We start from the raw sequence: 57,671 nt of genomic DNA, 5'->3' as shown, positions 1-57,671 counted from the left end.
GATACTAATCTAAAAAAAGGATGAATGTTGAAAAATATTTAGCAATAGGTGCAAAATGACCAAGAAGCATCGTGAGGGTCTATCGGTTCGTGCGTTTGCGAAGAAGATGGGTGTTTCACATAATGCGGTGGTTTCTCGGATAAAGACAGGTAAATTTGATGCGGCTCTTTTTGAAGATGGTTCTGTCAATGAAGCCCTTGCCACAAGCATCTGGAATGAGAATCCAACAAAGCGCCCTGCTCCATTTTTAGCGCCTGATGGTCAACCGCGGACAAAGATCAAACAAGCCTCTACAGATGGAGCCAATGAATACAAGATAAAACTGGAGCGAATGCAAGTTGCCCTTGAAAGCGAAAAGATTGCACTTGAACGCTTACGCGAAACCACTGTTGATCGAGAAGAAATGAAAAAGGCAGCTCGTGAGTTTGGAAGAGCGCACCGTGATGCTATGTTGAATTTTCCTCATCGTTTTGGTGCAAGCATTGCTGCACAAGTTGGATGTGATGCGGCCAGCCTTATTGGTGCTATTGATTACACTATGAGAACCGCTTTGCTTGAGGCGGTTAATATTCCAGTGCCTTTTCATGATCCTCATTCTCCAGAGTTAGAGAACTTGCAAGAAACGAATAATGGATGACAATGCAGTCGAAGAATTTTTCGCCCATGCCAATAATGCAAGACAACCGGACCCACCGTATACGGTTTCGCAATGGGCGGATAAGAATAGATACCTTAGCACCGTAGCAAGTGCTGAACCTGGATTGTGGAGAACAAAGCGGACCCCCTATTTGCGCGAAATCATGGATAATCTTTCCTCCTACGTGCCAATTGAAACAACTATTGTCATGAAAGGGGCGCAAGTTGGCATGTCAGAGGCAGGATTAAATTTCTGCGGTTATGCTATTCATTATAGTCCAGGACCTGCCCTTTATGTGATGCCAACGGTTGAGACAGCCAAAAAGCTTTCAAAGACGCGGCTTGATCCTATGATTATGGCAAGTGCAGTTTTAAGTGAACGCATAGCCCCAGCACGAGCACGTGACAGCGGGAATACCATGTTTTCGAAAGAGTTTGATGGTGGGGCATTGATGCTTACAGGAGCAAACAGTGCAGCTGGTTTGCGTTCCATGCCTATTCGTTATCTGATTTTAGATGAGGTGGATGCCTATCCTCTCAGTTTTCTTTGAAAGCGATTTTTTGCCTATAGAAATGTCGTTAAAATGTGGCTTTTTGCTTTTCACTTTCAAATCCCCCGCCGGTTGCGAGCACCCTCGCATTAGTATTCCGAGAGCCTGAAAGTATTGAATACGAACCAGATTTTTACTTTTAGTGCTCATAGCACCTAGACATAGAAAAATATCCCATAATTCCGAGACACCCACAGAGTGGGCTCATTTATGATCGAACTTTAGGGCTTTCAGACCCTACTAATCGCTGCGTAGACGAGCAAAATCACTCTTTAAGTAATAAAGTAATTTCAGGAGATTAGCAATCAAAATGAAAATAATCTCAAAAACTATAAGATTGAGCACTCTTCAAAAGAGGATAATGCGAAGGGCTGTCATCGTGGTTAGTCATTAACCCACATAATGCTTCTTTTCCAGAAAACGCAAAACGCGATATAAGAAAAAATGTTGTTTGCAAAGTTTTCTCTTGCCTATACAAAGAGAAAATGAAAAATTTGGAGGGCTCCCATGATAAATGACATCTACTGTGTTGGATACAATTATGTTGAACATGTTCATGAACTAGGTAATGTTGTTGAAGATGAACCTGTTATCTTTAGCAAGCCCAAAAGTTCACTCGTTTTAGGCAATGAAATTTATCTCCCTGATTTTTCCAAAGAAATACATTTTGAAACCGAAATTGTGCTCAAAATCTCAAAGGACGCTTTCATGATCATGGAGGAAGAAGCAGAAGAATGCTATGATGCCGTAGCAATAGGTCTTGATCTCACAGCGCGGGATTTGCAAACAAAACTGAAAGAAAAAAAGCTTCCTTGGCTTTTATCGAAAGGATTTAAAGGCGCTGCATACGTCTCTGACTTCATAAACAAGGAAAAAATAAACAACCCAATAACCTTTGCAATGAAGTTGAATGGCGAAACAAGACAAGTTGGCAATACGAAAAATATGATCTTTAGCTTTGAGAAGATAATATCGTTTTTAAGTCACTACATTCAGCTAAGACGTGGTGATCTCATATACACAGGCACTCCACAGGGTGTAGGAAAACTTTCTCAGTTTGACAGAATAGAATTGTATCTCGAAAATCAATTAATTTCAGAGCTAAAAGTAAAATGAATCATCAAATACTGACCTTTTTCATTGTTTCATTGTTTTTAGTCATCTCACCGGGGCCGAATATGGCCCTTATCATCGATAATGCAACGAGATTGGGAAGAAAGAACGCATTTGTAAACGTTTTAGGATTGTGTACAGCAACATATGTGCATGGGGCATTTTCCATACTAGGTGTATCAGCGCTCATTCTCAACAACAAAACGCTGTTTTTTTTAGTAAAACTCATGGGTGGCAGCTATTTATTATACATGGGCTTTAAATCAATTAAATCTGGAATACACAGCTTAAATTCAAAAGAAAGAAGTTCAACGAATGAAAAGCATGCTACGAGTGAAACAAAGCTTTTAACCAGCTATATGGACGGTTTTTTGACACAAATACTAAACCCCAAAGTATCTATATTTTACATAGCAGCTTTTCCAAAATTCTTAGCTTCTGGAGGTAGCATTAAAAAAGGTTTTGAACTTGTAACCATACATTCTTTCAACATCTTTGCATGGTTTACTTTAATGACCATTTTTATATCATTTGCCAGTACCGCCTTAAAAAAGCAGCGGGTAAAAGGCTCGATTAACATTGCGACAGGAACAGTTTTATCTTTGATAACAAATTGTAAAGTTAATAGAGCAATCTTTTCCTGATTCTGTCTCTCACTGTGAATAGCTCAATCTCTAACAGAGCTTATACAATCCCCAGTTCTTTTTTTCTTTGTATAACTGAATTACGTTGCATTTCTTTATCATATTCTCAAGGACGTTTGTGTAAACTTTGTGAGTTTCTCGCAATATTTTATAAAATGTTACCAATATCTAAACAAAATCCTTATTCATCACTTTTAAAAAAATAAGCTATGATATTCCTCTTTTCGTTTATGAAACAAAAGTAACTTTTTGATTTATGATAGCACCATACAAACAAAAAAATGATTTTAAAAATCATTTTAATTTTCCATTAAAAATTGTTTCTTAAACTAAGATGAGAACTCTCGAGTACTATTTGAGCAAAAAGTAAAACTCTCACCATTATGAATAATAATAAATAATGTACTGATTACAAATAATAAGTTTCAAAAAATTATAAAAACTCCTGACAACTTTCTGAAATAATTTTAAAAGCCCCACGTCTTTTAATGAACAATTTATTTGTTATTAATAACAATAAAAAGCTCCCTATTCAAATATCTGTTACATTATTTAAGAGGACAACATTCTCTTTTTTCAAAAGCATATTCCTAAAACATATTCTTTTCTTTATCCACACAAAATCATAAAAAACGTTTTTTTCCTTTACACCTCATTTATATCATGCTTCGATACGAAATAATGCTTTTTTAGTGTAATTTAATCTCAAAATAATTAAAGGGAACCCCCAAAAAATGAGCTACAAACAAAATTTAAAAGATAATTCTCAGAATAAGTTACAGCGTGGACTACACAACCGACATGTACAACTTATAGCCATTGGTGGTGCTATTGGAACAGGTCTCTTCATGGGGGCAGGAAAAACAATTAGTGTAGCAGGTCCTTCCATCATACTCGTTTATGCTATTATCGGTTTTGCTCTATACTTTGTCATGCGTGCTATGGGAGAATTGTTGCTTTCTAATTCACAATACCGATCTCTTATTGATTTTTCAACCGATATGCTAGGACCGGGAATCGCTTTCTTTGTTGGCTGGAGCTATTGGTTGAGCTGGGTTGTAACTGGAGCTGCTGACATTATTGCCATCATCACTTATATGAACTTTTGGTGGCCAACACTCAATCCATGGTTTACCGTTTTTACCTGCATTAGTGTCTTTTTAATCTTTAACCTCTTTGCCGTGAAACTATTCGGTGAACTTGAATTCTGGTTTGGTCTTATCAAAGTCGTCGCAATTTTAGCATTAATTGTTGTGGGATTTTATATGATCGTTACGGGCTTTACCTCTCCCAATGGTACGGTTGCTTCTCTCAATCACGTATGGAACGATGGCAATATCTTTCCGCGAGGAATGACAGGTTTTTTTGCTGGATTTCAAATTGCCATTTTTTCTTTTGTTGGTATAGAAATTGCTGGAACAACCGCTGCTGAAGTAAAAGAACCTAAAAAAGTTCTCCCCAAAGCAATTAATGCAATACCGGTCCGTATTGTACTCTTTTACATTTTTTCTCTCGCTGTAATTATGTCTGTCACACCTTGGGATCAAATTGTTCCAGATAAAAGCCCCTTTGTCTCGATGTTTTGGCTTGCAGGCATTCCGATAGCTGCCGGCTTGGTAAACTTTGTCGTTATTACCTCAGCTGCCTCTTCAGCAAATAGTGGTATTTTTTCTACCAGCCGTATGATATATGGACTTGCAACACAAAAAGGTGCCCCTCCAATTTTAGGTAAACTTTCCAGATACCATGTTCCAGCCAATGCTCTATTCTTTTCCTGTTTATGTATTTTAATAGGGTATACAATTGCCTCACTCTCTCCAAGCCTCATAAGTGCTTTTACAATTGTGACAAGCATTTCAGCTATTGCATTTTTATTCGTATGGTCTGTAATTTTGATTAGCTATATTGTGTATCGTCGCAATCGCCCTCATCTACACGCTGAATCCATTTATAAAATGCCAGGAGGTGTTATCATGTGTGGGATAATTTTAGTTTTCTTTGTTTTCATGCTCTATTTGTTGACATTAGAAGCTGATACTCTACTAGCCTTAAAATATAGTATATTCTGGTTTGTTTTCTTAGGTATAATGTATTTTATGTTTGTAAAGAAAAAAATAACTCAAGGTAACAAATAAAGTCTATACATAAAAACATCTCAAAAAAGGGTAATTTTAGTTACCCTTTTTCTACTTAACCTCCTCCCCAAACATCAAAAAACGACGATTCCTACCGGCACCGGTTTGTAAACAATCCGGCTTATTAAGGGGGAATGCTGCTGATCATTTATATGGTTCACCTACATAAGGCTCTATGGGCTAGCCCTGCCCTGAACACTCACCACCCATTCTAAAAATACTTAATGCGTAAAATGTTATATGCTTTATATCACTACTCTACACAACAGTATTTTACTGCACAATAGGATAAGAAACGAGCTATTCTGTAAAAAATTCTCTATAAACTTCACTGACATTGTTTACTAATAAAACATGAGATTTATCTAAAACTTCCCCCCCCCCCAAAAAAATTTATATTCAATTTTTTATCAAAATTAAAAATATAGCTCTAAACAGAATATATCTTAATAGCTATCTGCAATAAAAAAAGATTCTATGAAAATATTTTTCTATTTGTAATAAATTTTAAATATTAATAATCAAATGTAAAATTTAAATATATTTTTTAATGTTTTAAACAATAGTTTAACTATTTAAACTTATTTTATTTATATACAAAGTTTTATATTTAATAAATTTACAATTTTATTTATATTTTTATATAGCTAAAAATATAAATAAATAAATAATTTTAAATATAAAGATATTTATATAAAAAATTACTATAAATAAATATATATTATTATTTATATACAAATAACAATATATATAATATAAATTATATTATGTATTATATATATTACTTATGTATAAAAAATAAAAAATCAAAAAAAATATAATACAATTTATATTTTGTTTATTATATATAAAATAATTATTCCATAAATTAATAATGTTTTTGCTTTATTCACATATAGTAATAGAAAAAAATTCCTTTACTCCTTAACCATAGCGTGTTCCGATAGAAGGAATTACCTTTTTTAGGGTAATTTTTATTTAAAAATAACTAAGGAGAACTCCCCAAAAATGAACAAACAAAATTTAGAAAAAAAACCTAAGAAGAAATTGCAACGTGGACTACATAACCGACACATACAACTTATAGCCCTTGGTGGAGCGATTGGAACAGGTCTCTTCATGGGATCAGGAAAAACAATCAGTGTAGCAGGCCCCTCAATTCTACTCGTTTATGCAATTATTGGTTGTGCTCTATACTTTGTCATGCGTGCTATGGGAGAGTTATTGCTTTCTAATACACAATACCGATCTTTTATTGACTTCTCAACCGATCTTCTAGGGCCATGTGCCGGATTCTTTATCGGCTGGACATATTGGTTGTGTTGGATTGTCACTGGAACTGCTGAAATTATTGCTATTGTCACTTATACACATTTTTGGTGGCCTGAACTCAATCCGTGGATTCCTGTTATAATTGGTCTTATGTCCTTTTTAATTCTTAACCTCGTCGCCGTAAAACTATTTGGCGAACTTGAGTTTTGGTTTGGTTTTATCAAAATCGTAGCAATTCTAGTCCTAATCGTTGTAGGATTTTATATGATCTTTACCGGTTTTGTCTCTCCAAACGGTACGGTTGCTTCTCTTAGCCATATATGGAACGGTGGGAATATTTTTCCGCGAGGAATTACAGGCTTTTTTGCTGGATTTCAAATTGTTATTTTTGCTTTTGTTGGCATTGAACTCGCTGGAACAGCTGCTGCTGAAGTAAAAGAGCCTCAAAAAGCTTTACCACAGGCTGTTAATTCAATACCAATCCGCATTGTATTCTTTTATATATTCTCTCTTCTTGTGATTATGTCTGTGACGCCGTGGGATCAAATCAGTCCAGAAAAAAGCCCATTTGTAACAATGTATGCACTTATTGGTATCCCAACTGCTGCAGGTTTGATGAACTTTGTTGTCCTCACAGCTGCCGCATCTTCAGCAAATAGTGGAATTTTTTCTACCAGCCGTATGATATATGGGCTAGCAACACAAAAAGGTGCTCCTAAATTTTTAGGAAAACTTTCTCGTAACCACGTTCCAGCCAACGCATTATTCTTTTCATGTATATGCATCTTATTTGGTTATGCCGTTGTATCGTTATCTCAAACACTCATAGCTGCTTTTACAATTGTTACGACAATTGCCGCAACTTTGTTTATATTTGTATGGTCTATCATTTTGATCAGCTATATCGTCTATCGCCGCAATCGTCCTCTCCAGCATACTGTCTCTCCTTATAAAATGCCAGGAGGTGTTGTTATGTGTTGGGCGCTTCTTGTTTTCTTTGCATTCATTATCTATTTATTGTCATTAGAAGCTGACACTGCCATAGCTTTAAAATACACTCCAGCGTGGTTCATATTTTTAGGAATTGTATACTTTCTTTTTGGGAAAAAGAATTATGCAAAAAATTAAAAAATAAAGCTTATGTTTCAAAAACATATAAAAAAGGGTAACTAAAGTTACCCTTTTTTGATATTTATCTATAAAATTATAAAAGCTATTGACAAAATATCTCTGAAGAAGCTTCAATTACGCTCTTTATCAACCAAAGCATTCGATTTTATCCAAGGCATCATAGAACGAAGTTTTTTACCAACTTCTTCAATAGGATGATTATCATTTAAACGCCGCATACTTTTAAAATGAGCAGCACCAGCTTTATATTCTTGAATCCAATTCGATGTAAATTTACCCGTTTGAATATCTTTCAATATACGTTTCATTTCTGCTCTGGTTTCATCCGTAATCACACGTGGACCAGACATATATTCACCCCATTCAGCTGTATTAGAAATCGAATAATTCATATTTGCAATGCCCCCTTCATACATGAGATCAACAATCAGTTTAACCTCATGTAAACACTCAAAATAAGCCATTTCTGGTGCATAACCTGCTTCCGTTAATGTTTCATAACCAGCTCGAATCAATTCAACAAGACCTCCACAGAGAACCGCTTGTTCACCAAAAAGATCAGTTTCGCACTCTTCTTTAAAAGTTGTTTCAATCACCCCAGCACGTCCACCACCAAGACCACATGCATAAGATAATGCTAAATTATGAGCATGCCCTGAAGCATCTTGCGCCACCGCTATTAAGCAAGGAACACCACAACCCCGTTGGTATTCATGACGAACTGTATGCCCTGGACCTTTAGGAGCAATCATCACAATATCAACGTTTTTTTTTAGGTTCAATCAAGCCAAAATGAATGCTCAAACCATGCGCAAAAGCAATCGCTGCCCCATCGTGTAAATGATCATGAATATGTTCCTTATAAATATCAGCTTGCAATTCATCTGGTGTTGCCATCATGATGAGATCTGCCCATTTTGCTGCTTCAGCAACACTCACCACTTCAAAACCATCAGCCATGGCTTTTTTTACTGTTTCCGACCCTGAACGCAAAGCTATTTGCACATTTTTAACACCAGAATCTTTCAAGTTTAAAGCGTGCGCACGCCCTTGAGAACCATAACCAACAATGGCTACTTTTTTCCCTTTAATGAGATTAACATCCGCATCACGATCATAATAAACACGCATAAAAAATTCCTTCTTTCTCTATTTAAACTGGATTTCAGATTACTTTTATTCAATAAGAAACATTATCTACAGTGCATCACACACTTATAAAGACAAAAAACACCGCTTATAAGAACACAGCAATTGAATAATTTTAAAGTTTACATATTGCATAGAAAAAACTGTAGTCCCCAAACATTCCTAAAACATATACGGATCCCCAAATAAACTTCAACTGCTATTCTACAAAAACAATAATTACACAAAATAAGATTTCTAAAGAAAATTTAGCTAATATTCTACTCTTTTATCGTGCAACAAAACGCTATATTCTAAAAATTAAGATACAACACACAATTTTTAACATGAACCAAATCAATACGGATAGCAAGAAAAATTACAAAATAACAAGTATTGTTTTAATACAACCTTCAAAAGCATATACAACAATATCTTTAGAATAATAGAGAGGATGTTTTTACTTTTTACGTTCTTTTAATACCCACGCCTCTCACACGAAGAAGCCCCCATACGGCTATTATGTTATCCATTTATGGCGCCTTATAAAAAAATTTTAATATGCTCAAGCCCTTTTCAAAAATTCCCTATAATAGTGTAAGATTTATTGCACATCACTCTCTTTACTTCATAAAGCTACAAGTCGATATCATCATTCTATTTAACAGCTCCTATTGCATTAAGCTTATTCATAAGGAGATTTTACGTTATACTATTTACAGATAACCCAAAAATGAGCTCCAATATCAAGAAAATTTGTGTATTAATCCATTAAAATCCTACGCACTCCTTTATAAGGGAAATACTTTCAAAACCCTACTTCTTCTCCATTCAAAGAAATTATAATAAGAAGATTTTAAAACTTCCTCATAATGGATAGTACAAATAAAAAACATCGCATGCACTCAAAAACAAAAGATAGAAAGCAACCAATAAATAGAGGAACAATAGAATATTTATAATGCACGATAATAGTGCTATTTATATCAACATATATAAAATTGTTTTTTAAGATAAATTGGCAAACCTCTATAAAAATTTCTTTTCCAATTTTTATAGAGAGAAAAAGATTACGATAACAACCGGATAAAACGCTGAACAGTCTCATGTATTCCATACTCTAATGCATCAGCAATGAGCCCATGGCCAATAGAAACTTCATCAAGCCAAGGAATATTTTTGACAAGAGCAGGAAGATTCATAAGTGTCAGATCATGCCCTGCGTTTATACCTAACTGCAATTCTTTTGCTCTTCTTGCTGCTAAAACAAGTTTATTGAGCTCTTGATCTTGTTTTGTTTTATCCTGAAATGCACCACCGTAAGGTCCCGTGTAAAATTCCACACGATCAGCGCCCATTGCTTTAGCAATATCAAGACCATCGACAGTAGGATTAGCAAAAAGGGATACACGAATCTTTCTGTTTTTTAAATTCTGAATAATAGGTGCTAAAAATTCTGCATCATGAGCAAAATTCCAACCATGATCAGACGTTGACTGATCTGGATCATCAGGAACAAGGGTAATCTGATCCGCATAGTTTTTAGCGATATCCAAAAATTGATCACTGGGATAACCTTCAATATTAAACTCAGCAGTAGGAAAAGTGTTCTTTATTAAACAGTATATATCTGGTAAATCCGCAAAACGAATATGCCTTTCATCAGGGCGCGGATGAACCGTCAAACCTGCTGCTCCAGCAGCAAGCGCTATATGCCCAATATTTGTTATACTTGGCCACGGAAGATTACGTCGATTACGCAAAACAGCAACAGCATTAAGATTAACCGAAAGTTTTACCGCCATGCCCATTTCCATTTTTTATAGTGTGTAACAAGATAGAAAAAAGGCATTTTCTATCTGAAACTGGGATGATACACACATTTTCTCTATCGAACAATCGTTAAATGCTCTGCTGCGCGGGTAATTCCCGTATAAAGCCAGCGTGCATACATATCACGAAATGCAAAACTTTCATCAAACAAAACGACATTATTCCATTGAGAACCTTGCGCCTTATGAACCGTTAATGCATACCCATAATCAAAATCATCATATCGCTTTTTTAATTGCCATGAAATTTCTTGATCAGGGTTTTCAAACGCTGCTTTTAAAAGTTTAATCTTTGCTACACCACGCTCACTTTCTTCTGGTTTCACAAGAAGATTAATACTTGGTTTAACGGTCTCCTTCTGTGAAGTCATCACCTTCCATAAAGAGCCATTCAACAAACCTTTAATGGGATCATTTCGCAAACACACCAGCTTATCTCCCGCTTGCGGATAATCTGCTGTAAATCCCTTTAACACACGCAAACGCTGATTATAAAGGTGGCGTGTACGATTAACCCCTACCAAGACCTGATCAGCATCCAAAACCAATTGTTGATTGACCTCTTTACGTGTCACAACGCGCGCTTCTCCATAGTCACCATAAGCAATATCGCGTCCTTCACGTACATCCATAGCAAGACGTATAATCGGATTATCTCGCGCTTGCCGATGAATTTCTGAAAGAAGAAAATCTGGTTCTCCATTAGAAAAAAAGCCTCCACCTGATATAGGAGGCAATTGACCTGGATCACCAAGAACAAGAATTGGCGTTCGAAAACTCATTAAATCACGGGCCAATTTTTCATCTACCATCGAGCACTCATCAACAATAATGAGTTTAGCTTGTGCAGCAGCACTTCTTCGATTTAACGTAAATGTTGGAGCAATAGATTTTTTTCCTGTTATTTCATCGGAAACTTCCTCTTCACCACGTGGACAATAAATTAGCGAATGAATCGTACAAGCATTGCTTGCACCTTTAGAACGCAAAACCTGCGCCGCCTTCCCTGTAAAAGCAGCAAATTGAACAGAACCATCAACTGTCTCTGCAAAATAGCGCGCAAGCGTCGTCTTACCCGTCCCCGCATAGCCAAAAAGGCGAAAAAGAGGAGAACGCCCTTCCTTCAACCACGCGGCAACAGCCTTCAATGCATTATCCTGTTCCCGTGAAAACTGCATAGCTTACCAACATAAGATTTGCATAAAAAGAGCAGTATTTTGAAAAAAACCAACTATCAAGAAAAATTTTTTTATTAAGAATTGCTGACACACACCCATCTAACAACTTTCGTAGCACAATTATCAATTATTTACCCATTGTTTTTTCAAGATAGTGTAACAATCTAAATTTTATCTATACATCGATCTTCTTGGTAACACCTTATGCGTATCAAATAAAATATCATTTTTTACAACAGTAACACCAACAATGGAAGATGCATATCTTAAATTTAAAATAACACCTCTATACGCTTTTTCTAACCAAAATTTAGAATGAGAAAAAGAGCATTGCAATTGCAAAACCCTCACTAGAAAAAATGTCCTTAACAGGATAAGAATAATGTAATTTTATGAATACTATTTTACACAATCAATCAGCTTTCTTGCACATAAAAATAAAGTACATCCACTATTATGAAATTATAATTAAATATATCAAAAACCTTTTGGCAAAAATAGAAATAGCTCTCAACAAAACGACTTAATCCTATGATGATACACCTATAAAGTTCCTATCTCCCTCTTATCATGATTTTAATAAATTTACTCTTCATGCTACAAATAAGTGATATCTCAACGAATAAAGAGAGACATCACACTTATATGAAGCACGCTTTATCTCGCACAAATATGTAGCTTTTTCTGTTTCAACAATAAAATATGGTTCGTAAGTATGGCCTTCTTGGTAGTCTATTATAGAAAACTGGGACATGGCTTCAGTCCAGCGTAGCACTTCAGGTTCATCCTCTAGAATATGAGAAAAGCGCAATTCTCCATCTATTGAGTTAAACTTTTTCTTTTTGTCGCAATGTTTTAAAGTTTATAAAAACTAACTGATTAATGCTATTCTTATTGCTAGAAATAACAATAAATCAAGGGGTATAATTTGTTAATAGGCTTGGTGTTATGTCAAAATATCAGCGATGAGATTGCTTTTTGGTTGTTTTAGAAATGAAATAATGAGCTCAAATATTGATGAATGAAACGGAAGGTTTAAATTGAAAATATTAATTCCAGATGACTATCAAAAAGCCACCCTAACATTACAGTCTATTACAAAATTAATGAAATCGCATGAAGTGCTGGTTATAAATAATTTAGCTAAAGAATGTGATTTAGAAGATAAGCTCAAAGAGATAGATATTCTTATCTTAATCAGAGAGCGGACTATAGTTGATAGAAATCTTCTCCTGAAACTGCCAAATTTAAAATTAATCTGCCAAACAGGCCCTATAGGTTCACATATTGATATAGAAGCTTGTAGAGACTTAGGAATTGAAATATTAGACGGTGGTGGAGATCCAACTTCTGCTGCTGAATTTGCGTGGCTCTTAATTATGTCTGCGCGTAGAAAACTCTGTAAATCTGTATCTGATATGAAAAAAGGACGATGGCAAACAACATTTGGCAACCAAATGAAAGGGGCTACTCTTGGAATATTCGGGTTTGGCCGTATTGGTAAAATGGTTGCTCAATATGCTCAAGCTTTTGGCATGTCCATTTTGGTTTATGGGAGCGAGCGTTCAACGCAAGAAGCAAAAAATTTAGGTTATCATTTTACGCATTCAAAAGATGAATTTTTTACACGTCCTGACATTATATCTGTCCATTTACGTTTAAGCGATAAAACCAGAGAAATCATAAAATTAGATAATCTATTGAGCATGAAACCACATGCTATTTTTGTTAACACAGCGCGTTCAGCTTTGGTTGAAAAAGGGGCGATAGAAAAAATACTAAGTTTGGAAAATTCAACTTACTTTGCACTGGATGTTTATGACAGCGAGCCAGTATATGAGAGCAAATTATTGCAATCAGATAGAGTTCTTTGCACACCGCATCTGGGCTATGTGACTGAAGAAAGCTTTGAGAATTATTTTGAAAAAGCTTGCCAAAATATAGCTTCTTTTATAAAGAGCGCTTAATGCCGGCTGAGCCAATGTTTGTAAAATTTATCTTATATCGCTAGCGTATCAAATTTGCACGACACATAATAGCTTATTTCCTTAAATTAAGCATATTCCTTAGTTTTCATATTAATATCAATAGTATGGACAGATTTTTATGTAATCAGCATAAAATACCTAATTTATTGTTGCAAGCATTATTAAAAAAGGCTACTTTATTGGAATACAATTTAATTGGAGGGGGGCTGAGTGAGCAATAATAAATTTATAGAAAAGAATTATTATAGATGGATTATATTGCTTGTTGCCACTATCACTCAAGCATCAGCTTGCTTCTTTGTTCAAGGGATTGGTCCTTTAGCTAAATTTTTTAAGAAAGATTTCTCGCTTAGTAACTCTCAGATAGGTTTGCTGTCTTCAGCAGCGCAGTTCCTACCTATTATTGGCTTACTTGTAGCTGGTGAATTACTAGACAAGTTTAACGAGCGCTATATTATTGGAGTTGGCGCGATCGGCGTTTCTGTCGCTCTTTTGTTGGGAGCAATCGCAGATAACTATATTTCCCTTTTGGTTTGTTTGCTAATTATAGGGGAATTTTATAGTTCTGCTCAATCCGGTGGCGCTAAATCTGTTTCGGCGCTAAATCTGTTTCTTCATGGTTTCCACAATCGCAGCGCGGATTTGCAATGGGAATAAGGCAGGCGGGGTTAACATTAGGTTGTGGGGGCATTAGCTGGAATAGTTCTTCCTGCTAGTGTGCTTGTCTATGGCATACAAGGTGCGTTTTGGTCGGTGCCATAGTTTCTTTTTTAGGGGGATGTATATTTATTATTTTTTATCACTCACCAGCAAAAGTTATCGCTATCGTTCCAAAAAGCAAGGCAAGAATTTCGTTCTATGCAAATGTAAGATCTCGTCTTGCAATGTTGGCTGCGCCTCATATGAAGAATATTATTTTTCCAAGCGTTTCACTTGTGATCGTTCAATATGTTTTAACCATTTTTATAACGATCTATTTTTATAGAATCTATCACCTGTCTCTAGATAAAAGTGCTTATTTATTTTTTGTTTCACAGGCTTCTGGTGCCTTAGGAAGAATTATTTTAGCAGCGTAGTGTGATCATTGTAAAAAAGGACAATTTTTTCCTGTCTTGTTTTGCATGATTGCAGTCGTTTTTGGATTTTTAATATTAATTTTGGGCATAAGTGGATCCATAATTTATTTAACTATTTTATCTGCTTGGTTAGTTTTTGGAGGAATGGGATAGTATGGCCCTTGGGCTGCTTATATTGTAGACTCTTAAGCCGAAAGAAAGCGTTGTGTTTTCTCTGGGTTTAGCAATATCTGTAAATCAAATCGCAATTATTACTACTCCACCATTATTTGGATTAATCCAAGATTTTACAGACACTTATTTACTAACATGGCTGATTTTAATTATTGTTTTTTCACTTTTTTAATAAAAAAGTAGGAAAATATAATTGGGGGAAATTATAATGATAAATGGAAAATACTTTTTAGTTGAGCAATGTCGAAAGAGACAAACTTTGAGAGGCTTTAGACCATGTTATTTATGATCCATACGGTGGTATTGAATATTCGGTTGAGTTAAAAAAATAGCATTTTCGCTGCTACCACATAGAATATTGACAATTCTTATGAACCAAAAGGTGTCTATTACCCCTAGACCATATTTAATCTTTGAAAACCTTCCTGTTGATAGACAAATTAATATGTCACCTAATCCTTACAATTTAGATGCGTCTTGTAAAAGTGGCTATATTAGCGAAAATTTAATTATGATGTTTTCTTTATTGATCGGAGAGCCTTATTCAATTAAGTTTGAAGGCGAACATATAGTAAATAACCTAGTTCCTTTAGAGGATAATAAAAAAGATTATACAGGATTAGGATCTGAAGTTGAGTTAGATTTTCATATGAAAATGCTGCACTAAAATTTATAACGGATTTAAATTTATCTCCTAAAGGGGATACTTTTATCTGGTGTTCGCAATGGTGTTGATGGTCCGTTAACGATGATGCACGTCTAGCTTTAAAACTTTTAAGTGAGGAGGATTTGAGGAGCTTCAGGGATAATTTATATATAATTAATGTTCCCTATAGATGGAGAAAAAATGGGGTAACTTCTACAAGTAAAGTGCCCCTCGTTCAAGGGGACGGTGAATTCCCAGATATCAGCGCTGTTTTTTATCCAGGCATGTTAGAGCCACAGTCAAAAAAAGCCAAGGAAGCTTTAGATCATTTTTATGAAGCTATTAAGGCTATATCTTTTGGAATTGATGTACAACCAGGAAGATTATTATACATTGATAATAGAATGGCCCTACACTCTAGAGATAAATTTTTTGGATCATTTGATAGTTATGAAAATCCAATGCGATGGATTCAAAGAGTGTTTGTGTCTGCAGATTTATGGAATCATAGATATATAGAACAAATAAAAGAAAGAATATTTAATTTTCAATGTTAATATCCTGATAATGATATGATGTTGAGTATTATTCTGGTTTATATATTGACGATACATCTCATATGTATAGGTTTCTCCCGCATAATCATACCTGATTATAAGCTATGGTGACCTATTGGTTTTCTATGGCTGCATTTGATTTTTGTTATTTTTTCCCTTCCTTTCAAACCGCTAGGGGGATTTTCCTATCAAGCCCCTGAAAGAGCTATTTGGAGTAATTTCATAATGCAAAACCAAAACATAGTAACAAACTTTTCTATTGTTTTCATAGGCATAATGGCTTGCATGGTTGCACCCTTCAAGCAGTGTGGCTTTTTTTCTTGCACGATGAAATCATTCATATATGAGACAACATAATTAATTTATAACAGATAATTCAATGTATTATCTAAAAAATGCAACGAAATAGCTATTAATGTGAACATATGAATTAAAAAAACAAACATCGCGTACAAATAAATTCAAACATAATTGTGCACACGACTTATAACATTTTTTAGATGAACAAATAATAATACACCCCATGTCTTTAAACAAAGAATGAAAATCATAAAATGAGCTCTAAGGATAATAGAAACTCTCCACAAAGAAGAGACAGAGATGAAGACTCCAAAGACTTCATCATCACCATCCTTCACCATTTTGTTAACATATTCATTTTATACAAGAATCTTTCCCTCGGAAGAAATAGCATTTGCAATAGCTTCTTCGCTTGCCTCATCGGGTAATAACATCTCATTATGAGCACATCCCGATGGGATCATAGGAAAACAGTTTTCTAAATGATAAACACGACAATCAAAAAGAACAGGCTTATCACAGTCAATCATCTGCTGAATTTTATCATCAAGTTCATCGGGTTTTGAACAATGAATTCCCACGGCTCCATAAGCTTGTGCCAATTTCACAAAGTCAGGCATAGATTCCGTATAAGAATGAGAAAGACGATTACCATGCAGCAATTGCTGCCACTGGCGGACCATTCCCATATACTGATTATTTAAAATGAAAATTTTCACCGGTGTGTCATGCTGAATAGCTGTTGCAAGCTCTTGAATATTCATCTGAATGGAGGCATCACCAGAAATACACACAACAAGCGCATCAGGATGCGCTATTTGAACACCTATAGCAGCAGGTAAACCATACCCCATCGTTCCAAGACCACCAGAAGTCATCCAATGTTTTGGTTCATCAAAATGATAATACTGCGCTGCCCACATCTGATGCTGCCCGACATCCGTTGTAATATAAGCATTCGCATCTTTGGTAAAAGCATACAGCCGTTCAAGAGCATATTGCGGCATAATGACATCTTTTTTCTCCGCATATGCCAATGAATTACGAGCCTTCCAACGGTTAATTTGCGTCCACCACGCCTCACGGACTTCACTGTTAAACGCTGGTTGCTGTATCTTTAAGAGTTGCGTCATATCTCCTAAAACACAAGCCACATCACCAATAATTGGAACTTCTGCTTTTACAATTTTATTGATAGAAGAAGGGTCAATATCAATATGAATAATACGCGCATGAGGTGCAAATGCATCAAGGCGCCCGGTGATACGATCATCAAATCGTGCTCCAACAGCTAACATGACATCACAATCATGCATGGCCATATTAGCCTCATAGGTTCCATGCATTCCAAGCATTCCAAGCCAATTTTTACCGGAAGCAGGATAAGCACCAAGTCCCATTAATGTTGAAGTAATCGGAAAATCCCCCAATTGAACCAAATTACGTAAAAGCTGTATAGCTTTCATCCCCGATGAAATAACACCACCACCAGAATAAATAATAGGGCGTTTTGCCTCAACTAAAAGAGAAACGGCAGATTCAATAGCCTTAGTATTCCCTTTCAACGATGGAAAAGAATGTAAAGACTCCTGAACTTGAGGTGCTCTATAAAATCCTGAAGCAAATTGAACATCCTTAGGAATATCAATCAAAACCGGCCCAGGACGACCTGATTGAGCAAGAAAAAAAGCTTCATGAATAATAGCCGCAAGATCATTGACATTTTTAACCAGCCAATTACGCTTCGTACAAGGCTTTGTAATTCCAACTGTATCAGCCTCTTGAAAAGCATTTGTTCCAATCACCGTTGTTGACACCTGCCCAGAAAAACAAATAAGAGGTATCGAATCCATAAGAGCATCTTGCAAAGGTGTAACAGCATTCGTTGCCCCTGGACCAGAAGTCACAAGCATAACCCCTACCTTCCCTGTGCTGCGTGCATAGCCTTCAGCTGCATGCCCTGCGGCTTGTTCATGGCGCACCAAAATATGCTGGAGTGTATCTTGGTGATAAAGAACATCAAAAATAGGCAAAACAGCCCCACCAGGATAACCAAAAATATGTTCAACGCCTTGATCTATAAGAGCTTGAACCACTATTTCAGCGCCCGACATTATTTTTCCATCTGCACTCTCTTGCTTTCTTGGATCATTTCTCATTTTTCCCACTCACCTACTTTATAGGACAATAAAAAAGCCCCTAACGGAGCCCATAAAAAAAGCCCCCAAAGGAGCCCATTACACAACACATACTGTATGATTACCCCCATTATTCCAACGTATAAAATATATAAAAAATTCCTTGTAGAGAGATTTCTAATTCCATTGATACCATTCGTCAATAAAAAATTATATTTTCTAAAAAATTTCTTTTTCACGAATTATCTTTTATCTTTCGATAAGTTTCTTTGCAAAGCTCTAACTCTTTTATCAAAAAGTAAGCATCCATTCTTCATCAAATTGATTACGAAACCATGTCATTTGTCTTTTTGCATATCTCCTCGTTTGTATTTTCACCGCTTCAAGAGCACTCTCAAAGCTTCTATATCCATCCAAATAAGCCATAAACTCAGGTATACCAATAGCCTTCATTGCTGGTAATGAAGGGGAAAGTTTAAGTTTTTTCATAGCCACCACTTCTTCTAAAGCTCCTCTTTCAATCATAGAATCCAAGCGTTTATGAATACGTTCATAAAGCAGAGGACGTGGTGGCATGAGAAGAATTTTTTCGGTCAAATTTGGCGCAATGAGAGGTGTTGTTTTTTGTTTCTGCCACCAACTGAGCGACTTACCGGTTGCATCATAAACTTCCAAAGCACGTACAATACGCTGTCTATCGTGCGAAGAAATTTTTTCAGCAACAACAGCATCAATCTGCAACAACTGGCGATAAAGACTTTCAGGTCCCTCTTTATCAAGCAGCAAACGCCACTTCTGCCGCACAACATCTGGAACATGAGGGATTTCCGAAATCCCCTCTAAAAGAGCACGAAAATAAAGTCCTGTTCCACCAACAAAAATAACTGATCTTAAAGAAAAAGTAGCCAATAGCTTCTCGACATCACACAACCATTGCCCTACTGAATAGTTCAAAGTAGGACTCACATGACCATAAAGATAATGGGGAACAATCGCGGTGTCAGCCTCCCTCGGCCGTGCCGTTAAAATATTTAAAACATCATAAACCTGCATTGAATCAGTATTAATAATGAGAGCATTTTTTTCTTGAGCCATTTGCAAGGCAAGTTCTGACTTCCCACTTGCCGTTGGCCCTGCTATTAATGTAACTGTTCTCTGTGTCATGAATAGCAATTTCTCCCAATCAATAACTTATTGCAACATGCAGACACCCCCAAAGCCTTCCTGTATTTTCTCTCCATTATCATAGAGTAAATACTTCAAACAAAAATACGAACACAAATTCCCCTTAAGACAAAGCCCCTTATGAAACTTATAAAAAAGAAAAAATGGACTTAATAACAACACCAAAGGAATTTCCAAGCATTTTTTGCTATCATAATTCAATAACAAACCACAGCTATAATAATTCTGTCCGTTAAGGCCATTAAAAATATACTCTTTGTCATCATTTATGAAAATAATACTAAGTTTAATCTATACAATCAAATAGCTTTATTTTTTCCTATAAAAATAGCATGCTACGCCGGTTTATAATAAGAGCCTCATAAAGTATCATATCAATACCATTTACTTGCGCATCACAAGCAGAGATAAAAATGGACTTAAGAAAGGTGTACCAATATCTCTTATGCAGCATTTCAAAGTCTAGGCTGTTACAATATTGAGAACTGAAAAATACTATGATGACACCAATTTATACTTTGATATTCAGCATAAAGATATAATAATTTCCAATGGATTTTATATTGCACACCCCATACTCTCTATCGTGAAATGAGCTTGAGAAATATTGGACATCACATGGCTGACTTGCAAAATATCCCACACACTAAGGCTGATAAAAAACAAAAAATAATTTTTTAAGGATCAATCCATTAGGAGCGTTACGAACCGTAACTCTCCATCTGGACGCGCTACAATAAATAGAGCATTTTTGCGTCCAGCTTCACGTAATTTATGAATACGTTTTTTAGCCTCATCAATTGTTGTGATAGAACTCTGATTGATATCAACAATCACTTCACCAACGCGAATACGCTTTTTATCCGCGGCACTATTTTGTGCAACAGATGTCACCACTAGTCCTCGAAGTTTATCTGAAATTGAATAACGATGACGCAAATCCTCTGTCAGTTCAGATAACGTCATTCCCATAAATTGCATTGTCACGTTTTTCGACAGATCTTGATTTTTTTTATCATCAACTTCTTCTGTATCTTCATTTGGATCTGTTTCAATCAAACGTCCAAGCTTAACTTTTACTGTTGCTTCTTGCCCATTGCGTAAAATAGTAACGTCCACCACTTTTCCTTCTGAACTTTCTGCAACTAAACGCGGCAAATCACGTGCATGCTTAATTTTGGAATTACCAAAGGAAAGAATAACATCTCCAGTTTGTAACTGGCTATTATCTACATTATTTTCTTCCGTCTGTTCTATTTTACCAGCCACCAATGCTCCCACAGCATTGTCCAATTTTAAACTTTTTGCAATATCCTCTGTTACCGGCTGAATACGAATAGCCAACCAACCACGCCTTATTTCTCCAAAATCACGCAATTGATTGATAACAGAAAGAGCCATATCCGATGGAATAGCAAATCCAATACCGATAGATCCTCCCGAAGGTGAAACAATTGCTGTATTAATGCCAATGACTTCACCATTTCTATCAAATAACGGCCCACCAGAATTTCCCCGATTAATTGCTGCATCTGTTTGAATAAAATTATCATAGGGACCAGCATTAAGATCACGGTTACGTGCAGAAATAATACCAACCGTCACACTTCCACCAAAACCATAAGGATTACCAATAGCCATAACCCAGTCACCAATACGTGCTTTTTCTGAGTCACCAAAACGCACAGCTTTTAATTTTTTACTTCCTGCATCGACTTGAAGCAACGCCAAATCAGTTTTGCTATCCTTTCCAAGAAGCTTTGCCTTTAGTTTTGTACCATCCGTAAAATTAACTTCAATATCATCAGCATCTACAATAACATGATAATTTGTAACAATAATCCCTTTTTGCGCATCAATCACAAAACCAGAGCCTAAAGAACGCACCTTTTGAAATTGACTATCTTTTTGACCATCCTTGGGTGTAAAAAAATCACTGAAATATTCCTCCAGCAATGAATCTTTTGGGATAACGGGTACCGAGGTGTTTGCATCCTGTTCTGTTCCTTCAACAGTCTGCGCCGTGGAAATATTCACAACTGTTTCCAAAAGCTCAGAAGCTAAATCAGGAATAGAAAGCAATGCCTTGCTTGTCTCGGCTCCCCAAGACAAACTCACTGATCCTGATAGAAACAAAGTCACACAAAAAACAACTCTTGTGATAAAAAACTTTAAAAACGTATTTTTACTCACGATACTTCTATCCATGACATGCCTTTAATCAAAGATGCAAAGAGCCCCACTAAATTTATCTACGTAAAACCAGCACGGCTCGATACTCTCTACCACTTTTACCATAAAAGAAAATGGTCACAGATCATTCTTTTCATGCAAAATCTCGTATCTGCAATCCATTATTTTATCTATTCTCTCCCGATTTTGGATCAGTTTTACTGAGGCCAGTATTCATTGTCGGTAAGAATGCTTTATTTGCCTGCGGCGGATTACGAAAATAGAAAAAGAAATCCTCATTTGGAGAAATCACCATCGGTGTTTTCTCTAAATTCTTGTATTGTTCCATCGCCAACCAAAAATCGTAAAAAGACGGATTAGCCTCCCTCGCATTCAATAAAAGACGAATACTTTCAGCTTGACCTTCACCACGGGTAATTTCAGCATCACGCTTTGCAGCTGCTACAATTTCTTCATATTCACGATTAGCTTCTGCCACAATACGATCTCGCTCCTGCTGACCACGAGCCCGGATATTTTCCGCAGCAGCTTCACGTTCAGCTGCCATTTGCCGATAGACATCTTCTGAAACAGCATCAGTCAAATCGGTTTTACGAATACGCACATCAACAATGGTAATACCCAACGAGCCTGCATCTACAGAAAATTGCTTCTGTACTTCAGCCATCATCGCGCCTCGTTCATCCGATAAGGCTGCTTTAAATTCTCGCTTACCATAAACAGCACGCAAAGCGTCAATAAACCGTGGTGCAAGGTTTTCACGTGCCGCAATTTGTGGACGCCCAGAAGCAATGCGCTGTAAAAACAACTTAGGATCTGTAATACGGTAAATAAAGAACGCATCCACCTCATAATACGCACCACCACGAACCTGTACAGATTGTGTAGGAACATCGTAACGCAATAACCGATTATCAACAATGATCATCTTATCGATAAAGGGCGCCTTGAAATAGATTCCAGGATTAGATTCTACCTGAACAATTTGTCCAAAACGCTTAATTGCTACTTGTTGACGAGGATAGACGATAAATACGGACATCCACAAAATCATCAAAACAAACACTATAGCACTAAAAACAAACAAAAAGCGAGATTGCTGCATAATTAATCTCCTCCAGAAATACGAGAATCTAAGAGTAACGCAGGACGCGCTGCTGTTGCCTTTACTTTTTCCGATGACTTGCTACGCAACAATTCATTCAAAGGTAAATAAGGCACCGCTGGAGAATTTGCCTGATCAAGAACCAGCTTATTTGGTGAAGAAAGAATCCGCCCCATCGTCTCCATATAGAGACGGTAGCGAGCAGCTTCTGGTGAAATCGCAGCCTCTCGAGCTATCGCCTGAAAACGTTCAGCACGCCCTGTTGCCTCTTCAACCATTTGTGCCTTTTCACCTTTTGCGATTTCCCGTGTGCGTGAAGCTTCACCATTTGCTAAACCAATTTTCGTAAAACGCACACGATTCCCCTCTTCAATCATTCTTCCACGTTCCTGCTCCGCCTGCTGAACAGAATTAAACGCAGCAGCAACCTTTGTCGGAGGAGCAGCTTCACTGATAGAAACACGGCTTATTTCGACACCAAGTTGATATTTATCCACAGTCAACTGGATAATCTTTCTAACGTCATTAGCAACTTCTTCTTTCTTGTCACGTAAAACATCATCAACCGGCCGCGAACCAATGACCTCACGCATTGCACTCTCAGCAACTTGGCGGACAGTTCCCTCTTGATCATTCACATTGAATAAAAACTGACTAGGGTATGAAATCCGGTAATAAACGGAAAAATTAACATTAACGATATTTTGATCACTCGAAAGCATTAAACCATCACTTTGTTGCGCCTGACCGGGCTTCCCACCAATCGCGATTGTTTTTTCCGTTAAAGGGACTTTCATATAGGTCTCAATTGGCCAAAAATGAAAATGCAACCCATCACCAATAATGCCTTCTTTAGGGATGCCAAAGCGCAACTCTACCGCTTGTTCATTTTGCTGAACAATATAAATTGACTGATATAGCCAAAAAAACACAATAAGCAGAAGGAATAAAACAGAAAAACTACTTCTCCCGAATTGTTTAAATTGATCCTGCCCTTTGCGCAAAATTTCATTAAGATTAGGACCATTTTCGCCACCAGAACCAAAGAGATTCTTAGCTGGTGTCTTTTTGTCACCACTGTTTTTATCACCACTCCACGGGCCACCACCATTTTGATTTGTCCAGGGCATTATCACCTCTTTAACTGATTACCACTACTCGAACACCAACCATTTGCTTGATCTTATAGGGTGTCTCTTACCTCATTACAATACAACTGATAAACCCTTTCACTTCATATTACAAAAAATTATTTCCGCTCATAAACAACAAAACGTGTCGGATGACTATCTTTATCCCCTTTTGGAATATCTTGTGTTTGCACAATAGTCCACTTTTCTTTATCAAAAACAGGAAAAAAACTATCACCTTCTATAGAAGCTAAAACTTCTGTAAGGAATATTTTATCAGCCATATGCAACCCTTGTTGAAAAATTTCACCCCCACCAATAATAAAAATTTCCTCTACATCATTTTGAGAAGCAACATTTGTTGCAAGAGAACAAGCTTGCGATAAAGAGTGAGCAACATCAGCCCCTTCAGCACAAAAGGTACAATCACGCGTAATGACGATATTTGTACGCCCTGGTAAAGGTCTCCCAATAGAATCCCAAGTTTTTCTTCCCATAATAATGGGCTTACGCAACGTCAAAGCTTTAAAGCGTTGCAAATCCGTCGATAAATGCCACGGCATGGCACCTTCACGACCGATAACACCATTTTCTGCAACAGCAGCAATTAAACAAATGGAAATCGTCATATTGCTACCGGCGCTTTAATATGGGGTTGTGCTTCATAATTAAGCAACTCAAAATCCTCAAATTGAAAAGAAAAAAGATCTGTTACCGCTGGGTTTATGCGCATACATGGCAAAGCATTTGGTATACGAGACAATTGATATTTTGCCTGTTCAAAATGATTAGAATAAAGATGAGCATCTCCCAGAGTATGAATAAAATCGCCTACTTTAAGACCGCTTACTTGCGCAATCATCATCGTTAGCAATGCGTAGGATGCAATATTGAATGGAACACCTAAGAAAATATCCGCCGAACGCTGATAAAGTTGACAAGATAATTTCCCCTCCGCAATGTAAAATTGAAAAAGACAATGACACGGAGGCAACGCCATTTCCTCTATTAATGCAGGATTCCAAGCTGATACAATCAAGCGACGAGAATCTGGCGTCTCCTTAATCATCGTTAAAAGATTGTTAATTTGATCAATATGGCGTCCATCAGGAGCGGGCCAAGAACGCCACTGATAACCATAAACAGGACCAAGATTTCCCTTTTCATCAGCCCACTCGTCCCAAATTGACACACCATGCTCTTTCAACCAAGCGATATTTGTATCGCCTTTAAGAAACCACAAAAGTTCATAAATAATTGAACGTAAGTGTAGTTTCTTTGTTGTCAACAACGGAAATCCTGCTTGTAAATCAAAACGCATCTGATACCCAAAGATAGATCGCGTTCCAACACCCGTTCGATCTGTCCGATCAATACCCTGATTTAAAACATGAGATAAAAGAGCAAGATATGATTTCATGAGGGTATTATGTCCGATTCTTCTTATTATAGAAAATAAAAACTGTAAAATCCGTACAAACATAATTCAAATCTTTTTCCAAAAACATCTTACACAAGAAATTATCATGATCTAACTAAATTTTTGATGCAAAAGATAAAATACTATAGACAGCTTCTAAAAAAATGACATAAATGAACAAAGATGGATGAACATCAAATAAAGGGATCGACTATGGAAAAACAAGAAGCTTTAAAACCACATGATACAAGAAAACGTATCTGGGCTATCGTGTCCAGTGCATCAGGTAATCTAGTAGAATGGTATGACTTTTATGTTTATTCCTTTACATCTATTTATTTTGCATCACAATTCTTTCCCTCAGATGGCAATGACGTTACGCAACTTTTAAAAGCGGCGGGTGTTTTTGCTATTGGTTTTCTTATGCGCCCAATCGGCGGATGGCTTTTTGGCTTCATTGCCGATCGTTACGGACGCAAACGCTCAATGCTTATCTCTGTTTTTATGATGTGTGGTGGTTCGTTCTTAATCGCCCTACTTCCTACCTATGAAACCATTGGAATGGCAGCAGGAATTCTTTTACTTTTACTCAGAATGCTTCAGGGGCTTTCTGTCGGTGGTGAATATGGTACAACAGCAACTTATATGAGCGAAATCGCCCTCAAAAATCGCCGCGGATTTTTTAGCTCTTTCCAATATACCACACTGATTGGTGGTCAACTTCTAGCCAGTCTCGTTATATTCATTTTAGCGCTTTATCTCACCGAAGATCAGCTAAAAGCGTGGGGCTGGCGTATTCCATTTGCCATTGGTGGATGCGGCGCAATTGTTGCGATTTATCTACGCCGCACACTCCATGAGACAACGACCAAAGAAAGTCGTTCTAGTGCACAAGCTGGTAGTATTAGGGGACTTCTGAGCAACCACCGAAAAGCTTTCTTTCTGGTTATTGGCTTTACAGCTGGAGGATCGCTCACATTCTACACCTATACGACTTACATGCAGAAATATCTGATCACAACCACTGGCTTTGATAAACATACAGCCACAACAATCATGACAGCTGCACTCTTTGTTTTCATGTTACTCCAACCCCTCTTTGGTGCTCTTGCAGATAAAATTGGAACAAGAACTTCACTCCTTATTTGGAGTGTCTTATCTATTATCTTTACCATTCCTGGACTTAATATGATTGGTAGTACTGATAGTACATGGATTGCTTTATCAGTCATTACTGGAATGCTCTGCATTATGAGCTTTTATACATCTATCTCTGGCATTGTAAAATCAGAAATGTTTCCTGCTTCAGTACGAGCAATAGGAGTTGGGCTCTCTTATGCTATTGCCAACGCACTGTTTGGCGGTTCTGCTGAATATGTCGCACTTGGATTAAAAGATCTTGGATATGAATCTGTCTTCTATTTTTATATAACCGGCATGATGATTATTGCATTCATTGCTGTTCTCTTAATGCCAGATGCTCGCAAAAAAGGGTATTTACAAGGAGACGATATTCATTAACCTTTAATGTTAACAAACAAGGATTTTAACAAAAAAGCCCAGAGTACTGGGCTTTTTTTATATTCTTTCCGATAGAAGTTTAAAGCTCACAATTTTTTATCCCTTCAAACACTCTAAAGAAGCAATGTTCCCTCCTGCACACGCCGCTTATAAAAATAAATGGCTTCATATTATTATGTAATAAATACTTCTTTAGCTGAATTTAATTCACTGAAGATAAAAAACGTTTGATTTATTTTAATATTCCCATGCCCACTCAAAATCGAAGAAAAGTGATTATCTTTCAAGATAATTTTATCAATAATAAAGATTACACTCATGATTTTGTTTAATACGTTCTTAATAGTACCCCCTCATGCAAAACAAATCCTTTCATGAAAAATAGAAAATACCATTATATTATGAATTCGCACACTTTTTTGAGAAACATTTCTCAATGCACCCAACTCCATTTCACAACGGCACCCGTGAATGACATAACGTAAAAGCCCCGTAAAGTATAAACATGGGCATCACTCTCTTTACACTTAATAAAAGTGCAAGCCGCTATCATTATACTATTGAGGAACTCTTAATATTGTACTCCCCCTTAACACTTAAGATCATTCCTAAAAATTATTTTAACTGATACACCAACCTCGCATGAAATAGTCAATAACATCATTTTACGAAACAACATCAAGCATATAAACTAAAGAGTATCATATCTTCATAAACACTCTGCATATGCAAATAATTCACAATCAAACAAAAAATAATATTTCCTTAAGGATAGTAAAAAGCGTATGATTTACGCAATGTAACAACACCATGAGCCCAAAACACCACTGATAGCTCTAGAAAAAATCTTTATGTTTCCCTAAAAAATTATCATGATACAATGGCGTTTTTATAATGCACATCGTAAATAGCTTTAAAAAGAAGAAAAGTTATAAATCTAAAAGGGGAATACTTCATGAATAATCAAACAACTTTAGATCCACATGATACAAGGAAACGTATTTTTGCTATCATATCCAGCGCATCAGGAAATCTGGTAGAATGGTACGACTTTTATGCTTACTCCTTTGCATCGGTTTATTTTGCATCACAATTTTTTCCTGAAGATGAAGATATTGTTACACAACTGTTAAAAACGGCAGGAATCTTTTTTATTGGCTTTCTTATGCGTCCAATTGGAGCATGGCTCTTTGGATACATTGCGGATCGTTATGGACGTAAACGCTCAATGCTTATTTCTGTTTTTATGATGTGTGGTGGCTCTTTTCTCATTGCCATACTTCCCACTTATAAAACCTTGGGAATAACAGCAGCATTTCTTCTCCTTTTAGTCCGTATGTTTCAAGGGCTTTCCGTTGGCGGTGAATATGGTACAGCAGCAACGTATATGAGTGAAGTTGCGCCCAAAAATCGTCGTGGTCTCTTTGCTTCTTTTCAATATGCAACAACGATCTCAGGTCAACTTCTGGCAAGTTTTATAATATTTATTTTAGCCATTTACCTTAACGAGGATCAGTTAAAAGCATGGGGATGGCGTATTCCCTTTGTCATTGGTGGCTTTGGAGCAATCGTTGCAATTTATCTGCGTAGCTTGCTTCATGAAACAACAACCCTCAAAAGCCGCTCTGAACAACACGCTGGTAGTCTTAAAGAACTTTTTCGTAATCATAAAAAAGCTTTCTTTTTGGTTGTTGGCTTTACAGCTGGTGGATCTCTCACATTTTATACATACACCACTTATATGCAAAAATATCTGATCACAACCACTGGTTTTGATAAACAAACCGCAACAACGATAATGACTGCCGCCCTCTTTGTTTTTGTGCTACTCCAACCCCTTTTTGGTTCCCTAGCCGATAAAATTGGAGCAAGAGCTTCACTCATTAGTTGGGGGGCATTATCCATTATCTGCACCATTCCTGTACTTAAAATGATCGGTAATGCCCATAATCCATGGACAGCACTCTTAATCATTATTGGAATACTCTGTGTTATGAGTTTTTATACGTCCATTGCTGGTATCATAAAAGCAGAATTGTTTCCTGCTTCAATCCGAGCAATTGGTGTTGGATTTGCTTTTGCCATTGGCAACGCACTCTTTGGCGGTTCTGCTGAATATGTAGCGCTTGGATTAAAAAATATGGGATACGAATCTGTTTTCTTTTTTTACATCGTTGGTATGATGGTCATTGCACTCATCTCTATTCTTCTTATGCCCGATATAGATAAAGGAGGATATCTCGATAAAGACGATAGACTTCATTAAACTTATTTTCTGGATAAAAAAAGCCCAAGAAATTGGGCTTTTTTTGATCTCCTCTCCACCCTAGTAAAGAACGAAAAGCCCGCCCCGCATTCATCTTACAAACAACTCAGTTTCTTTTAAATTGTCTATAGTTACTGCCCTCTTTAATGTAATTTACTTGATAAGATTCTATGGGCAGCCCTACCCTAAATATTTATCACGATATCTAAAAAACACCTCATACGGAAAACCTTATCTGAGGCTTACCTCACCCTCCTAAATGATGATGTGTTATGATACAATAAGATAATTAAGGACACAAAATCCCCTTTTACATTACTTAAGCTTTTTGAAATATTTTCAGTTTTGGGGCTTTCTGCTCATAAAGACCATCTCTTCTATAATCCTCCGGTATGATGCCAATATTGCATTCTTCTCATCAAGTTTAAAGGTATCTTGATCTACTTTTCAATGTTCTCTCCCTTTAAATGCAATGTGATAACTTTTTATTCTACAACACAAGTAAAAATCTTAAAACGAATGACAACATAACTCTAATAAATCATCTTAAAGAGTTTCCCTAAGAAATTATTATAATACCATTGAATTTTTCTGGAAATCATAAACAATTATGTTTAGAAAATATGAACTATAAATCCAAAAGGGGAACAATTCATGAAAAATGAAACAACTTCAGCATCACAGGATGCAAGAAAACGTGTTTTTGCTATTATAGCAAGCGCATCAGGAAATCTCGTAGAATGGTATGATTTTTACGTTTACTCATTTGCATCAATTTATTTTGCATCACAATTCTTTCCCTCCGATGGTGATACGATTACGCCACTGTTAAAAACCGCAGGTGTGTTTTTTATTGGCTTTCTTATGCGCCCTATTGGAGCTTGGTTTTTAGGGTTTGTCGCCGATCGTTATGGACGTAAACGCTCGATGCTTATATCCATTTTTATGATGTGTGGTGGCTCTTTTTTCATCGCCATACTTCCCACCTATGAAACCTTAGGAGTAACATCAGCAATCCTTTTACTTTTAGCTCGGATGATGCAAGGACTTTCAGCAGGTGGTGAATATGGTACAGCAGCCACTTATATGAGCGAAGTTGCTCTCAAAAAACATCGTGGGCTTTTTGCTTCTTTCCAATCTGCCACCCTTATTACAGGTCAACTTCTTGCCAGCTTCATTATATTTATTCTAGCATCTTATCTCTCTGAAGATCAGTTAAAAGCATGGGGATGGCGCATTCCTTTTGTGATTGGTGGTTTCGGGGCAGTGATTGCGATTTATCTGCGTCGTTCTCTCCACGAAACAACCACGAAAGAAAGCCGCTCTCACAAACACTCTGGCAGTCTTAAGGAACTTCTCACCAAGCATACAAAAGCCGTTGTCGTAATTGCATGCTTTGCATCAGGAGGATCACTCACATTTTACACCTTTACGACTTATATGCAAAAATATCTGATCACAACCACCGGCTTTGATAAACATACCGCAACAACGATTATGACAGCTGTACTATTTATTTTCATCCTATTCCAACCCATAGCTGGTATCATAGCCGATAAAATTGGAACAAAAACTTTACTTATCATTTGGAGTATACTCTCTGTCATCTTTACATTTCCTGGACTCTGGATAATCGGTAATACGCATAGTATATGGGTTGCCTTTTCCGTCATTATTGGCTTGCTCTTCATTATGAGCATGTATACATCCATCTCTGGTGTCGTCAAATCAGCAATGTTTCCCTCTTCAATACGCGCATTAGGCGTTAGCATCTCTCATGCCATTGGCAACGCCTTATTTGGTGGTTCTGCTGAATACGTTGCGCTCGGATTAAAAAAGTACGGTCATGAATCACTCTTTTATTTTTATATAACCGTCGTGATGATCATGGCATTCATTGCTCTTCTCTTTGTCCCGAGTATGCGTAAAGGAGGCTACCTCCAAGAGGATGAAAAACATTAACCCTTTTTATCAACGAAAAAGCCCAAGAAATTGGGCTTTTTTTATCATTATCACAAATTTAATATTGTTTAAATTTTATGAAGTGCATTAAGTTGCTTAGCAACTAGATAATAAAAAGTCAGTCGACTTTTTCTACGCTCTCCAGACATCATCTCAGCCACTTTTGAAACAGCCGTTTTAGCACTCTTCTCATCGGCTTCTAAAACATCTTGAACCCATTTTTCAACACGTTCTAACTCTTTTGGATCCGATATAGCAACAAGCGCTGCATCCTGCTTTTTCATCACTAAAGCTAAACGACGGCTAAGTCGTTCTACTGCTGCTTCATCGGGATTTGAATCATATAGTTTAATATCTGCTAAATTATTTGTCATTTTGCATCATCTCCTCTCCAAAAATGAGCGGACTATACTTTACAGCCGCATCATATAGCTCCATAAATAATTAGAGGATTAAAAATATTAACAACCCCCCCTTTTCCTAAGACTGTTCTTCATCTATATTTAGAGGGCTGGTTTACCAGCTATGGTAATAAATGGACGGTGAAATAAACCTATTGGACCCGGGGGCGGTACCCGGCGCCTCCACCAAAATATAAGAAACCAAAATTATATTTTGGTGGGGGCGAAATAGGATCGACAAGGGTGTAAAGATCGCTCTTTTACTCGGCATTGTACCACCGTTATCGGGCTAAATGAGTAGTTGCAAATGACAACTATGCGGAAGCACGTCTCGCCGCTTAAGGTGGTGTGAATGTTTCAATTTAAGTCTTAAACCGTCGCAGGTTTAAGCGGGGTTCGGAGGCACCTGGCAACAGAAGCCTTCACTTTTTTAAATGTTGTTGATTGATCTATCAGACATTATCAGACATTATTTACCATAGAGTTTCGTATTTATTCGATTTATTGAGGTGCATCGTAGAAAAAATCTGCTAATTTAAAATATATTCTGTCACACAATATCAATACGCCCCATTCTGCTACGTGAAATAAAAGGAATAAACTTCGATGGTTAAAGATCAAATCCGTTACGATATTCTCGTTCAGGATGCGCTTCGTGGAGTTATCCGTAAAGTTTTATCGGAAGTTGCCAAAGCAGGTCTTCCGGGAAATCATCATTTTTTTATAACTTTTTTGACAAATGCCCCAGGCGTTAAAATTTCTCCTCGGCTAAAAAATCGCTATCCCGAGCAAATGACAATCGTCTTACAACATCAATTTAGAGATCTCAGTGTTTCAGAAACAGCTTTCGAAGTAACCCTCTCTTTCAGGGAAATAACCGAAAAGCTCGTGATTCCTTTTACTTCCATTCAGGTCTTTTATGATCCTGTAGCAGCATTTGAAGCAGCATTTGATCTGCCCTCAAATCTGACCTCTGGAGAAAGTGAAAATTCAGAAAATACCTCAACTACGCCTATTACCTTATCAAACAAACAAAAAAAAGAAAATACGCTTACAAAAGAACAAAATCTCAGTACAAATAAAGAACCTTCAAATAACGATGCAAAACAAAATCAAAGTGCTGATGTTGTCTCTTTAGATTCCTTTCGGAAAAAATAATTTTTCTCATGACTGAATTGATTAATCTTCGCCAATTTCGAAAACAAAAAAAACGTACAGAAAAATCTCTTTGTGCTGAGCAAAATCGTTATCGTTTTGGACGAACAAAAACTGAAAAAAATTTTGAGCAGCAAAAATCTTTAAAAATGCAAAAATTTCTTGATCAAAATCGTTTGCGAAACGACGAATAAAGGTGGAAAAATGCACGAAAATAATTCTATCGATTGGTCAAAAGTCATTCCACGAAAGATATCTGTTCGCGTTGATGGACACGCAACAAGCGTCTCTTTAGAACCACCATTTTTAGATATTCTAAAAGATATAGCCCGCAAAAAAGGACAATCTTTAGCCTTTATTATTACCGATATTGATAGCAAAAGACCACAACAAGTAAATCTTTCGGCTTCGTTACGCGTTTATGCCCTTCAAAGCGTTCTCACCCAAAGCCTTTAATGTTTGTGCTTATTTTTTTACGTTCTCTTTCTGTCTGTTCAACTGAAACTGTTGTGACTTTTTAAGAGAAGTTTTTTTAATCTAGAACTTCAATAAAAAAAAGACTACAAAAGAGAGATAATGAGTAATTTTTCTGATCATACCATACCTTTCTTTGAAGAAGATTCCCCTCCAGACCATGATAAGAAGAGCTCTGGTTTTTTCTCCCATACTCTAAAAGAACAAAAATCATATAACACAGACTATTTAGAACAACTCAATCCAGAACAGCAACAAGCTGTTATGAATACTGAGGGACCTCTTTTAGTTCTTGCAGGTGCTGGTACAGGAAAAACACGCGTTTTAACAACCCGTATTTCTCACATTTTACGCTCTGGACTTGCCTCTCCTCAGCAAATACTTGCTGTCACTTTCACCAACAAAGCAGCACGTGAAATGAAAATACGTATTGGTGAACTTATTGGAGAAGTTGTTGAAGGTATGCCTTGGCTTGGAACCTTTCATTCCACTGGAGCTAAAATTTTACGCCGTCACGCAGAGCTTGTTGATTTAAAAAGAAACTTTACAATTCTCGATAGCGATGATGTTCTTCGACTTTTAAAACAACTTATTCAAGCTGAAGGATTAGACGATAAGCGTTGGCCCGCACGAAACCTTGCCATGATGATTGATTCTTGGAAAAATCAAGGACTCTCACCAACACATATCTCAAAAAGTGATGCTCATTCCTTTGGTAATGGCATGGGACGTGAACTTTATCACAGTTATCAAAATCGATTAAAAGATCTTAATGCTTGTGATTTTGGTGACCTTCTACTTCATTCTATCTCTATCTTCCAACATAATCCAGATATCCTTCGCGAATATCATTCTCAATTTCGTTATATTCTCGTCGATGAATATCAGGATACAAATACAGCACAATATCTTTGGCTTCGCCTTTTGGCCCAACATCCTCAAGGTCAACATGTTAATCTTTGTTGTGTTGGCGATGATGATCAATCCATTTATGGATGGCGTGGTGCAAAAGTCGAAAACATATTACGTTTTGAAAAAGATTTTCCTTCTGCTAAAATTATTCGTCTAGAACGCAATTATCGCTCAACATCTCATATTCTCAAAACCGCCTCCCATCTCATTGCGCATAATGAAGAAAGACTGGGAAAAGTCCTTTTTTCTGCTCAAATAAAGAGCGAGGAAGAAAAGGTAAAAATTCATTCAGCATGGGATTCGGCAGAAGAAGCACGAGCAATTGGAGAAGAAATCGAACGCGCACAACAAACCGGTCATGCATTAAATCATATGGCTATATTGGTACGCGCATCATTTCAAATGCGTGAATTTGAAGATCGCTTTGTAACGCTTGGCCTTAATTATCGCGTTATTGGTGGTCCTCGTTTTTATGAGCGGATGGAAATACGTGATGCCATGGCTTATTTACGCGTTGTTGTCCAACCCACTGATGATTTAGCTTTTGAGCGTGTTATTAATACACCGAAACGCGGCATAGGAGATGCAACCCTGCGCATTCTTTATGAGAGTGCACGTGCACGTGCTGTTCCTCTCTTTTCTGCTGCCGCTGACATCATTGAAACAGATGAATTAAAGCCTAAGGCACGCAGTGCGTTACGAAGCCTCATTGAAAACTTCCGCCGCTGGCAAAATATGCTTCAAGACACTCCTCATAGAGAACTTGCCGAGATCGTCCTTGATGATTCTGGTTATACAACCATGTGGTTAGAAGATCGTTCACCAGAGGCTCCTACAAGACTAGAAAATCTTAAAGAAATGATTCGTTCCATGGAACAATTTGAAAATCTTCAAAGTTTTTTGGAACATGTTGCACTCGTTATGGAAACGGAAAATAATGAAAATATGGATGCAGTCAACATCATGACACTTCATTCAGCCAAAGGGCTTGAATTTGAAACAATTTTTCTTCCAGGTTGGGAAGAAGGACTCTTTCCCCACCAGCGCTCATTAGATGAAGGTGGACGTTCAGGATTAGAAGAAGAACGGCGTCTTGCTTACGTAGGTCTAACAAGAGCAAAAAAACATTTGCATATATGGTTTGTATCGAATCGAAGAATTCATGGACTTTGGCAACCTGCTCTTCCCTCCCGTTTTCTAGATGAATTACCAGCAGAACATATAGAAGTTGTAGAAATGGAAACATCCTATGGTGGTTATGGAAAATCTTCCTTTCAATATCACGATTCTTTTTATAATGACTATGCAACAGCAAGACAAAAGCGTGCACAAAAAAACAAGAATATTGAAGGAAAAATTATCACGCAATCAATCTCTCATACACCATCAGATTTTTCTGTCAATGATCGGATTTTTCACATAAAATTTGGTTATGGTTATATTATAGCAATAGACGATCGTAAATTGACAATAATGTTCGAAAAAGCCGGAGAAAAGCGTGTACTAGATAATTTTGTAAACAAAGCTTAATTACAAGCAAACCATGATCCGTTTTTCCAAGAGATCATTTTGTTTTATTCTGACTATCATTTCCATTTGCGAACAAAGGCTTCAATGGGCAAATTTTGCATATCAGGCAATGCGTCGTGAATTTTATTAAGTGGCCAATCCCACCAAGCCATATCTAAAAGGCATTCTATCACATGATTGGGAAAACGCATCCGCAATCGCTTAGCAGGCACCCCAACGACAATCGTATAAGGCATAACATCTTTCGTTATAACAGCGTTCGCGCCAATGATAGCGCCATGACCAATTGTCACCCCAGGCATAATAACCGCACCATGTCCAATCCACACATCATGCCCAATAATAACACGTTTTGCACAACGCCTTTCACGAAAACCACTATCTAATGCCATATAACGAAAATATTCGTTTGGACGATAGGTTATTTTATGCGTTGAAACGCGCTCCATAGGATGCTCCAACGCATTCATCCGTACATGAGATGCAATAGAACAAAAACGCCCAATATCGCTATAAATAGCCTCACTATTACGCTCTAAATAAGAAAAATCTCCAACGGTTACATCCCGTAAAATCACCCGCTCATTAATTTCCACATAGCGCCCTAATTTACAACCATGCAGCCGCGCTGTCGTATGGATACGAGGTTCACTTTCATGAAATCGAAGATCTTTCTCAATATTCATACATCTTTCACCAATGTTTTATCAATAGATATGGAAAGACATACCAATCAAGCCAATAAAATCAACCATGAAACAAACATTGCAAAACAAACCTGCCGATGTTACAATTTCTCGATCTATCTAAGAGAGTCAAACTATGAAAAATGTAATACGCATCTTGGGGCTGACAATCATATTTCTTGCAGGTGTTTTTATTTATGATACGCTGACAAATAAGCCTTTAGGTGATAACTTTACTCTCACTGATTCTAATGGAAAAAATATTACTGAGGCTGATGTTCGAAGCAAGCCTTCAATAATTTTTTTCGGCTTCACTATGTGTCCTGAAAGCTGCCCTACCACACTGATGAATCTTGATCGATGGCTTACAGCCCTTGGGCCTGAAGCTGATAAATTAGGTATATGGTTTGTGACTGTTGATCCTGAACGTGACACACCAAAAGTACTCCATGATTATCTCAGTAATTTTAACAATAAAATTGTTGGCATTAGTGGAGATCCTGATAAAGTTCATAAAATGGTCAATTCTTTCAACATCGTTGCTGAAAAAGTCCCTGAAACAGATGGAAACTATACATATAACCATACAGCAGCAATTTTTTTACTCAAAAAAGGTGGAAAATTAGCTGGCGTTATTCGTTATGACACGAAAGAAAGCGATAGCGAATTAAAAGATGAAATCGCCATTGAACGGTTAAAAAAACTCATCTTAAACTAAAAAAAAAGCCGATCAAAAGAAAGAACAGCATGTCGCAACAAATTCGCCTCTATTATACTGCTTCTAAAAATGAAGCAGAACGGTTCTATACCCTTATAGAAACAGCCTTTGACGAAGAAGGTTATCCTCTTGCTCTTACAGAGATAGATGAACAAAATGCTGTATATGAGCTTTCTCTATATGTCGATCAAGACAATCAAGAGAACGCATTAAAACATTTTGCAAGCGTTCTCTCTATAGATTTTGATAAAATTAATATGGAAGTTTTACCCAACATTGATTGGGTACAAAAAAGCCTAGAAGGACTAAAACCTGTGCAAGCCGGTCCTTTTTTCCTTCATGGAAGTCACAACCGAAACGCCATTCCAGCAAATGTTCTCCCTATTGAAATTGAAGCTAATCAAGCTTTTGGCACCGGACATCATGGAACAACAGCCGGTTGTTTAGAAATGATTGCCAAAGTCATGAAACACGAAAATCCCCAAAATGCCCTTGATCTTGGTACTGGGAGCGGTGTACTAGCCATTGGCATAGCAATGCTCAAACCAATTACTGTGCTTGCATCCGATATTGACCCAATTGCTATTCAAGTTGCACAACACAATATCGAATTCAATGGTGTCAATGAATATGTTACAGCTATTACAGCAACAGGTTTTGCCCATGATGCAATTGCATCACGAGCTCCTTTTGATCTCATTGTTGCCAATATCCTTGCTAATCCGCTTATTGAACTTGTGCAAGAAGTGGTAACGGCACTTCAAAAAGGGGGATCACTTATACTCTCTGGAATTCTTGAAGAACAACATGCCCATGTTTTGGAGACTTATATAAAACAAGGACTGAAGCATATCGAAACATACCACCGGCAAGGATGGGTTACGATACACCTGAAATAAAATAAAAGAAAAGGACGTCGTTATGTATCAATCTTTTGAGGCGACAACAAATCCTGCTTATGCAGCAGAACGCATTTCTTGCCTTCGTAAAGAACTCGATCACCTTGGACTCGATGGTTTTCTTGTTCCGCGGTGCGATGAACACCAAGGAGAGTATGTCCCTCCTCATGCTCAACGCCTTAGCTGGTTAACCGGCTTTACTGGATCAGCTGGGATTGCACTGATTTTAAAAAACAAAGCCATCATATTTACAGATGGGCGATATAAGCTCCAAGTTCGCCAACAAACTGATCCTGATATTTTTAATTATGAAGATCTCATAACTTGTCCTCCCTCACAATGGCTTGAAAAAAATGGTCAAAAACTTTCTATTGGCTTTGATCCATGGCTCCACACGATTGCTGCCACCGATGCATTAAAAAACGCATTAGAAATGAAAGCAGGTGGAAAACTTGTAGAAGTTCAACATAATCCCATTGATCTGCTCTGGCATGATCAACCAAAATTACCACAATCTGCCTTATCAATTCACCCTCTCAAATATGCTGGGTGCGATACAGATGAAAAACTCGCTTTGATTTACAAAGATATACAGCAAACTCATGCAAATGCTTTTATTTTTACAGACCCCTCTTCCATTGCATGGACATTCAATATACGGGGCAATGATGTTTCCAACACGCCTTTTTCCCTTTGTTTTGCTCTCATTCCACTTAACAAAACACCAGCTTTATTCATTGACAGCAAAAAACTTGGTGTAGAACAGAAACAATATCTAGAACGTTATGCAAAATTATATGAACCAGAACAGCTTATTCCCAAGATCAAAGAGTATGTTCAAAAAGGGACAGTGTTTGCCTTAGATCCACAGCTAACATGCGAAAAATTACGAACTGTTATTGAAGAAAAAAATAGCTTTTTTATCACACTTACCGATCCTGCTGCTCTACCACGTGCCATTAAAAATGACACAGAACTCAATGGCGCACGCAAAGCGCATCTACGCGATGGTGTTGCCCTAACCCGTTTTTTTTCTTGGTTAGATAAACAAATACCAGGGTCAATAAGTGAAATTTCTGCTGCTCAAAAATTAGAAGAATTTCGCATAAATACAGCAAAAGAAATGGGAGAAAAACTTGAAGATCTTTCTTTTGATACAATCTCCGCAACAGGAGAAAATGGTGCCATTATTCATTATCGTGTAACAACGCAAACAAATAAACAACTCAAAGCCGGTGAACTTTACCTCGTTGATTCAGGTGGACAATATCGTGATGGCACGACTGATGTCACACGTACAGTAGCAATTGGGAATATTGGAGAAGAAGAAAAACGCTGTTTCACTCTTGTTCTCAAGGGCATGATTACTCTTTCAACTGCTTGCTTTCCCAAAAGAACCCGTGGACAAGACCTTGATGCTCTTGCACGCATTGCATTGTGGAAAGCTGGTTTTGATTATGCCCATGGCACCGGTCATGGTGTTGGATCTTATCTTTCTGTCCATGAAGGACCGCAAAATATTTCTCGTAAAGGGTGCCAAGAACTCATCTCCGGTATGATTCTTTCAAACGAGCCAGGCTATTACCGCGAAGGCGCTTTTGGTATCCGTCTTGAAAATTTGATGATTGTGAAACCAGCACAAAAAATTGATGGTGGAGATATAGAAATGCTCTCGTTCGAAACACTTACACATTGCCCCATTGATCGACGGTTAATCCTTCCAGAGCTTTTGACACAAGAAGAACGACAATGGCTCAATGATTACCATGCGCGCGTTTATCAGATGAATGCACCTTACTTAAATGAAGAAGATAAAAAATGGGCAAAAGAAGCAACAATGCCCCTTTAAATGAAGCAACCTATAACTTTTACCCTTTCTACAAAACACTACACCCTTCTCTTTTAAAGAGAGAAGTGCGAATTTACCATCAGCAAACACAAAAAATATTTCTACAAGATACTTCAAGTTTTTTGCTGGTACGGTAAACGCTAACCTCGGTGAAGCAAGATGAGATACACCTATACGCGGTAATACTTATCTTGGCGATCTCCATCTAGACACTCTCATATCCCTAGTTTCTTTATATGGAAACTTTCGTTATATTTTGTAACCCTCCGCATCGTATTTCTAAAACACCTATTATAACCAGCTTATTACGCTGTTTGGATTCAAAAATTCTGCATATTTATTCGAATAAATTTTACCTTTTTGTTTGCTTCACAATGATAATTTATATTATTTTAATTCTTGAATCATTTACAATAGCTGTAATTCATTATAATACATATTGCTACAATGAAATAGAATCTGCCATGAAATAAAATTAAGTATTTAGAATTAAAAGAAGGAGCATGATGATAACATCAGCGTTAAGATTTTTTATTTATTTGCATAGTTAACAATACAATATTATTTTCTAGACTATTACTTACTGTTGAAAAAACGTTATCCACAATATAGATAGTTTCCAACTGCACAGTATAAAAACAACATATATGGAGGCATGTGTTTTTACCTGAATGTGTTATTCAGCTAAAAATTAACGACAATAACAGAGGATATAAAAACTAGATAACACAAAAACAGTCACGTAAATAAAGAAGATTCAAACTCTCTACAGAGTTTTACAAATGCTCTGAAAAATACACAATAAAACGTGTGTCTTATAGCTTGTTAGTTAACAAAATCTTAAGCACAGATCTTAGTAATCTATATCCTTTCCTTATCCAGTATTTTAGAAATAAAGTGACTATCTTAATGCGTATAATTTTATTTTATTCCGTAATATTATTATTTGGATACTATATTGGGCCTTCTGTATTGAAGGAAATTACTAAATTTAAGCGAGTTCCTATTGCTTTATTTTCTGAAAATCAAGTCATTACTCAAAATCAGTACGATAAATTATACGAAGAGTACGTAAAGACACAATATCCTGATAATATATACGAAGAGCGCCTAGAAATTGCAAAAAAATATCTGGATAATAAGAGTTATGGTGTATATCATGTTCTAAGCCCTGGGATGATAGTACTAATTCCTGAAAATATAAATCTTATCCATGCGAAAGTTGTTTGGTGTGCATGCCTTGTGGACTTATTACAGGGAGAGTACAATAAAAAATTTCCAGCATTATCCCTACCTACCTACCTACATACATAAGCTACATTCTCAATATAATTGGAAAGAAAACGATTTCATTTGGGCAAAAAATTTAGTCATGAACTCGACAGATCCAATGTTTAGATACGCACGAATGGTATTTAATTCTGAAATATTCTCAATCCAAATACTAGCTCTAATAAACGAAATTTCCTATGCTGAGAAATTTGAGAGAGATGAAGGAAGTCAGGAAAAAAATTATGCTGCTAGACGCATTAGCGAATATCCGAAATTTTGTAATGAAATTGGACAAGTGTACCATCTAATAATGCCTGATAAGTATAGGTACCAGTAATCTTTTATAAATTCAACATAATAAACAACTCGCATTTATATCCCTTATTCATTTATAGCGGAATGTTTTATTATATTTTGTAATCTTCCGCGTTACATTTCTATTACGTCATTATAATCGGTTTATTACGGCATTTTGGATTAAACTCTACATATTTGTTCAAAAATTTTACCTTTCTTCACAGTAATAATTTATATCTTTTACTAATAATAACCTTGCATATTCTTCATCATAATAGTTTAAGTTTAATATTTAAGCTCAGCGTTAATCATTTTTAATAACTTAATAAATATCAAAATATATTGGCATTCTATGTTTACAAAAAATAGCCCCTTTATCTCCTTTTTGATTCCAGCTCCCCCAAATGTAAGAGAGATAACCACACAAACAGCATACGCATCTTCTAGAAAACATCCTCTAAACATTATGTTTCTCAATCAGCTGTAGCCAAGCCTCTTCATCGATAACCTCAACACCTAATTCTTCAGCTTTAGCCAATTTGGAGCCCGCTCCAGGTCCTGCAACAAGAAGATCTGTTTTTTTAGAAAGTGAACCAGATGTTTTAGCCCCTAATCGCTCTGCCAATGCTTTTGCTTCATCGCGTGACATATGCGCCAAAGTTCCTGTAAAAACAATGATCTTCTCCGCTATTGGTGAAGAATCTGCTATGATAGGCTCCTCATCAAGAGGAGTTACTTCTTCAAGCAAAACAGATAAAATCTCACGGTTATGCGCTTCTCTATAAAAATCAACAATTGCGCCCCCTACCTGTGGTCCAATTCCTTCAATATTGGTAAGTTCCATCCAAGCCTCATTTCCTTCTTCATTTTCCTTATCACATGGCATAAATGCTTCCATAGCCGCAGTTTCAAAAGCTGTATAATTTTTATAAGCACGTGCAAGGCGGCGTGCATTCACTTCGCCAACATGACGAATCCCCAATGCAAACAAAAAACGGCTCAAAGGAATTTCTCGGCGCGCATTAATAGCATCATACAGTTTCCGAACTGAAACAATACCAAAACCTTCCATATTTTCCAAACGTATCAAAGACTTTTCTTGGCGCCGTTGTAAAGTAAAAATATCGGCTGGTGTATGAATACAAAGCGCCTCATCTTGAGCATAGAAAAAAAACTCTACCTGTTTTTTACCCAAGCCTTCAATATCAAAAGCATTGCGTGAAACAAAATGACGAATACGTTCAATTGCTTGTGCAGGACAAATAAGCCCCCCTGTACAGCGACGCACGGCTTCTCCCACTTCACGAACAGCATGACTCCCACAAGCTGGACACAAATGAGGAAAAATAAAAACAGCAGCATCTTTCGGGCGTTTTTCAATGATAACATCAATAACTTGAGGGATCACATCACCAGCACGTTGTACAATCACGCTATCACCTACACGGATATCACGTCCTTCACGAATGGGCTCTCCTTTATGACCAATTCCCTTAATATAATCCTCATTATGCAAACTAGCATTGGTCACCACCACTCCACCAACAGTAATAGGCGTAAGACGTGCAACAGGTGTCAAAGCTCCCGTGCGACCAACTTGAATGTCAATATCTTCCAAAAGCGCTATCGCTTTTTCTGCTGGAAATTTATGGGCGATAGCCCAACGCGGCGAACGAGAAACAAACCCCAAGCGCTTTTGGAGCATCAAATCATTAACCTTATAAACAATGCCATCAATATCATAGCTTAAAGAATGACGGCATTCTTCGATATCGTGATAATAGCAAATAATATCTTCTACTGTCTTAAAGACTTTTGTTAATGGATTGATAACAAAGCCATACTCTTTTAGCTTTTTCATCATCTCCATTTGACTTTCTGCCAATATTTCACTCACCTCACCACAAGCATAAGCAAAAAATTGAAGTTTTCTGCTAGCGGTTATCCGTGAATCAAGCTGACGGAGAGAACCAGCCGCCGCATTTCGAGGATTGGCAAAGGTTAACTTGCCCTTCTCTTGTTGGCTGATATTTAGTGCTTGGAAATCTTCCCGCCCCATATAAACTTCACCACGCACCTCAATGATATCAGGAAAATCACCTTGCAAAACTTGTGGAATATCAGCAATTGTTCGGGCATTTGCCGTCACATTTTCACCGACAGTTCCATCCCCACGCGTTGCCGCACGCACAAGCTGCCCCTTTTCGTAGCGCAAAGACAAAGATAAACCATCAATTTTTGGCTCCGCTGTTATTTCCAACACTTGTGTTTCTGGAAGCCGTAAAAAACGACGAATACGCTCAACAAATTCAGTAACATCTTCAGAGCTAAACGCATTATCAAGTGAAAGCATAGGCTGTGCATGAACAGATTTTTCAAATTTTTCAGAAATTGGTGCTCCAATTTTATGTGAAGGAGAATCAATACGTATAAGCTCTGGAAAAAGAGCTTCAATTTCTGCATTACGACGACGTAAAGCATCATATTCTGCATCAGAAATTTCAGGCTGATCATCACGATTATAAAGCACATCATGACGTGCAATCTCTTTTGCCAACCACTCTAATTCACGTTCTGCTTCAACAGCTGTGAGATTTTTATATGCATCTTTGTTCATAAAATCTATTCCAAATTACAAGCGCTGCCACAAGGGCCTCTCACGCCTCCTCATCAAGTGAATCTCAATAAATATAAGCTTTCTAGTATTTTTATCGCTGACTAATTACCTTTATGCGAGAAGCTTTTGAGCCGCTGCACGCGCTTCTTCAGTAATCTGTTCTCCAGCCAACATACGGGCAATTTCTTCTGCACGCTCATGTTCTTTCATTTTATGAATCGCAGTAACAAAGCGTCCTTTATCATGACTCTCAATTTTTGAAATAAGAAAATGACCATGCGCTTTCGATGCAACCTGTGGAGCATGCGTAATAGCGAAAACTTGGACATGTTCTGATAAGCGTTGCAACCGTTGCCCAATAGCCGCTGCAACAGCCCCCCCAACGCCTGTATCAATTTCATCAAAAATCAGCGTCGGTGCTGATCCTCGATCAGATAAAACAACTTTTAATGCCAGCAAAAAACGAGATAATTCACCGCCAGAAGCCACACTAAGCATCGGCCCAGCACGTGTTCCAGGATTTGTCCGCACCCAATATTCAATACGATCACATCCCTCTGCACTCCGCTTTTCCATATCACTTTGCATTTCAACAATAAATTCAGCCCTCTCTAACTTCAATGCCGGCAACTCAGCCATAACACTTTCAGATAAATGCCTTGCTGTCTCCCGACGCTTTATTGTTAAGGCTTGCGCCAATGTATCATAATTTTTCTTTGCCTGCTCTGCCTCATCTTCAAAACGTGTCAATATGGTCTGAGCCTCTTCAAAATCAGCCAGTTCAGCATCCATTTTATCGCGTAACTGAACCAATTCATCCGCAGAAACTTGATATTTACGAGCAAAACCCCGAAGAGCAAAAAGACGTTCTTCTATCCGTTCCAATTCATCAGGTTCAAAGTCCAATGCTCGTATTGCCACCTCAATACCTTCTTGTGCTGTTGCAAGTGCATGCAATGCCTCATCAATAGATTTCACCACTGGTGCAATAAGTTCTTGCGCCTCAGGAATTTTCCGCTCCAAACGCCTCACCAAATTGGAAAGCACTGGGATTGGTGATTTTTGACCCGTTAAAAGATCATCCGCTTCTTTTATATCCGTTGCTATTTTTTCTAATTTAAGCATATCTGCACGGCGAAGAGAAAGAGCATCTTCTTCACCAACTTGAAAATCAAGCTTTTCAAGCTCTTCTACACACGCACGAAGATAATCAACCTCACGTACAGCGCTCTCTACTTTAAGACGCTGCTGTTGCAAACGCTCCTCACATTCACGCCATGTGTGATAACACTGACGCAAATTTTCCACTTCATCTTCAAGACCACCAAAGGCATCTAATAATTGGCGATGTGTAGCAACATCAACAAGCGCACGATCATCATGTTGTCCATGGATTTCAACCAGCAAACGGCCAACACTCCGCATCAATGCAACACTAGACACCTGATCATTGATAAAAACACGGCTACGTCCATCACTTGATTGCACACGTCGTAAAATAATATCACCCTCATCATCAAGACCATTCTCACGAATAAGTTGACGTGCAGGATGTGAAACAGACACATCAAAAACAGCTGTGACCTGCCCGCGGTCAGCCCCATGACGCACAAGCGAAGCATCACCCCGCCCCCCTAGAGCAAGTGATAAAGCATCAAGGAGAATAGACTTCCCCGCACCCGTTTCTCCAGTTAAAACCGTCAACCCCGCTGTAAAATGAATATCGAGCGTTTCGATCAAAACAATATTATGAATCGAAAGCTGTACCAACATAGAGAATCAACGTACCCTCTTCTTGTCACCACCTAAAGCATTTGAGATCCAAGAAGATTTATGCTCACGTGGTGATATTTTATTCTTCTGCAAGAGATTATAAGAAAATTTATACCACTCACTTTTGGGATAATTACGTCCTAAAATAGCTGCTGCCGTCTGTGCTTCCGCCGTTAAGCCGAGAGCAAGATTAACCTCAGTCAAGCGGAAAAGTGCTTCTTCAATTTGATTTGTATCAGAATACTCTTCAACTACGGTACGAAACCGTCTACTTGCCGCAAGATAGCGCCGCCCCTCTTCATAATAACGGCCAATCTGCATTTCTTTACCAGCCAGCTGTTCGCGACCAAAACGGATTTTATCCTTAGCATCCTTGACATACTCAGAATTAGGATAACGCTCTATAAGAAGCTGCATAGCAGCAATAGCACGTTTCGTATCACGTTGATCACGTGTAACATCAGGAATCCGACGGAAAGAAGAAAGACCAATAATATAGTATGCATAAGCCGAGTCAGTCGACCCTGGATAAAGAGTAATATAGCGTTGAGCCATACTAATTGAATCATCATACTTTCCGAGTCGATAATTAGTAAAAGCACCCATGACCAAAGATTTACGTCCCCAGTCTGTATAAGCGTACTGTTTTTCAATCTTCAAAAACTTCTTCGATGCATCCCCAAGCCGCCCACTTTCAAGGCTAGCAAGCGCCTGATTATAGAGAACATCTGGTGGCTCTATTTTCAAAACATAAGCAGATGGATCAAGGGTATTTTTCTCTTTAAAGAGGCATCCCGCTAACATACAGGTGCTTCCCAAAAGCACCACCCCCAATATCTTGCGTACAATGTTAGATTTTCTATATGTCATATTTCCAATGCACACATGAGATTTTTTCATAGTTTTTCCGGCCTCCACAGAATATCACCTTGTAGCAAAAACAATTTATCAAAGGTTTTATACCATATCACTTTAAAATCCACATAACCAATTTAGCAGTTTAGGTCAATCATCCCCTTAAAAATCAAATAAACGATAAAAAAATCTTGCCAATTTTTTTACTTTTTCTCTAAAAAGCTTTTTTCATAATATGATTCGTCTGCCAAAACAGCCTTCACCAATTGCGCATTAATTCTATGCCCACTACAATAAGAACGAAATAATCCAATAAAAGGTGCCCCAAGCAAAGCAGTATCACCAATCGCATCAAGCATCTTGTGCCGAACACATTCATTCTCCCAATAAGGACCATCGGGATTTAAAATTTTATCATTAAGGTCGATAACAAGAGAATTTTCCAAAGAAGCGCCTCTCGCCTTTCCAGAAAGCCTTAATTCTTCCACGTCTTTGATAAAACCAAAAGTGCGCGCACGTGACAAATCATCCCTAAACCCTCGTGTGGTAAGATCAAAACTGAAATGTTGCTTACCAATAACAGAAGAAGGAAAAGAGATCGTTATATCAAAACGACGTCCATCGAATGGCAAAAGCTCTGCAACACCATGAGCTCCTTCAACCCGCACCGGCTTTTTTATAATGAAATAAGAACGCAACGCATTTTGCTGTACAATACCAACATCTTCAAAAGCTTGGCAATATAGCCACGCTGAACCATCCAAAATAGGAATCTCATTATGTGACACTTCAATAACAAGATTATCCAAATTATAAGCAGCAATTGCCGCCATCAAATGTTCAATTGTTTCAACCCTTACATCTCCATCTCCAAGTACTGTTGATAATTCAGTTTCTCCTGTTTGCGATGCATGGGCTTGAAATATTTTCTCTGTTCCGTCTAATCCACAACGCTTAAAAACAATACCACACCCAACATCCGCTGGACAAACCTTTACCACTGACAAACAGCCACTATGAACGCCAATCCCCTTAAATGTTACTGCTTTTTTAAGAGTAGACTGATATTTTGGTACTAAATTCATCATATCATTTTATTAAATTGCTTGTACATCTTTTAACAAAATTTATAAAACTATAAAAAATATTCATAGTAAATAATAAAAAAAAACCGCTTATTGTAAGCGGTCTTTTTAAAACAAAGTATTTTATCCAAAAACAGTAATATATTTTACTGTATAATTTTTAACTGAGCATTAAAGAAATAATAAAATTTCTTACTTTACCTCATTTTTCATCAATTAATTTGCCTGACGACGTAAAAATGCTGGTATTTCCAACTGATCTTCTTCACTTATAAAAGTACGCTGATCTTGTGGTACCTGAGGATGCAGCTCACCAGAACGACGTGGAACATAAACAGAAGCATCTTGAGAAAGCGCCTGAGAGTTTTTATTGTAAACATGAGAATCTTTCTGCTGAGACGATCTAACAGCAGGCTCCAGCCTCGCTTCTGGCTCAGCTTCTTCACGATGTGTCAAGCTCTGTTTCAAACGCTGCCAAAGATTACGAGGACCCTGATCCGTCACAAATGTTCTTTGGCTTTGTCCATGAGCAACAGGAGGAAAATCCTTTAACTCAGGCATACGCATTGGAGCGCGCGCTTGCATTTGTTGCATTTGTTTTGGTTGCACTGGCTTTTCTTTTTGCTTCACAAGCCCTGTCATCTCATCAAGAACATGCGCTGTTGCCTCCATACTCACAGGAGCCGTCATCGCCTGTTGAGAACCACGGCTTACTTGCATACGAGGCACATTTGATCTCTGTTCCTGAACAGCATTTGAACCATACGCAACAGCATTCGTGGCACTTCGTGTTGTCATTGCTTCTGCAGGTTGTGCAAAAATTTGACTTTTGGGACGGAACTGTTCTCCGGTTGATTTACCCTTCTCTATTTCAAGTGATTCGATCACTTCTACCATTGACTCAGAACGCAGAGGCGATGATTGAACATGAAAAGAACTATGTGACGTTCCAGGATCGCTCTTGCGTATTGAAGAAGCAGGCCTTTGAATCTGAGGATGAGAGGACTGAACCACATCACTAACTTCACGATCAATACCGGTGGCAACCACAGAAACACGAATAACACCTTCCAATGACTCATCATCAATAGCGCCAAAGATCACATTCGCATCAGCATCTACTTCTTCACGAATACGATTAGCAGCTTCATCAACCTCAAAGAGAGTCATATCACGACCACCCGTAATAGAAATCAATAAACCACGCGCCCCACGCATAGAGGTATCATCCAACAATGGATTTGCAATAGCAGCTTCAGCCGCAGCCAAAGCACGCCCATCACCAGATGCCTCACCCGTTCCCATCATGGCTCGACCCATTTCGTGCATAACAGAACGAACATCAGCAAAATCAAGGTTAATCAAACCCTCTTTAATCATCAAATCCGTAATGGAAGCGACACCAGAATAAAGCACTTGGTCAGCCATAGCAAAAGCATCAGCAAACGTTGTCTTATCATTTGCAATACGGAAAAGATTTTGATTGGGAATAACAATCAATGTATCGACAGACTTTTGTAATTCTTCAATACCAGCCTCTGCCGTTTTCATACGACGTGCGCCTTCAAACTGAAACGGCTTTGTCACAACACCAACAGTCAAAATACCTTTTTCACGCGCTGCGCGAGCAACAACGGGAGCAGCCCCTGTTCCAGTTCCTCCCCCCATACCAGCAGTAATGAAAACCATATGAGAGTCTGCAAGATGATCAATAATTTCATCAATACATTCCTCCGCCGCCGCTTGTCCAACTTCAGGCAAAGCCCCAGCACCCAAACCTTCTGTCACAGCTGCCCCAAGTTGGATAACACGTTCAGCCTTTGACATAGCCAAAGCCTGTGCATCCGTATTTGCAACAACAAAGTCAACTCCCTGAAGACCAGCATTTATCATATTATTCACGGCATTCCCGCCACCACCTCCAACACCAAAAACGGTAATGCGTGGCTTCAATTCCGCGATATCTGGCCGATGCAGATTAATCGTCATTTTCTTTTCCTTCTCATAAGACACCGCAAGCCAAAGCGATGAAATTTATCCAACTAGACTTAACTAAAAACTCTCACGCAACCACTGACCAACACGCTGAAAATATCCACGCGTGCCCATCGATAAATGATTTCCTGCCGCCTGCATTGTTTTTTCTTCAAAACCCACCAATTGCGGATAAATTAACAACCCAACAGCAGATGTAAACGCCGCCCCTTTTGCAAGAGAAGGAAGCCTCGAAATACCTAAAGGCCGCCCGATACGAACATTTCTTCCTAATATAGTACGTGCCATTTCTGGCAATCCTGTTAACTGGCTTGCTCCCCCAGTCAAAATAACACGTTTACCAATGATGTGACCAAAACCAGAACGATTTAAACAATCACGGACCATTTCTAAAATTTCTTCAACACGCGCACGAATGATACGCCCAAGAACCGCGCGAGGATATTGAGTTTCACGCTGTTCACTCCCAATTTCTGCTACATTAATCATTTGCCGCTCATCAGCACTTGTTAAAAGTGCTGAACCATAAACAACTTTTAAACGTTCCGCCTCTGTTAAAGACATAGAAAATCCGCGCGCAACATCAAGAGTGACATGATGCCCCCCAACAGCAAGAGCATCTGCATGAATAAATTTCCCCTCAAAAAACACTGAAAATGTTGTTGTTCCACCACCAAAATCAATACATGCAGCCCCTAAACGCGCCTCATCATTCATCAAGACAGCAAGACCACTTGCAAAGGGAGTAGCAACCATTGCTTCAACACTCAAATGTGCACGATTAATACAAGTTTCCAAATTACGCAAAGAGGCTGTTTCTGCTGTTACCACATGCACGTCGACACCAAATGTTTCCCCTGCCATGCCAATAGGATCAAAAATTCCTTTATCTCCATCCAATACATAAGAAACTGGAACTGAGTGCATAACATGACGTTCAGCATCAAAGGCTTTACGCGAAACATCTGAAAAGGCCATACGCATATCACGCTTGGTGACTTCACGACCATTCAAATGAACCTTTCCATTAATCAAAGCACTTTGTAATCGACTTGAGGAAAAATTCACAATCACTGAATCCACCACCAAACCCGCCATTTTTTCTGCCGCATCAACAGCCAATCTTATTGATTGTTCTGCTGCAAACATATCCATGACAACACCGGATTTAATACCACGTGAACGCTGCACTCCAAAGCCTAGAATTTCCGTAGAATGTGTACGACCATGTAAATAGTGTGCATGCTTCAAAGGACGCAAACAAGCAATAAGACAAACAATCTTACTTGAACCGACATCAAGTACCGTTAAAAAACGTGTTTTACGCCCCTTCAAATGATGTGATCTGAGTAGCATCATAGGCTTCCTGCCTTTCGCGCTTTTAAAATACGTTCTTCTTCTGCTACAGTAGTATGATAACGCTCCAACGTTTCATCTGATAAAGAAACAGTAATTCGATCAGCAAGACGTAAATCAACACTGAGAATATCGCGAGATAAAAGATCTTGCATTATACCGGACGAAAAAAGAGAAGAAAGCCTTTCAAGAGCACCATTTTCAGGCAACATAACGCGCATTCCATTATTCAAAACAAGATCCCAACGTCTATCACCTACCCGCACAAAAGCACGAATACGATCATATACTTCCGGATAGACTGACAGCGCTTGAATAAACACTTTAGCAGCATTTTGTGCACCCTGCCCAACCACAAGAGGTAAATCCCGAACAATTTCCCCTTTAAAAGGCACAATGACACGACCTGTATTATCAACAATATCCATTATGCCATCATGTTGCCAAATGGCATAGGGTTCACGCTCCACGATGGAAATGCGCATTCTATTGGGATAAATTTTCTGAACATTAGCCGATTGCACCCAAGCCTGTTTTTCCAACAGAGAACGCGCTCTTTCAACATCAAAAGTGAATATAGAAGGCGCAACATCAAGTTTTAAAATTTTAAAAATATCCTGCTTTGCCAAGCGCTTATTACCGCTTATATCGACATGAGTGACCACAAAACTACTATCCAATATGATCGTATTTACGATCACAGCCATCTGACCACTTGATGAAAGTCCATAAAAAGCCGTAACAAAGAAAAACCACACAACAGCAAAAGAGCCAAAATGGCGTGGAATATGAATATTGACAAAAACAAACTCAAACATAAACCGAAGAAAACGACGATAAAGACGTGGCAAAGCCGGCACTGAAAGCACCTCCATCGGAACATTTGTTTTATTAACATTCAACGCATACATGATGCGTCCTCCACCATCCATTGAACAATATCGCCGTAAGTACGGCCGCTCGCTTTTGCAATATCAGGAAGAAGAGACGTCGAGGTCATACCTGGTTGCGTATTAATTTCAAGCCAAACCAATTCTCCCGTTTTTTCATCAAAACGAAAATCAGAACGGCTAACACCTCGACACCCTATCGCCTGATGGGCTGCTAAAGACATTCTTTGCACACTTTGGTAAATATTTAGTGAAAGTTGTGCAGGACAAATGTGAAGAGAACCACCCGTTTTATATTTTGAGTCATAATCGTAGAATGGAAAGTGTTTATCGGGAAGAATTTCACACACATCCAGCACTTCGTTCCCCAAAACAGCACAAGTCAATTCACGACCAGGAATATATTTTTCAATCATCACCTCATCGGCATACCCCCACTCAGCTCCCCCAATATTATGTGGCGGTGCAATTTCATTTCCTTGAACAATGACAACACCAAAACTTGATCCTTCACACACAGGTTTAATTACATAAGGAGGCTCCATGGGATGCGTTCGACCCAAAGCAAAGCGGCTCATGATACGAGAAGGAGCAACACAAACCCCAACATTTGCAACGATAATTTTTGCACGTCCCTTATCCATTGCCAAAGCAGATGCCATCACGCCAGAATGAGTATAAGGAATTTTTAAATATTCAAGAATCCCCTGAATCCGGCCATCTTCACCAAATGGACCATGCAACGCATTGAAGGCAATATCGGGCTGCAACTGTTCAAGAACAGAAGCAATATGAGCATCAACATCCACGCGGCTCACGCGATACCCCTGCACCTCTAAAACATCAGCACACGCCGCCCCTGAAGATAAACTTATAGACCGTTCAGAAGAAAAACCTCCCATTAACACAGCTATATGTTTATCTTTCATAATAAATCACCCTCTTTCGCATACTATATGTAGTCTATATAGAATACATCAGCACTACATACAGGAAAAACAAAGTTTATCCTTGCGAATCAATAACCTAGCATTTTGCATAATGAATCAGACTCAAAAGCTTGATGCAAGAGATTCTTTGTTAATTTATTGATTCTTAATAGAAATTTTTTATTATCTCTTTGAAATGACTCAATTTTTTATTTTCACTTTTTTAGTGAACAATAAATCAATGAAATGGATCAAAAGGAGGAACACTTCGACCACGCTCAAATTGACCAATACGCTCTATTTCCCATTGTAAAAGGTGGGCTGAATTTGCAAAAACACGCGCACGCACTGTTTCTCCCAATGCTTCAAGATCATATCCTGTTGCTTGCCCTGTATTGATCATAAAATTACAGTGCATTTCACTCATTTGAGCGCCACCAATCCGTAAACCACGACACCCTGCTTCATCAATCACGCGCCACGCAGATCCATTCTCAGGATTTCTAAAAGTTGATCCACCGGTCTTTTCACGAATAGGTTGCACTGTTTCCCTATGGAGGGCAACTTCATCCATAGCAGCACGAATATTATCTTTATTACCAGGCTCCCCTTCCAATAAAGCAGCAGTAAAAATAAAACCTTCAGGAATATCACACTGGCGATAGGAATAATGCATATCTTTCACACTCAAGATATGACGTTGCCCTTTACGATCCAACGCATAAACCTCAACAACACGTGCTGCGGTTTCAACACCATTTGCACCCGCGTTCATTTTGAGAGCTCCTCCAAGACCTCCAGGAATGCCATGATAAAAATGAAAACCTGCAATCTCAGCTTCTAAAGCGGCAGCAGCTAAATGTTTGTCCGCCGCACCAGCACCAACTAAAAAGCCTTTTGGAGAAACCTGCTTCACTTGCCCAAAACTTTTTGGCGAAAGACGAATCACAACACCAGGAACCCCCCCATCACGCACCAGAAGATTAGAACCGATACCGACAATTGTGACAGGAATAAATTCAGGCAAATTTTGAAGGAAAAGAGCTAAATCTTCCTCATCAACAGGCTGATAAAAAAGTTCTGCCAACCCACCAGTGCGAAACCACGTCACCTTACGCATCTCAACGTTAGGTGTAAGCTTGCCTCTTATACCCCCTAACAGTGGTTGCAATTGCGCCAATAGCGCCTCACCATCAATGTGCTGAAAATTTATCATGACCATCCAATACCGCTAACTGATGAGGCAAAGCACACGCCCATTGTGTGATATTGCCAGCACCAAGAAAAACCACATAATCCTCTGCCTGAGCAAATGTTGAGACAAGAGACACAACATCTTCCAGACCATGTATCAAGCGCACATCACGATGACCAGCCATTTTAATATGCTCTACCAATTCTTGAGAACCAAATCCTACAATAGGTTCTTCACCAGCCGCATAAACGGGCGTAATCAACACTGTATCTGCATCATTAAAACAAGCAGCAAAATCATCAAATAAATGATACAAACGCGAATACCGATGGGGTTGTGCAATCGCAATAACACGCCCTTTTGCACTCTCACGTGCAGCACGCAAAACTGCCTTTATTTCAACAGGATGATGTCCATAATCATCAAATATTTCAATGCCACGCCAACTTCCTGTTCGCGTAAAACGCCGTTTTACTCCGCCAAATTCTGCTAAGCCCCTTTTTATAGCTTCATTTGAAATGCCAAGTTCATGCGCAATAGCAATCGCCGCCGTTGCATTGGCAACATTATGCTGCCCTGCCATGGGCAAAAGCAAATTTTTTAACTCAATCTTTCTTCCTGTTTTGCGTGAGCGAACAAGAACATCAAAATGGGTTTTTTGACCATCCATCGAAAGATTAAGAAAACGAACATCCGCTTGTGGATTTTCACCATAAGTGATCACCCAACGATCATCAATACGGCCCGCCAATGACTGAACCTCTGGATGATCAAGACACAAAACAGCAAAACCATAAAAAGGAACATTTTCTACGAATTGCCGAAAAGCCTCACGCACAGCATCAAAATTTCCATAATGATCCAAATGCTCAGCGTCAATATTGGTAACAACAGCAATATCAGCAGGCAGCTTTAAAAATGTACCATCACTTTCATCAGCTTCAACAATCATCCAATCGCCATCTCCTGTACGAGAATTCGTACCATAAGCATTAATAATACCGCCATTAATCACCACTGGATCAAAATGACCAGCATCAAGAAGGGCTGCGACCATTGATGTGGTTGTTGTTTTACCATGTGTACCACCCACTGCAATTGCACGCCGAAATCGCATCAGCTCCGCCAGCATTTCTGCACGTCTGACAAGCGGCAAATGTCTTTCCTTTGCAGCAATATACTCAGGATTTGTTTTTTTAACGGCAGTAGAAAAAACAACAACCTCTGCATTCCCTAAGTTTTCAGCACAATGACCTATATGAACGTTAATTCCTTTTTTCCGCAAACGTTCAACATTTGCACTTTCAACTTGATCTGACCCTTGAACTTTATAGCCAAGATTATAAAAAACCTCCGCAATTCCACTCATACCGATCCCCCCGATTCCGATAAAATGGATAACGCCTATATCAAGTGGCATTTTCATTAAAAAGCTCCTCTTTTATATCTGACAACAATCGCCCTGCAATTAAGGACTCAGCCATATCAGCAAGACGACGTGTTGCATGAGGTTGTCCAACTTTTTTTGCAGCAAGCGCTTGTTTTTCCAATAAATGGGGCGCACAACAAGCGTGCATTAAAAGAGAAGAAAGCTTTTGTGCATTTAAATCTTTTTCTGATATAATTTGCGCTCCCCCCACACGAGCAAGCAAAGCTGCATTGGCAGCCTGATCATGATCTAAAGCATGGGGATAGGGAACAAGCAGAGCAGGTCTACCAATCACCGCTATCTCACAAACGGACGAAGCCCCAGCGCGCGACAAAATAAAATGAGCATGTGCCATACGTTCAGCCATATCATCAAAGAAAGGAGCAACTTCTGCTTGTACCCCCATATCACGATAGATTTTGATCAACCTTCCTGCTTCACCGCGGACTTGCTGTACAATTCGTAAACGTTTACGGTTCTTATCATCAAATAAAGCAATAGCTTCTGGAACAATATGTGAAAAAGCAGAAGCCCCTTGACTACCTCCAAAAATCAAAAAATTAAATGGCTTTTCTCCCTCTGAAGAATGATAAGGAATTTTGGCCGCCTTCAACACAGCCTCACGGACAGGATTCCCCGTCAAAAGTATTTTATGAGCATAAGCGCCATTTGGTGACAACAAACCACCAGCGATTGCACGCACAAAAATTGCCAACATCCGATTGGCACGCCCCATAACAGCATTTTGTTCATGAATAAATGTCACACGCCTCGTTAAAGCCGCAATAAAAAGAGGAGGAAAGCTCGGATACCCCCCAAATCCTCCAACAAGAACAGGACGTAATTTATAAAACAACGCCAACGATTGCCCCATACCCCTTAGCAAAGACCAAAACGTCTTTATCAGAGCAAAAGGATGGCGTCGTGTAAATGTTGCCGATGAAACGATATGAATATGCTCTTCATCAAAACACCGAACAAAAGGGCGTGCTCTTTCATCTGTTATTAAATGAACATCATATCCACGCTGCCTTAATTCAACAGAAAGGGCTTCAGCAGGAAAAAGATGTCCACCTGTACCACCAGCCACCAAAATAATAACTTTTTTATCATTCATAAGGGGTATCCAAGACAGAAGAGGAAGAAAAAGCTGAAAGGCGCGCTTCTGGCCAACGACGTGTTAAACTAAGCAAAATGCCCATTGAAAACGCAATCGCCACCATCGAAGAACCACCATAAGAAATAAAAGGCAATGTCATACCTTTTGGAGGAATTAAGTGAAGATTAACGGCCATATTAATAGCTGATTGAAAGCCAATCATCATTGCTATGCCAGTAATACCAAGACGTATAAAGGAATCACGTGTATTCATGGCTATATACAATGAACGCATAACGATAAAGCCAAACAGCATCATAATTAATAAACAAAGAATAATACCATATTCTTCAGCAGCAACGGAAAATACAAAATCTGTATGGCTATCAGGAATGATACGTTTTACTGTGCCCTCCCCAGGACCTTGCCCAAACCAACCACCATTCAAAATAGCCTCACGTCCCACATCCACTTGAAAAGTATCTCCTTCACCTGTCAAAAAACCATTGATCCGCTCGCGCACATGATGCAGAAAAAAATAAGCTAAAATAATTCCTACAACGCCTAAAATGAGAAAGAGAAAAATAATAGTAAGAGGGACACCAGCAATAAAAAACAGCCCCCCCCATGTTGCACTTATTAAAACTGTTTGTCCAATATCAGGCTGCAAAACCAGAAGCACACAACAAATGGCATAAAGTAGAATCGCTAACGTATAACCCAGAATGCCCCTCTTGCGTATCTGTTCCGAAAAAAGCCAAGCGGACATAACCACAAAAGCTGGCTTCATAAACTCTGAAGCCTGTACAGAAAAACCAAATAGTAGAATCCACCTCCGTGCTCCCTTTAATTCTGGACCCCAAAATAAGGTTGCAACCATAAGAGCAAGCGTTACAATGAGCAAAAGAGCACATAAACGACGAATATTAGAAAGCGAAAAAAAGGAAATGGTAACCATCGTAAAAAATGCTGAA

44 protein-coding genes, 1 other RNA gene and 2 pseudogenes (1 of these 47 only partly in view) are annotated in these 57,671 nt (G+C 38.2%); 23 read left to right on the top strand and 24 right to left on the bottom strand.

What is annotated here, in order from left to right:
* Window positions 1-55: 55 nt before the first annotated feature.
* From ACFIMM_RS07815 to ACFIMM_RS07790, 6 genes and pseudogenes are all read left to right on the top strand, one after another.
* Window positions 56-637: a hypothetical protein gene (locus ACFIMM_RS07815; RefSeq protein ID WP_375628881.1), complete on the top strand. Its 582-nt coding sequence runs from the start codon at window positions 56-58 to the stop codon at window positions 635-637.
* Window positions 630-1,178, top strand: a pseudogene (locus tag ACFIMM_RS07810) (phage terminase large subunit family protein); the annotation flags it as partial. The gene ACFIMM_RS07815 and the pseudogene ACFIMM_RS07810, both read left to right, overlap by 8 nt.
* A gap of 516 nt (window positions 1,179-1,694) precedes the next feature.
* Window positions 1,695-2,303 (top strand): fumarylacetoacetate hydrolase family protein, encoded by a 609-nt coding sequence (locus tag ACFIMM_RS07805; RefSeq protein WP_375628879.1) that lies wholly within the window; start codon window positions 1,695-1,697, stop codon window positions 2,301-2,303.
* Window positions 2,300-2,944 carry a LysE family translocator gene (locus tag ACFIMM_RS07800; RefSeq protein ID WP_375692690.1) on the top strand — a complete coding sequence of 215 codons (645 nt, stop codon included), beginning with the start codon at window positions 2,300-2,302 and terminating at the stop codon, window positions 2,942-2,944. The genes ACFIMM_RS07805 and ACFIMM_RS07800 overlap by 4 nt, the downstream gene beginning before the upstream one ends.
* Window positions 2,945-3,678: 734 nt before the next feature.
* Entirely contained in the window at window positions 3,679-5,079 is a 1,401-nt protein-coding gene (locus ACFIMM_RS07795) for an amino acid permease (RefSeq protein ID WP_375612030.1), read from the top strand.
* A gap of 1,008 nt (window positions 5,080-6,087) precedes the next feature.
* On the top strand, window positions 6,088-7,479 hold the full coding sequence (locus tag ACFIMM_RS07790; RefSeq protein ID WP_375612029.1) for an amino acid permease: 1,392 nt from the start codon (window positions 6,088-6,090) through the stop codon (window positions 7,477-7,479).
* Between the two features lie 113 nt (window positions 7,480-7,592).
* Here the strand turns inward: ACFIMM_RS07790 and ilvC are convergent.
* The 3 genes and pseudogenes from ilvC to ACFIMM_RS07775 all read right to left on the bottom strand — a co-directional run bounded on the left by ilvC (window position 7,593) and on the right by ACFIMM_RS07775 (window position 11,620).
* Window positions 7,593-8,613 (bottom strand): annotated as a pseudogene (gene ilvC, locus ACFIMM_RS07785) (ketol-acid reductoisomerase).
* 1,067 nt (window positions 8,614-9,680) lie between these two features.
* Window positions 9,681-10,415 (bottom strand): pyridoxine 5'-phosphate synthase, encoded by a 735-nt coding sequence (locus ACFIMM_RS07780; RefSeq protein ID WP_375613393.1) that lies wholly within the window; start codon window positions 10,413-10,415, stop codon window positions 9,681-9,683.
* A gap of 83 nt (window positions 10,416-10,498) precedes the next feature.
* The gene (locus tag ACFIMM_RS07775; protein WP_375614621.1) at window positions 10,499-11,620 is read right to left on the bottom strand and encodes an ATP-dependent RecD-like DNA helicase; all 1,122 of its coding nucleotides are present in this window, start codon (window positions 11,618-11,620) and stop codon (window positions 10,499-10,501) included.
* 1,040 nt (window positions 11,621-12,660) lie between these two features.
* Here ACFIMM_RS07775 and ACFIMM_RS07770 point away from each other — a divergent pair.
* From ACFIMM_RS07770 to ACFIMM_RS07750, 5 genes are all read left to right on the top strand, one after another.
* Window positions 12,661-13,587: a D-2-hydroxyacid dehydrogenase family protein gene (locus ACFIMM_RS07770; protein ID WP_375671900.1), complete on the top strand. Its 927-nt coding sequence runs from the start codon at window positions 12,661-12,663 to the stop codon at window positions 13,585-13,587.
* Window positions 13,588-13,818: 231 nt separating this feature from the next.
* On the top strand, window positions 13,819-14,265 hold the full coding sequence (locus tag ACFIMM_RS07765) for an MFS transporter (protein ID WP_375682747.1): 447 nt from the start codon (window positions 13,819-13,821) through the stop codon (window positions 14,263-14,265).
* 89 nt (window positions 14,266-14,354) lie between these two features.
* Window positions 14,355-14,684: a hypothetical protein gene (locus ACFIMM_RS07760; RefSeq protein ID WP_375628869.1), complete on the top strand. Its 330-nt coding sequence runs from the start codon at window positions 14,355-14,357 to the stop codon at window positions 14,682-14,684.
* A 544-nt stretch (window positions 14,685-15,228) separates the two neighbouring features.
* Complete coding sequence (locus ACFIMM_RS07755) at window positions 15,229-15,525, top strand: hypothetical protein (RefSeq protein WP_375613387.1); 297 nt, start codon at window positions 15,229-15,231, stop codon at window positions 15,523-15,525.
* A 122-nt stretch (window positions 15,526-15,647) separates the two neighbouring features.
* On the top strand, window positions 15,648-16,061 hold the full coding sequence (locus ACFIMM_RS07750) for a TauD/TfdA family dioxygenase (protein WP_375628865.1): 414 nt from the start codon (window positions 15,648-15,650) through the stop codon (window positions 16,059-16,061).
* Between the two features lie 659 nt (window positions 16,062-16,720).
* Here ACFIMM_RS07750 and ACFIMM_RS07745 read toward each other — a convergent pair.
* The 7 genes from ACFIMM_RS07745 to ACFIMM_RS07715 form a co-directional block, all read right to left on the bottom strand.
* A complete protein-coding gene (locus ACFIMM_RS07745; protein ID WP_375613385.1) occupies window positions 16,721-18,520 on the bottom strand; it encodes an acetolactate synthase 3 large subunit in 1,800 nt (599 codons plus the stop codon).
* 270 nt (window positions 18,521-18,790) lie between these two features.
* Entirely contained in the window at window positions 18,791-19,663 is an 873-nt protein-coding gene (gene miaA / locus ACFIMM_RS07740) for a tRNA (adenosine(37)-N6)-dimethylallyltransferase MiaA (RefSeq protein ID WP_375671896.1), read from the bottom strand.
* 705 nt (window positions 19,664-20,368) lie between these two features.
* On the bottom strand, window positions 20,369-21,892 hold the full coding sequence (locus ACFIMM_RS07735; RefSeq protein WP_375638325.1) for a Do family serine endopeptidase: 1,524 nt from the start codon (window positions 21,890-21,892) through the stop codon (window positions 20,369-20,371).
* A gap of 151 nt (window positions 21,893-22,043) precedes the next feature.
* Window positions 22,044-22,982 carry a protease modulator HflC gene (gene hflC / locus ACFIMM_RS07730; RefSeq protein ID WP_375606990.1) on the bottom strand — a complete coding sequence of 313 codons (939 nt, stop codon included), beginning with the start codon at window positions 22,980-22,982 and terminating at the stop codon, window positions 22,044-22,046.
* A gap of 2 nt (window positions 22,983-22,984) precedes the next feature.
* On the bottom strand, window positions 22,985-24,112 hold the full coding sequence (gene hflK, locus ACFIMM_RS07725; protein WP_375613382.1) for an FtsH protease activity modulator HflK: 1,128 nt from the start codon (window positions 24,110-24,112) through the stop codon (window positions 22,985-22,987).
* A gap of 119 nt (window positions 24,113-24,231) precedes the next feature.
* The gene (locus ACFIMM_RS07720) at window positions 24,232-24,741 is read right to left on the bottom strand and encodes a dihydrofolate reductase (RefSeq protein ID WP_375628859.1); all 510 of its coding nucleotides are present in this window, start codon (window positions 24,739-24,741) and stop codon (window positions 24,232-24,234) included.
* On the bottom strand, window positions 24,738-25,532 hold the full coding sequence (locus ACFIMM_RS07715) for a thymidylate synthase (RefSeq protein WP_273722957.1): 795 nt from the start codon (window positions 25,530-25,532) through the stop codon (window positions 24,738-24,740). Before ACFIMM_RS07715 ends, ACFIMM_RS07720 begins: the two co-directional genes overlap by 4 nt.
* A 213-nt stretch (window positions 25,533-25,745) precedes the next feature.
* On the opposite strand from ACFIMM_RS07715, the gene ACFIMM_RS07710 reads away from it, so the two are divergent.
* The 3 genes from ACFIMM_RS07710 (at window position 25,746) to ACFIMM_RS07700 (ending at window position 31,281) form a co-directional block, all read left to right on the top strand.
* Window positions 25,746-27,053, top strand: coding sequence for an MFS family transporter (locus ACFIMM_RS07710; RefSeq protein WP_375612016.1), 1,308 nt, complete (start codon window positions 25,746-25,748; stop codon window positions 27,051-27,053).
* Between the two features lie 955 nt (window positions 27,054-28,008).
* On the top strand, window positions 28,009-29,319 hold the full coding sequence (locus ACFIMM_RS07705) for an MFS family transporter (RefSeq protein ID WP_375612015.1): 1,311 nt from the start codon (window positions 28,009-28,011) through the stop codon (window positions 29,317-29,319).
* Window positions 29,320-29,973: 654 nt separating this feature from the next.
* Window positions 29,974-31,281: an MFS transporter gene (locus ACFIMM_RS07700; RefSeq protein ID WP_375612014.1), complete on the top strand. Its 1,308-nt coding sequence runs from the start codon at window positions 29,974-29,976 to the stop codon at window positions 31,279-31,281.
* A 68-nt stretch (window positions 31,282-31,349) separates the two neighbouring features.
* Here the strand turns inward: ACFIMM_RS07700 and ACFIMM_RS07695 are convergent, their stop codons facing one another.
* A complete protein-coding gene (locus ACFIMM_RS07695; protein WP_375638327.1) occupies window positions 31,350-31,655 on the bottom strand; it encodes a DUF2853 family protein in 306 nt (101 codons plus the stop codon).
* A gap of 97 nt (window positions 31,656-31,752) precedes the next feature.
* Here ACFIMM_RS07695 and ssrA point away from each other — a divergent pair.
* From ssrA to ACFIMM_RS07670, 5 genes are all read left to right on the top strand, one after another.
* Window positions 31,753-32,109: a transfer-messenger RNA gene (gene ssrA / locus ACFIMM_RS07690) on the top strand.
* Window positions 32,110-32,288: 179 nt separating this feature from the next.
* Window positions 32,289-32,840, top strand: a complete 552-nt coding sequence (locus ACFIMM_RS07685; RefSeq protein WP_375612012.1) for an SspB family protein — start codon at window positions 32,289-32,291, stop codon at window positions 32,838-32,840.
* Window positions 32,841-32,848: 8 nt separating this feature from the next.
* On the top strand, window positions 32,849-33,031 hold the full coding sequence (locus ACFIMM_RS07680) for a DUF4169 family protein (RefSeq protein ID WP_375612011.1): 183 nt from the start codon (window positions 32,849-32,851) through the stop codon (window positions 33,029-33,031).
* Between the two features lie 10 nt (window positions 33,032-33,041).
* Window positions 33,042-33,293: a ribbon-helix-helix domain-containing protein gene (locus ACFIMM_RS07675; RefSeq protein ID WP_375612010.1), complete on the top strand. Its 252-nt coding sequence runs from the start codon at window positions 33,042-33,044 to the stop codon at window positions 33,291-33,293.
* A gap of 120 nt (window positions 33,294-33,413) precedes the next feature.
* Window positions 33,414-35,753 carry an ATP-dependent helicase gene (locus ACFIMM_RS07670; protein ID WP_375682748.1) on the top strand — a complete coding sequence of 780 codons (2,340 nt, stop codon included), beginning with the start codon at window positions 33,414-33,416 and terminating at the stop codon, window positions 35,751-35,753.
* Between the two features lie 56 nt (window positions 35,754-35,809).
* Here ACFIMM_RS07670 and ACFIMM_RS07665 read toward each other — a convergent pair whose 3' ends face one another.
* On the bottom strand, window positions 35,810-36,439 hold the full coding sequence (locus ACFIMM_RS07665) for a DapH/DapD/GlmU-related protein (protein WP_375668342.1): 630 nt from the start codon (window positions 36,437-36,439) through the stop codon (window positions 35,810-35,812).
* 136 nt (window positions 36,440-36,575) lie between these two features.
* Between ACFIMM_RS07665 and ACFIMM_RS07660 the strand changes: the two genes are divergently transcribed.
* From ACFIMM_RS07660 to ACFIMM_RS07645, 4 genes are all read left to right on the top strand, one after another.
* The gene (locus ACFIMM_RS07660) at window positions 36,576-37,157 is read left to right on the top strand and encodes an SCO family protein (RefSeq protein WP_375628847.1); all 582 of its coding nucleotides are present in this window, start codon (window positions 36,576-36,578) and stop codon (window positions 37,155-37,157) included.
* Between the two features lie 29 nt (window positions 37,158-37,186).
* The gene (locus tag ACFIMM_RS07655; RefSeq protein WP_375668341.1) at window positions 37,187-38,056 is read left to right on the top strand and encodes a 50S ribosomal protein L11 methyltransferase; all 870 of its coding nucleotides are present in this window, start codon (window positions 37,187-37,189) and stop codon (window positions 38,054-38,056) included.
* 22 nt (window positions 38,057-38,078) lie between these two features.
* On the top strand, window positions 38,079-39,905 hold the full coding sequence (locus ACFIMM_RS07650; protein ID WP_375671893.1) for an aminopeptidase P family protein: 1,827 nt from the start codon (window positions 38,079-38,081) through the stop codon (window positions 39,903-39,905).
* 909 nt (window positions 39,906-40,814) lie between these two features.
* Window positions 40,815-41,219 carry a hypothetical protein gene (locus ACFIMM_RS07645; RefSeq protein WP_375638329.1) on the top strand — a complete coding sequence of 135 codons (405 nt, stop codon included), beginning with the start codon at window positions 40,815-40,817 and terminating at the stop codon, window positions 41,217-41,219.
* Window positions 41,220-41,931: 712 nt separating this feature from the next.
* Here ACFIMM_RS07645 and ligA read toward each other — a convergent pair.
* The 12 genes from ligA to ACFIMM_RS07585 all read right to left on the bottom strand — a co-directional run.
* Complete coding sequence (ligA, locus tag ACFIMM_RS07640) at window positions 41,932-44,091, bottom strand: NAD-dependent DNA ligase LigA (RefSeq protein ID WP_375638330.1); 2,160 nt, start codon at window positions 44,089-44,091, stop codon at window positions 41,932-41,934.
* A 111-nt stretch (window positions 44,092-44,202) separates the two neighbouring features.
* Window positions 44,203-45,864 (bottom strand): DNA repair protein RecN, encoded by a 1,662-nt coding sequence (gene recN / locus ACFIMM_RS07635; protein WP_375628839.1) that lies wholly within the window; start codon window positions 45,862-45,864, stop codon window positions 44,203-44,205.
* Between the two features lie 6 nt (window positions 45,865-45,870).
* The gene (locus ACFIMM_RS07630; protein ID WP_375612003.1) at window positions 45,871-46,764 is read right to left on the bottom strand and encodes an outer membrane protein assembly factor BamD; all 894 of its coding nucleotides are present in this window, start codon (window positions 46,762-46,764) and stop codon (window positions 45,871-45,873) included.
* 158 nt (window positions 46,765-46,922) lie between these two features.
* Window positions 46,923-47,807, bottom strand: coding sequence for a UDP-3-O-acyl-N-acetylglucosamine deacetylase (gene lpxC, locus ACFIMM_RS07625; protein ID WP_375628837.1), 885 nt, complete (start codon window positions 47,805-47,807; stop codon window positions 46,923-46,925).
* Window positions 47,808-48,020: 213 nt separating this feature from the next.
* Window positions 48,021-49,793: a cell division protein FtsZ gene (gene ftsZ, locus ACFIMM_RS07620; RefSeq protein ID WP_375612001.1), complete on the bottom strand. Its 1,773-nt coding sequence runs from the start codon at window positions 49,791-49,793 to the stop codon at window positions 48,021-48,023.
* Between the two features lie 63 nt (window positions 49,794-49,856).
* Window positions 49,857-51,158, bottom strand: a complete 1,302-nt coding sequence (ftsA, locus tag ACFIMM_RS07615) for a cell division protein FtsA (RefSeq protein WP_375613372.1) — start codon at window positions 51,156-51,158, stop codon at window positions 49,857-49,859.
* Window positions 51,155-52,066, bottom strand: coding sequence for a cell division protein FtsQ/DivIB (locus ACFIMM_RS07610; RefSeq protein ID WP_375628834.1), 912 nt, complete (start codon window positions 52,064-52,066; stop codon window positions 51,155-51,157). Before ACFIMM_RS07610 ends, ftsA begins: the two co-directional genes overlap by 4 nt.
* A complete protein-coding gene (locus tag ACFIMM_RS07605; RefSeq protein WP_375628832.1) occupies window positions 52,054-52,974 on the bottom strand; it encodes a D-alanine--D-alanine ligase in 921 nt (306 codons plus the stop codon). Before ACFIMM_RS07605 ends, ACFIMM_RS07610 begins: the two co-directional genes overlap by 13 nt.
* Before the next feature lie 238 nt (window positions 52,975-53,212).
* Window positions 53,213-54,190, bottom strand: a complete 978-nt coding sequence (murB, locus tag ACFIMM_RS07600) for a UDP-N-acetylmuramate dehydrogenase (protein ID WP_375682749.1) — start codon at window positions 54,188-54,190, stop codon at window positions 53,213-53,215.
* Window positions 54,168-55,595, bottom strand: a complete 1,428-nt coding sequence (gene murC, locus ACFIMM_RS07595; protein WP_375628830.1) for a UDP-N-acetylmuramate--L-alanine ligase — start codon at window positions 55,593-55,595, stop codon at window positions 54,168-54,170. The genes murB and murC overlap by 23 nt, the downstream gene beginning before the upstream one ends.
* The gene (gene murG, locus ACFIMM_RS07590) at window positions 55,579-56,715 is read right to left on the bottom strand and encodes an undecaprenyldiphospho-muramoylpentapeptide beta-N-acetylglucosaminyltransferase (protein WP_375681980.1); all 1,137 of its coding nucleotides are present in this window, start codon (window positions 56,713-56,715) and stop codon (window positions 55,579-55,581) included. The genes murC and murG overlap by 17 nt, the downstream gene beginning before the upstream one ends.
* Window positions 56,708-57,671, bottom strand: the 3' portion of a protein-coding gene (locus tag ACFIMM_RS07585; RefSeq protein WP_375621370.1) for an FtsW/RodA/SpoVE family cell cycle protein. The gene runs 191 nt beyond the window's last position; only the last 964 of its 1,155 coding nucleotides appear in the window; its start codon lies beyond the right edge, outside the window; its stop codon occupies window positions 56,708-56,710. Before ACFIMM_RS07585 ends, murG begins: the two co-directional genes overlap by 8 nt.

This window comes from Bartonella sp. AP258QHHD (genome assembly GCF_042196145.1).
Lineage (GTDB): Bacteria > Pseudomonadota > Alphaproteobacteria > Rhizobiales > Rhizobiaceae > Bartonella.
The sequence above is the reverse complement of the archived record's forward strand: the minus strand, read 5'-3'. Positions and strand labels throughout refer to the sequence as shown.

Bases quoted from the DNA above. Each gene is read 5' to 3' on its own strand.
- ACFIMM_RS07695 (WP_375638327.1), bottom strand. From the start codon at position 31,655: ATGACAAATAATTTAGCAGATATTAAACTATATGATTCAAATCCCGAT.
- ACFIMM_RS07680 (WP_375612011.1), top strand. From the start codon at position 32,849: ATGACTGAATTGATTAATCTTCGCCAATTTCGAAAACAAAAAAAACGT.
- ACFIMM_RS07795 (WP_375612030.1), top strand. From the start codon at position 3,679: ATGAGCTACAAACAAAATTTAAAAGATAATTCTCAGAATAAGTTACAG.
- ACFIMM_RS07650 (WP_375671893.1), top strand. From the start codon at position 38,079: ATGTATCAATCTTTTGAGGCGACAACAAATCCTGCTTATGCAGCAGAA.
- ACFIMM_RS07745 (WP_375613385.1), bottom strand. From the start codon at position 18,520: ATGAGAAATGATCCAAGAAAGCAAGAGAGTGCAGATGGAAAAATAATG.
- murB (WP_375682749.1), bottom strand. From the start codon at position 54,190: ATGATAAATTTTCAGCACATTGATGGTGAGGCGCTATTGGCGCAATTG.
- ACFIMM_RS07755 (WP_375613387.1), top strand. From the start codon at position 15,229: ATGAACCAAAAGGTGTCTATTACCCCTAGACCATATTTAATCTTTGAA.
- ACFIMM_RS07720 (WP_375628859.1), bottom strand. From the start codon at position 24,741: ATGACGATTTCCATTTGTTTAATTGCTGCTGTTGCAGAAAATGGTGTT.
- ACFIMM_RS07610 (WP_375628834.1), bottom strand. From the start codon at position 52,066: ATGTATGCGTTGAATGTTAATAAAACAAATGTTCCGATGGAGGTGCTT.
- murG (WP_375681980.1), bottom strand. From the start codon at position 56,715: ATGAATGATAAAAAAGTTATTATTTTGGTGGCTGGTGGTACAGGTGGA.
- ACFIMM_RS07630 (WP_375612003.1), bottom strand. From the start codon at position 46,764: ATGAAAAAATCTCATGTGTGCATTGGAAATATGACATATAGAAAATCT.
- ACFIMM_RS07715 (WP_273722957.1), bottom strand. From the start codon at position 25,532: ATGAAATCATATCTTGCTCTTTTATCTCATGTTTTAAATCAGGGTATT.
- ACFIMM_RS07800 (WP_375692690.1), top strand. From the start codon at position 2,300: ATGAATCATCAAATACTGACCTTTTTCATTGTTTCATTGTTTTTAGTC.
- murC (WP_375628830.1), bottom strand. From the start codon at position 55,595: ATGAAAATGCCACTTGATATAGGCGTTATCCATTTTATCGGAATCGGG.
- hflK (WP_375613382.1), bottom strand. From the start codon at position 24,112: ATGCCCTGGACAAATCAAAATGGTGGTGGCCCGTGGAGTGGTGATAAA.
- ACFIMM_RS07775 (WP_375614621.1), bottom strand. From the start codon at position 11,620: ATGCAGTTTTCACGGGAACAGGATAATGCATTGAAGGCTGTTGCCGCG.
- hflC (WP_375606990.1), bottom strand. From the start codon at position 22,982: ATGCAGCAATCTCGCTTTTTGTTTGTTTTTAGTGCTATAGTGTTTGTT.
- ACFIMM_RS07670 (WP_375682748.1), top strand. From the start codon at position 33,414: ATGAGTAATTTTTCTGATCATACCATACCTTTCTTTGAAGAAGATTCC.
- ACFIMM_RS07655 (WP_375668341.1), top strand. From the start codon at position 37,187: ATGTCGCAACAAATTCGCCTCTATTATACTGCTTCTAAAAATGAAGCA.
- ACFIMM_RS07815 (WP_375628881.1), top strand. From the start codon at position 56: ATGACCAAGAAGCATCGTGAGGGTCTATCGGTTCGTGCGTTTGCGAAG.
- ligA (WP_375638330.1), bottom strand. From the start codon at position 44,091: ATGAACAAAGATGCATATAAAAATCTCACAGCTGTTGAAGCAGAACGT.
- ACFIMM_RS07660 (WP_375628847.1), top strand. From the start codon at position 36,576: ATGAAAAATGTAATACGCATCTTGGGGCTGACAATCATATTTCTTGCA.
- ACFIMM_RS07685 (WP_375612012.1), top strand. From the start codon at position 32,289: ATGGTTAAAGATCAAATCCGTTACGATATTCTCGTTCAGGATGCGCTT.
- ACFIMM_RS07780 (WP_375613393.1), bottom strand. From the start codon at position 10,415: ATGGCGGTAAAACTTTCGGTTAATCTTAATGCTGTTGCTGTTTTGCGT.
- lpxC (WP_375628837.1), bottom strand. From the start codon at position 47,807: ATGATGAATTTAGTACCAAAATATCAGTCTACTCTTAAAAAAGCAGTA.
- ACFIMM_RS07665 (WP_375668342.1), bottom strand. From the start codon at position 36,439: ATGAATATTGAGAAAGATCTTCGATTTCATGAAAGTGAACCTCGTATC.
- ACFIMM_RS07705 (WP_375612015.1), top strand. From the start codon at position 28,009: ATGAATAATCAAACAACTTTAGATCCACATGATACAAGGAAACGTATT.
- ACFIMM_RS07605 (WP_375628832.1), bottom strand. From the start codon at position 52,974: ATGAAAGATAAACATATAGCTGTGTTAATGGGAGGTTTTTCTTCTGAA.
- ACFIMM_RS07805 (WP_375628879.1), top strand. From the start codon at position 1,695: ATGATAAATGACATCTACTGTGTTGGATACAATTATGTTGAACATGTT.
- ACFIMM_RS07710 (WP_375612016.1), top strand. From the start codon at position 25,746: ATGGAAAAACAAGAAGCTTTAAAACCACATGATACAAGAAAACGTATC.
- ftsZ (WP_375612001.1), bottom strand. From the start codon at position 49,793: ATGACGATTAATCTGCATCGGCCAGATATCGCGGAATTGAAGCCACGC.
- recN (WP_375628839.1), bottom strand. From the start codon at position 45,864: ATGTTGGTACAGCTTTCGATTCATAATATTGTTTTGATCGAAACGCTC.
- ACFIMM_RS07790 (WP_375612029.1), top strand. From the start codon at position 6,088: ATGAACAAACAAAATTTAGAAAAAAAACCTAAGAAGAAATTGCAACGT.
- ftsA (WP_375613372.1), bottom strand. From the start codon at position 51,158: ATGATGCTACTCAGATCACATCATTTGAAGGGGCGTAAAACACGTTTT.
- ACFIMM_RS07735 (WP_375638325.1), bottom strand. From the start codon at position 21,892: ATGGATAGAAGTATCGTGAGTAAAAATACGTTTTTAAAGTTTTTTATC.
- ACFIMM_RS07675 (WP_375612010.1), top strand. From the start codon at position 33,042: ATGCACGAAAATAATTCTATCGATTGGTCAAAAGTCATTCCACGAAAG.
- ACFIMM_RS07700 (WP_375612014.1), top strand. From the start codon at position 29,974: ATGAAAAATGAAACAACTTCAGCATCACAGGATGCAAGAAAACGTGTT.
- miaA (WP_375671896.1), bottom strand. From the start codon at position 19,663: ATGACACAGAGAACAGTTACATTAATAGCAGGGCCAACGGCAAGTGGG.
- ACFIMM_RS07645 (WP_375638329.1), top strand. From the start codon at position 40,815: ATGCGTATAATTTTATTTTATTCCGTAATATTATTATTTGGATACTAT.